General features: G+C 66.3%; 56 protein-coding genes (1 of these 56 cut by a window edge). 25 read left to right on the forward strand and 31 right to left on the reverse strand.

Annotated elements, in window-relative coordinates:
• Positions 1 to 179 precede the first annotated feature (179 nt).
• The 3 genes from CIW53_RS02865 to CIW53_RS02875 form a co-directional block, all read right to left on the reverse strand.
• The gene (locus tag CIW53_RS02865) at positions 180 to 1,424 is read right to left on the reverse strand and encodes an MgtC/SapB family protein (RefSeq protein ID WP_197736606.1); all 1,245 of its coding nucleotides are present in this window, start codon (positions 1,422 to 1,424) and stop codon (positions 180 to 182) included.
• A gap of 316 nt (positions 1,425 to 1,740) precedes the next feature.
• Positions 1,741 to 2,397: a hypothetical protein gene (locus CIW53_RS02870; RefSeq protein WP_149363178.1), complete on the reverse strand. Its 657-nt coding sequence runs from the start codon at positions 2,395 to 2,397 to the stop codon at positions 1,741 to 1,743.
• Positions 2,398 to 2,454: 57 nt separating this feature from the next.
• Positions 2,455 to 4,671, reverse strand: a complete 2,217-nt coding sequence (locus CIW53_RS02875; protein ID WP_149363179.1) for a family 20 glycosylhydrolase — start codon at positions 4,669 to 4,671, stop codon at positions 2,455 to 2,457.
• Between the two features lie 300 nt (positions 4,672 to 4,971).
• On the opposite strand from CIW53_RS02875, the gene CIW53_RS02880 reads away from it, so the two are divergent.
• Both CIW53_RS02880 and CIW53_RS02885 read left to right on the forward strand, forming a co-directional pair.
• A complete protein-coding gene (locus CIW53_RS02880; protein WP_149363180.1) occupies positions 4,972 to 5,553 on the forward strand; it encodes a TetR/AcrR family transcriptional regulator in 582 nt (193 codons plus the stop codon).
• Complete coding sequence (locus CIW53_RS02885; protein ID WP_149363181.1) at positions 5,537 to 6,952, forward strand: nitrilase-related carbon-nitrogen hydrolase; 1,416 nt, start codon at positions 5,537 to 5,539, stop codon at positions 6,950 to 6,952. The genes CIW53_RS02880 and CIW53_RS02885 overlap by 17 nt, the downstream gene beginning before the upstream one ends.
• Positions 6,953 to 7,085: 133 nt before the next feature.
• Here CIW53_RS02885 and CIW53_RS02890 read toward each other — a convergent pair whose 3' ends face one another.
• Positions 7,086 to 7,979, reverse strand: a complete 894-nt coding sequence (locus CIW53_RS02890; RefSeq protein ID WP_149363182.1) for a LysR family transcriptional regulator — start codon at positions 7,977 to 7,979, stop codon at positions 7,086 to 7,088.
• 128 nt (positions 7,980 to 8,107) lie between these two features.
• Between CIW53_RS02890 and CIW53_RS02895 the strand changes: the two genes are divergently transcribed.
• From CIW53_RS02895 to CIW53_RS02905, 3 genes are read left to right on the forward strand one after another with little or no spacing between them, the layout of a single operon-like run.
• Positions 8,108 to 9,037: an alpha/beta hydrolase gene (locus CIW53_RS02895; protein ID WP_149363183.1), complete on the forward strand. Its 930-nt coding sequence runs from the start codon at positions 8,108 to 8,110 to the stop codon at positions 9,035 to 9,037.
• The gene (locus CIW53_RS02900) at positions 9,034 to 9,546 is read left to right on the forward strand and encodes a cupin domain-containing protein (RefSeq protein ID WP_149363184.1); all 513 of its coding nucleotides are present in this window, start codon (positions 9,034 to 9,036) and stop codon (positions 9,544 to 9,546) included. Before CIW53_RS02895 ends, CIW53_RS02900 begins: the two co-directional genes overlap by 4 nt.
• Positions 9,543 to 10,154 (forward strand): hydrolase, encoded by a 612-nt coding sequence (locus CIW53_RS02905; protein WP_149363185.1) that lies wholly within the window; start codon positions 9,543 to 9,545, stop codon positions 10,152 to 10,154. Before CIW53_RS02900 ends, CIW53_RS02905 begins: the two co-directional genes overlap by 4 nt.
• 294 nt (positions 10,155 to 10,448) lie before the next feature.
• Here CIW53_RS02905 and lepB read toward each other — a convergent pair whose 3' ends face one another.
• The 3 genes from lepB to CIW53_RS02920 form a co-directional block, all read right to left on the reverse strand.
• Positions 10,449 to 11,123 carry a signal peptidase I gene (lepB, locus tag CIW53_RS02910; RefSeq protein WP_149363186.1) on the reverse strand — a complete coding sequence of 225 codons (675 nt, stop codon included), beginning with the start codon at positions 11,121 to 11,123 and terminating at the stop codon, positions 10,449 to 10,451.
• A 91-nt stretch (positions 11,124 to 11,214) separates the two neighbouring features.
• Positions 11,215 to 12,081 carry a helix-turn-helix transcriptional regulator gene (locus CIW53_RS02915; protein WP_197736607.1) on the reverse strand — a complete coding sequence of 289 codons (867 nt, stop codon included), beginning with the start codon at positions 12,079 to 12,081 and terminating at the stop codon, positions 11,215 to 11,217.
• Positions 12,082 to 12,227: 146 nt separating this feature from the next.
• Positions 12,228 to 12,596 (reverse strand): nuclear transport factor 2 family protein, encoded by a 369-nt coding sequence (locus CIW53_RS02920; protein ID WP_149363187.1) that lies wholly within the window; start codon positions 12,594 to 12,596, stop codon positions 12,228 to 12,230.
• A 175-nt stretch (positions 12,597 to 12,771) separates the two neighbouring features.
• On the opposite strand from CIW53_RS02920, the gene tsaB reads away from it, so the two are divergent.
• Positions 12,772 to 13,464: a tRNA (adenosine(37)-N6)-threonylcarbamoyltransferase complex dimerization subunit type 1 TsaB gene (gene tsaB, locus CIW53_RS02925; RefSeq protein ID WP_149363188.1), complete on the forward strand. Its 693-nt coding sequence runs from the start codon at positions 12,772 to 12,774 to the stop codon at positions 13,462 to 13,464.
• Positions 13,465 to 13,500: 36 nt separating this feature from the next.
• Positions 13,501 to 14,358 carry a class I SAM-dependent methyltransferase gene (locus tag CIW53_RS02930; RefSeq protein ID WP_149363189.1) on the forward strand — a complete coding sequence of 286 codons (858 nt, stop codon included), beginning with the start codon at positions 13,501 to 13,503 and terminating at the stop codon, positions 14,356 to 14,358.
• 313 nt (positions 14,359 to 14,671) lie between these two features.
• Here the strand turns inward: CIW53_RS02930 and CIW53_RS17855 are convergent, their stop codons facing one another.
• On the reverse strand, positions 14,672 to 14,977 hold the full coding sequence (locus tag CIW53_RS17855) for a hypothetical protein (protein WP_242451765.1): 306 nt from the start codon (positions 14,975 to 14,977) through the stop codon (positions 14,672 to 14,674).
• Between CIW53_RS17855 and CIW53_RS17860 the strand changes: the two genes are divergently transcribed.
• The gene (locus CIW53_RS17860) at positions 14,891 to 15,199 is read left to right on the forward strand and encodes an FHA domain-containing protein (RefSeq protein WP_242451761.1); all 309 of its coding nucleotides are present in this window, start codon (positions 14,891 to 14,893) and stop codon (positions 15,197 to 15,199) included. The genes CIW53_RS17855 and CIW53_RS17860 overlap by 87 nt on opposite strands.
• 10 nt (positions 15,200 to 15,209) lie before the next feature.
• Positions 15,210 to 16,925 carry a serine/threonine-protein kinase gene (locus CIW53_RS02940; RefSeq protein ID WP_149363191.1) on the forward strand — a complete coding sequence of 572 codons (1,716 nt, stop codon included), beginning with the start codon at positions 15,210 to 15,212 and terminating at the stop codon, positions 16,923 to 16,925.
• Positions 16,926 to 16,948: 23 nt separating this feature from the next.
• On the opposite strand, the gene CIW53_RS02945 is transcribed toward CIW53_RS02940, so the two are convergent.
• The 4 genes from CIW53_RS02945 to CIW53_RS02960 all read right to left on the reverse strand — a co-directional run bounded on the left by CIW53_RS02945 (position 16,949) and on the right by CIW53_RS02960 (position 20,994).
• Positions 16,949 to 17,914, reverse strand: coding sequence for a LysM domain-containing protein (locus tag CIW53_RS02945; protein ID WP_149363192.1), 966 nt, complete (start codon positions 17,912 to 17,914; stop codon positions 16,949 to 16,951).
• Between the two features lie 25 nt (positions 17,915 to 17,939).
• Positions 17,940 to 18,782: a PP2C family serine/threonine-protein phosphatase gene (locus CIW53_RS02950; protein WP_149363193.1), complete on the reverse strand. Its 843-nt coding sequence runs from the start codon at positions 18,780 to 18,782 to the stop codon at positions 17,940 to 17,942.
• 95 nt (positions 18,783 to 18,877) lie between these two features.
• Positions 18,878 to 19,819, reverse strand: coding sequence for an ornithine cyclodeaminase family protein (locus CIW53_RS02955; RefSeq protein ID WP_149363194.1), 942 nt, complete (start codon positions 19,817 to 19,819; stop codon positions 18,878 to 18,880).
• A gap of 137 nt (positions 19,820 to 19,956) precedes the next feature.
• Positions 19,957 to 20,994, reverse strand: coding sequence for a putative sulfate exporter family transporter (locus CIW53_RS02960; RefSeq protein ID WP_149363195.1), 1,038 nt, complete (start codon positions 20,992 to 20,994; stop codon positions 19,957 to 19,959).
• 101 nt (positions 20,995 to 21,095) lie between these two features.
• Here CIW53_RS02960 and CIW53_RS02965 point away from each other — a divergent pair, with 101 nt between their 5' ends.
• Complete coding sequence (locus CIW53_RS02965) at positions 21,096 to 21,989, forward strand: LysR family transcriptional regulator (protein WP_149363196.1); 894 nt, start codon at positions 21,096 to 21,098, stop codon at positions 21,987 to 21,989.
• Between the two features lie 329 nt (positions 21,990 to 22,318).
• Here the strand turns inward: CIW53_RS02965 and ptsP are convergent, their stop codons facing one another.
• The 12 genes from ptsP to CIW53_RS03025 form a co-directional block, all read right to left on the reverse strand.
• Complete coding sequence (gene ptsP / locus CIW53_RS02970; protein WP_149363197.1) at positions 22,319 to 24,061, reverse strand: phosphoenolpyruvate--protein phosphotransferase; 1,743 nt, start codon at positions 24,059 to 24,061, stop codon at positions 22,319 to 22,321.
• 1 nt (position 24,062) lies between these two features.
• Positions 24,063 to 24,332 (reverse strand): HPr family phosphocarrier protein, encoded by a 270-nt coding sequence (locus tag CIW53_RS02975; RefSeq protein WP_149363198.1) that lies wholly within the window; start codon positions 24,330 to 24,332, stop codon positions 24,063 to 24,065.
• Positions 24,333 to 24,340: 8 nt separating this feature from the next.
• The gene (locus CIW53_RS02980) at positions 24,341 to 24,733 is read right to left on the reverse strand and encodes a PTS fructose IIA subunit family protein (RefSeq protein ID WP_149363199.1); all 393 of its coding nucleotides are present in this window, start codon (positions 24,731 to 24,733) and stop codon (positions 24,341 to 24,343) included.
• Positions 24,734 to 24,773: 40 nt separating this feature from the next.
• Entirely contained in the window at positions 24,774 to 25,679 is a 906-nt protein-coding gene (gene rapZ / locus CIW53_RS02985; protein ID WP_149363200.1) for an RNase adapter RapZ, read from the reverse strand.
• A gap of 4 nt (positions 25,680 to 25,683) precedes the next feature.
• The gene (gene hprK, locus CIW53_RS02990) at positions 25,684 to 26,649 is read right to left on the reverse strand and encodes an HPr(Ser) kinase/phosphatase (RefSeq protein ID WP_149363201.1); all 966 of its coding nucleotides are present in this window, start codon (positions 26,647 to 26,649) and stop codon (positions 25,684 to 25,686) included.
• 148 nt (positions 26,650 to 26,797) lie between these two features.
• Complete coding sequence (raiA, locus tag CIW53_RS02995; RefSeq protein ID WP_149363202.1) at positions 26,798 to 27,121, reverse strand: ribosome-associated translation inhibitor RaiA; 324 nt, start codon at positions 27,119 to 27,121, stop codon at positions 26,798 to 26,800.
• 135 nt (positions 27,122 to 27,256) lie between these two features.
• The gene (locus tag CIW53_RS03000) at positions 27,257 to 28,717 is read right to left on the reverse strand and encodes an RNA polymerase factor sigma-54 (RefSeq protein WP_149363203.1); all 1,461 of its coding nucleotides are present in this window, start codon (positions 28,715 to 28,717) and stop codon (positions 27,257 to 27,259) included.
• A gap of 98 nt (positions 28,718 to 28,815) precedes the next feature.
• Positions 28,816 to 29,535: an LPS export ABC transporter ATP-binding protein gene (gene lptB / locus CIW53_RS03005; protein ID WP_149363204.1), complete on the reverse strand. Its 720-nt coding sequence runs from the start codon at positions 29,533 to 29,535 to the stop codon at positions 28,816 to 28,818.
• Between the two features lie 3 nt (positions 29,536 to 29,538).
• On the reverse strand, positions 29,539 to 30,150 hold the full coding sequence (gene lptA, locus CIW53_RS03010; protein WP_343192022.1) for a lipopolysaccharide transport periplasmic protein LptA: 612 nt from the start codon (positions 30,148 to 30,150) through the stop codon (positions 29,539 to 29,541).
• A gap of 28 nt (positions 30,151 to 30,178) precedes the next feature.
• Positions 30,179 to 30,781, reverse strand: a complete 603-nt coding sequence (gene lptC, locus CIW53_RS03015; protein WP_149363206.1) for an LPS export ABC transporter periplasmic protein LptC — start codon at positions 30,779 to 30,781, stop codon at positions 30,179 to 30,181.
• Complete coding sequence (locus tag CIW53_RS03020) at positions 30,778 to 31,326, reverse strand: HAD hydrolase family protein (RefSeq protein ID WP_149363207.1); 549 nt, start codon at positions 31,324 to 31,326, stop codon at positions 30,778 to 30,780. The genes lptC and CIW53_RS03020 overlap by 4 nt, the downstream gene beginning before the upstream one ends.
• A gap of 66 nt (positions 31,327 to 31,392) precedes the next feature.
• Positions 31,393 to 32,403 carry a KpsF/GutQ family sugar-phosphate isomerase gene (locus tag CIW53_RS03025; RefSeq protein ID WP_149363208.1) on the reverse strand — a complete coding sequence of 337 codons (1,011 nt, stop codon included), beginning with the start codon at positions 32,401 to 32,403 and terminating at the stop codon, positions 31,393 to 31,395.
• A 176-nt stretch (positions 32,404 to 32,579) separates the two neighbouring features.
• Here CIW53_RS03025 and CIW53_RS03030 point away from each other — a divergent pair, with 176 nt between their 5' ends.
• A complete protein-coding gene (locus CIW53_RS03030; protein ID WP_149363209.1) occupies positions 32,580 to 32,819 on the forward strand; it encodes a BolA/IbaG family iron-sulfur metabolism protein in 240 nt (79 codons plus the stop codon).
• Positions 32,820 to 32,920: 101 nt separating this feature from the next.
• Positions 32,921 to 34,180 carry a UDP-N-acetylglucosamine 1-carboxyvinyltransferase gene (murA, locus tag CIW53_RS03035; RefSeq protein ID WP_149363210.1) on the forward strand — a complete coding sequence of 420 codons (1,260 nt, stop codon included), beginning with the start codon at positions 32,921 to 32,923 and terminating at the stop codon, positions 34,178 to 34,180.
• Positions 34,181 to 34,253: 73 nt separating this feature from the next.
• Here murA and CIW53_RS03040 read toward each other — a convergent pair whose 3' ends face one another.
• The 3 genes from CIW53_RS03040 to purM all read right to left on the reverse strand — a co-directional run bounded on the left by CIW53_RS03040 (position 34,254) and on the right by purM (position 36,861).
• The gene (locus CIW53_RS03040; protein WP_149363211.1) at positions 34,254 to 34,961 is read right to left on the reverse strand and encodes a DUF3108 domain-containing protein; all 708 of its coding nucleotides are present in this window, start codon (positions 34,959 to 34,961) and stop codon (positions 34,254 to 34,256) included.
• Between the two features lie 35 nt (positions 34,962 to 34,996).
• Complete coding sequence (gene purN, locus CIW53_RS03045) at positions 34,997 to 35,662, reverse strand: phosphoribosylglycinamide formyltransferase (RefSeq protein WP_149363212.1); 666 nt, start codon at positions 35,660 to 35,662, stop codon at positions 34,997 to 34,999.
• A gap of 128 nt (positions 35,663 to 35,790) precedes the next feature.
• Positions 35,791 to 36,861 (reverse strand): phosphoribosylformylglycinamidine cyclo-ligase, encoded by a 1,071-nt coding sequence (gene purM, locus CIW53_RS03050; protein ID WP_149363213.1) that lies wholly within the window; start codon positions 36,859 to 36,861, stop codon positions 35,791 to 35,793.
• A 160-nt stretch (positions 36,862 to 37,021) separates the two neighbouring features.
• Between purM and CIW53_RS03055 the strand changes: the two genes are divergently transcribed.
• From CIW53_RS03055 to hda, 3 genes are read left to right on the forward strand one after another with little or no spacing between them, the layout of a single operon-like run.
• Positions 37,022 to 38,002 (forward strand): DUF2066 domain-containing protein, encoded by a 981-nt coding sequence (locus tag CIW53_RS03055; protein WP_149363431.1) that lies wholly within the window; start codon positions 37,022 to 37,024, stop codon positions 38,000 to 38,002.
• A gap of 15 nt (positions 38,003 to 38,017) precedes the next feature.
• Complete coding sequence (locus tag CIW53_RS03060) at positions 38,018 to 39,190, forward strand: AI-2E family transporter (protein ID WP_149363214.1); 1,173 nt, start codon at positions 38,018 to 38,020, stop codon at positions 39,188 to 39,190.
• Entirely contained in the window at positions 39,187 to 39,894 is a 708-nt protein-coding gene (gene hda, locus CIW53_RS03065) for a DnaA regulatory inactivator Hda (protein ID WP_149363215.1), read from the forward strand. Before CIW53_RS03060 ends, hda begins: the two co-directional genes overlap by 4 nt.
• A 52-nt stretch (positions 39,895 to 39,946) precedes the next feature.
• On the opposite strand, the gene CIW53_RS03070 is transcribed toward hda, so the two are convergent.
• Positions 39,947 to 40,750 (reverse strand): inositol monophosphatase family protein, encoded by an 804-nt coding sequence (locus CIW53_RS03070; RefSeq protein ID WP_149363216.1) that lies wholly within the window; start codon positions 40,748 to 40,750, stop codon positions 39,947 to 39,949.
• Between the two features lie 147 nt (positions 40,751 to 40,897).
• Here CIW53_RS03070 and CIW53_RS03075 point away from each other — a divergent pair, with 147 nt between their 5' ends.
• The gene (locus CIW53_RS03075) at positions 40,898 to 41,653 is read left to right on the forward strand and encodes an RNA methyltransferase (RefSeq protein WP_149363217.1); all 756 of its coding nucleotides are present in this window, start codon (positions 40,898 to 40,900) and stop codon (positions 41,651 to 41,653) included.
• 129 nt (positions 41,654 to 41,782) lie between these two features.
• Here the strand turns inward: CIW53_RS03075 and CIW53_RS03080 are convergent, their stop codons facing one another.
• The gene (locus tag CIW53_RS03080; protein WP_149363218.1) at positions 41,783 to 43,105 is read right to left on the reverse strand and encodes a hemolysin family protein; all 1,323 of its coding nucleotides are present in this window, start codon (positions 43,103 to 43,105) and stop codon (positions 41,783 to 41,785) included.
• Positions 43,106 to 43,286: 181 nt separating this feature from the next.
• On the opposite strand from CIW53_RS03080, the gene CIW53_RS03085 reads away from it, so the two are divergent.
• On the forward strand, positions 43,287 to 43,916 hold the full coding sequence (locus CIW53_RS03085) for a pit accessory protein (RefSeq protein ID WP_149363219.1): 630 nt from the start codon (positions 43,287 to 43,289) through the stop codon (positions 43,914 to 43,916).
• Positions 43,917 to 44,015: 99 nt separating this feature from the next.
• The gene (locus CIW53_RS03090; RefSeq protein WP_149363220.1) at positions 44,016 to 45,128 is read left to right on the forward strand and encodes an inorganic phosphate transporter; all 1,113 of its coding nucleotides are present in this window, start codon (positions 44,016 to 44,018) and stop codon (positions 45,126 to 45,128) included.
• A 21-nt stretch (positions 45,129 to 45,149) separates the two neighbouring features.
• Here CIW53_RS03090 and CIW53_RS03095 read toward each other — a convergent pair whose 3' ends face one another.
• Complete coding sequence (locus tag CIW53_RS03095) at positions 45,150 to 45,554, reverse strand: hypothetical protein (protein ID WP_149363221.1); 405 nt, start codon at positions 45,552 to 45,554, stop codon at positions 45,150 to 45,152.
• A gap of 72 nt (positions 45,555 to 45,626) precedes the next feature.
• Between CIW53_RS03095 and CIW53_RS03100 the strand changes: the two genes are divergently transcribed.
• The 5 genes from CIW53_RS03100 (at position 45,627) to CIW53_RS03120 (ending at position 51,856) form a co-directional block, all read left to right on the forward strand.
• Positions 45,627 to 45,971, forward strand: a complete 345-nt coding sequence (locus CIW53_RS03100; RefSeq protein WP_149363222.1) for an MGMT family protein — start codon at positions 45,627 to 45,629, stop codon at positions 45,969 to 45,971.
• A gap of 105 nt (positions 45,972 to 46,076) precedes the next feature.
• Positions 46,077 to 47,888: a DNA helicase RecQ gene (recQ, locus tag CIW53_RS03105; RefSeq protein WP_149363223.1), complete on the forward strand. Its 1,812-nt coding sequence runs from the start codon at positions 46,077 to 46,079 to the stop codon at positions 47,886 to 47,888.
• A 504-nt stretch (positions 47,889 to 48,392) separates the two neighbouring features.
• Entirely contained in the window at positions 48,393 to 49,817 is a 1,425-nt protein-coding gene (locus tag CIW53_RS03110) for a sugar porter family MFS transporter (protein ID WP_149363224.1), read from the forward strand.
• A gap of 174 nt (positions 49,818 to 49,991) precedes the next feature.
• Entirely contained in the window at positions 49,992 to 51,011 is a 1,020-nt protein-coding gene (locus tag CIW53_RS03115) for a LacI family DNA-binding transcriptional regulator (protein WP_149363225.1), read from the forward strand.
• 50 nt (positions 51,012 to 51,061) lie between these two features.
• Positions 51,062 to 51,856, forward strand: a complete 795-nt coding sequence (locus tag CIW53_RS03120; RefSeq protein WP_149363226.1) for an SDR family oxidoreductase — start codon at positions 51,062 to 51,064, stop codon at positions 51,854 to 51,856.
• 64 nt (positions 51,857 to 51,920) lie between these two features.
• On the opposite strand, the gene CIW53_RS03125 is transcribed toward CIW53_RS03120, so the two are convergent.
• Complete coding sequence (locus CIW53_RS03125) at positions 51,921 to 53,159, reverse strand: patatin-like phospholipase family protein (protein ID WP_149363227.1); 1,239 nt, start codon at positions 53,157 to 53,159, stop codon at positions 51,921 to 51,923.
• Positions 53,160 to 53,410: 251 nt separating this feature from the next.
• Here CIW53_RS03125 and CIW53_RS03130 point away from each other — a divergent pair, with 251 nt between their 5' ends.
• Positions 53,411 to 54,142, forward strand: coding sequence for an ATP-binding cassette domain-containing protein (locus CIW53_RS03130; protein WP_149363432.1), 732 nt, complete (start codon positions 53,411 to 53,413; stop codon positions 54,140 to 54,142).
• On the forward strand, positions 54,139 to 55,070 hold the 5' portion of the coding sequence (locus CIW53_RS03135) for a glycine betaine ABC transporter substrate-binding protein (protein WP_149363228.1). It continues 550 nt past the right edge of the window; only the first 932 of its 1,482 coding nucleotides appear in the window; its start codon is at positions 54,139 to 54,141; its stop codon lies off the right edge, out of view. The genes CIW53_RS03130 and CIW53_RS03135 overlap by 4 nt, the downstream gene beginning before the upstream one ends.

Below are 55,070 nucleotides of genomic sequence, written 5' to 3' on the forward strand. Positions count from 1 at the left end.
ACTCTGACGACACCCACCGACAGGGCTTGCGAGCGAAAGACGAAGAGGGTCAGATTCAATCACCAGCGTCCGATTTTTCACGATAGTCCGCGCTGAATCCTTCGCTCGATCCAGCGTAAGGGAATCACCTTGGATAGCGTGTACGGGACTGGCAGCAGCCCGCTGCGGGAATCAGACCATCACCCGAGCCAGGCTCCCAGCCAGACGGCTGCAATCATCAAGGCCAAGCCCGGCACGATGCGTGTGGCGTAGTGGACGCCGCCGGCCTTGAAGGCAACCACCGCTTTCATCAAGGTGTTGGTAGTGAGGCCAATCAAAATCGGTCCAACGGCTTGCGCGCTCGAAATCTTGTTGGCGGCCATCAGGGAGGCGGCTGATGCGGCTGTTGCATGCGCATCGGCCAAGCCTGTCAGTGCGGCGCCAAGCAACATTCCGCGCGCTCCCAACCATGCGTTCAATCCCGCTGACGCCAGCAGTATCAGCGTGACAAGCGCGGCAAACACCGCCGCTGCTTTCAGATTGAAGGCACGGCCCACGTCTTCAACCGCCGTGTTGCTGAGAGGGTCTCTGCGAAAAAAGAACACGAGCCCATACAGGCAGGCGGCAGCACCGCCAAATGACAGGGGCAATACCAGCGCGGTCAACAACGATGCCTGTATCAGCCCGATGACCACCGTCATTTGAATGATGGTGGCGATGGATGAAAGCACTGCACCTGCCACGGCTCCGCTCATGAGAGATGGCTGGCGTGATGCGCGTTCACCCATGGAATAAATGGTGGCGGTGCTTGAAACAAAGCCAGCTGCAAACCCGGCCAGCGGCAGGCCGTAACGCGGCCCCAGGGCGCGCATGGCCACGTAGCCAAGCGCACTGATCGCCATCAACGCCACGATCAAGCGGGCAATGGCACGGGGATTGAGTGCATCGAATGGCCCCATGAATCGGTCGGGAGCCAGCGGCAACACAATCAAGGCCATGGCAGAGAATAAAATGATGTCGTTCAACTCCTGTGCCCTGAGCACGCTGCGAACGAAGTGGTGCAAGCGATCGCGCGATGCCAACAGCAAGGCCAGGACTGCCCCCACGCCCGCAGCCAGCATCGAATCGTGGATCGCCAACCCGCCCAACAGGCAGGTCAGCAGCAGCGCGGACTCTGTGGTCAAGCCAGGGTCCTGATGCCGAGTGCGCTGGTACGCAATCAGCGCGCCCGCGCCTACGATCAGCGCCGTCACCGCCAACACCAAGCCGCCGCCCAGGATGACACTGGCCGAGCCGAGCAAAGCGCACACGACAAAGGTACGAATGCCCGCAGCACCCCTTGTCGGGCCGGTGTCCTTGCGTCGTTCGCGGTCGGCTCCGACGAGCAGGCCAATGCCGAGTGCGACACACAGGCCGAGCAGCGTGGATTGATCGGCTAGGCTCAAAATTTCATCACTCTTGAAAAGTTGACCATTTGCCGAGATCTCCGCTTCGCCGGCACAAGTTCAGCTGACATCGGCGCCACCATGGCTCATTAAACTCTTCCTCACCACCGGCAGCCACTGCTATTCAATGCAGAGGGATCAACGCCGAATTGCCGGCATTTCGTGGCCTGGTTCTCCCCCGCTGACGCGGATGCTTTGGATCAAAGGGGGCGGAGGTAATTAAATTGGAATCGTTACCTCCGCTGCCTATTTCGGCCCCCTTCGTTGTCGACCCAAATGCCGAGATGGCTAGGGTTAAAACCGGTGCTACAAGTAGTCACGAGACAGCAGGGTCACTACCGTTTGATGGGGGCGTGGAAGGCAGGACATGCCGGAAACGATTCGCGACTTTCAGCACTTTCCGTTGCAAGTTGGGAACGCCTGTCAGGATGGCAGCCTGCATGGCGGTAACCACCGTAAGCCCGTTGATGTTCTTCATGACGTTGACCAGCAGCTCCGGAGGATAGCCTTCGGCATGCCGTCGAATGGGATGAATGCCTGCATGTACATACGAGTTGAGCGCTCCCCAGCTATGAGTCTTGAACTCGTGGAGGGGCTTGTAGGCGTTTGGCGGAGCCTTGATGGCGAGGTCCTCCATCATTTTTGCCGCCATCGGGATGTTCTTGGATGCCAGTTCGGTCTCTAGTGTCAATTCGGTGCAGAGCTTGGCTACCAGCTCATCTGACGCTCCATACAGAGCCCAGAGTGACCTGAGGACAGCTTCAAACTGAGACCGATGGACCACCAAGGCTGAGGGAAGAAATCCAGCTTCAAGCAGCATACGAGCCGAATGGGAATGCTCGAATGCCAGCGAAGCCAGCACATCGCTCAACTTGATGCGATCGCTGTCGTCATATGTCTGATAGGCAACGCACTCCGTGAGCGCGGCAGCCAGGTCGTGCGACTGATGTACGAACTCTTCCCACGTTTCCAAGCTATTCCCTCAATCAAACTGGCAGAAGGACGTAGTCCAATACTCCAATCGCAGACTTCACTGCACCAGAATTTCGTCGGTAAACAAATGCGCCGGCTTCCCCGCGCCCTCATGGCCCGGCGGCAGCATGCCGAAGTTCTGCGCGGTGACGCGCAGGTAGCGGGCGGTCACCGGGGTGGGGGCGTCGAAGCGTACGGTGCGGATCATCGCGCGCAGGTCCATCGGGTCTACCGCGATCGGCGTGGACTGCAGGGTGCGCCAGGTCTTGCCGTCGTCCGAAACGGCATAGGTGACGCGGCGCGGGAGCAGCGCCCATGAGCCGCTCTGCTGCAGGAAGCGCATCTGGATGCTGTGGAACGGCGTGGCGGGCTTCAGGTCGATGGTGGCGTCGAGGTCGTTGCCGCGCCAGCCGACCCACAGGCCGTCGTTGAAGTTGTCGCCGCCGATCACGCCGTCGACCAGTTGCGTGGCGGTGCCGGCGTAGTGCGGGTCGGGCGCGGTGAGGTAAGTGAGCGGCTTGCCCAGAGCCTTGTTGTCGACCGCCTGGAACGCCTGGCTGGGCAGGTACGGCACGCCGTGGCGGAAAGGCGCCACCTTGAGCGTCGCCGGCACGTAGTGGTCCAGCACGTCGCCGAAGGTGGGCGACTGTGCGGTCGGTTCGCTGCCGTCGACGGTGTAGTGCAGTGCGATGTCGTCGAAGCCGCGCGCGGCGCGCACGCGCCAGCGGTGGTGCGGAGCATTGAAATCGAGCTTGTAGTCGACCAGGTCGCGGTCTTCCGGGCCGTAGGCGATGTGCTGCGCGTCCAGCCATGGGTATTGCGTGCGCAGCCGCCGCTGGAAGTCGGCGTAGTCGTGGACGTCGGGGTTCCACAGGCGTTCGGCCAAGGCGATCACGCGCGGGTAGAGCATCGCTTCCAGATTGCGCGGCGTGACGTATTCGCTCCACAGCGGCGCCTCGGCGCCGAGCACCTGGTCCTGGTGTCCCGCGAAGGCCGGCGATGCAAACGGATTGGTGCGGTAGATGTCCTGCGTGGTGAGTTCTTCGATCGGCGTGTCCAGGTAGAACGGCCCGGCGACGATCAGCCGGTTGCCGTTGGCCAGTGCCTTGGCCGCCTCGGCGTCGCCGCGCCACATTTCCACCACCGCGTTGCGGTCGGCGCCGCCTTCGAGGATCTCGTCCCAGCCGACCAGGGTCTTGCCGCGCGCTTCGAGGTCGCGCTGGATGCGCTGGACGAACCAGCTCTGCAGCCCATCGACGCCGGCCAGCCGCTGGTCATGCATGCGCTGCTGCGAGGAAGCGCTCTGCGCCCATTGCTGCTTGGGCACCTCGTCGGCGCCGATGTGGATGTAGGGCGCGGGGAACAACTCGGCCACCTCGTCGAGCACGTCGTGCAGGAACGCAAACGTCGCTTCGTCGCCCGCGCAGTAGATGTCGGTGAACACGCCCCAGGTGGCCGGCACCGCGATGGGCTGCTTCGGGCAGGACAGCGACGGGTAGGCCGCGACCGCCGCCGAGGCATGCCCTGGCATCTCGATCTCCGGCACCACCATCACGTTGCGCTGGCGTGCGTACTCGACGATGTCGCGGATGTCCTGCTGGGTGTAGAAGCCGCCGCTGCGGCTGCCGTCGGCCTCGGTACGCCACGCGCCGACGCTGGTGAGCTTCGGGTATTTGCGGATGGCTATGCGCCAGCCCTGATCGTCGGTGAGGTGCCAGTGCAGCACGTTGAGCTTGTAGCGCGAGAACAGGTCGATCTGCTGCTTGACCAGCGCCACCGGAATGAAATGCCGTGCCGCGTCCAGCATGACGCCGCGCCAGGGGTAACGGGGCGCATCGTCGATGCGCACCGCGGGAATCGAGAGCGTGCGGCCATGACCGATGGGCAGCAGCTGCCGCAGCGTCTGCACACCCCAGAACAGCCCGCGATCGTCGGCCGCCGCGATCTCGACCCGCTGCGGCGCGACGGTCAGCCGGTAGGCCTCCTCGCCTTGCACGGAAGGATCGATGCGCAGCTCGATGTGCGGCTGCCTGGTGGCCGCGCCGATCCGCAGCGCGATCCCGCTGTCCTCGCGGATGCCATCGCGCAGGAAGGCCGCGATTTCCTGCGCGCGTCGATCGGTCGGCGCCACGATGCGCACGCTTCGGTTCAGCGCAAAGCTGCCGTGACCGACCTCGATTCGGTCCGGCTGCGGGATGAGCGCTGCTTGCGCATGCGCTCCCTGGGCGAGCAGCGAGAACGCGAGGAGCATCGGGGCAACGAGACGTCTGTGCATGGCCGGTATTCCTGGACGATGTGGCTTGCTCGTACGGTGGGAGCGATGCTGGTGCGATGCCTCAGGCAATTCAAGCAAAGAAGGCCACAAAGTAGACAGCAATACCACTGTCGCCACCACTTCATGCGCCACGCGCGCTGGATTTGGGAGGCACTGCGTCAGGTTTACTTCGGGCAGGAACAAGTGAGCCTGACCCCGATCTCTGGCCTCTCATGGCCCTGCCGCCTGGTTCGGCGACGGAATCCGCTTTGTGTCGCCCAGCCATTGCCGGGAAAGGTCGACGATGTATACACTGTATACATGACAAAATTGACCACCAACGAAAAAATCCTCCGCGCCGCGCACAAGCTGTTCGACCGCGAAGGCGCGGACGCCGTCACGATGCGCCGCGTGGCGGAGATCGTCGGCATCACCCCGATGGCGATCTATCGGCATTTCGCGAACCGCGAAACCCTGCTCAAGCGGCTGTCCGACGACAGCTTCGACGCTGCCGCACAGGATTGGCAGGCGCGCACGCAGGACCCGGACGTGGTCAAGCGGCTGGCGGCACTGCTGGAGCCATATCTCGATTACGCACTCGCCCATCCGCACCTGTTCGAGCACGCGTTCTCGATGCAGCGCGAAGATGCGCGCCGCTTCCCGGAGGATTTCCGCGCGCGCCGCTCGCCCACGCTCAACGTGGTTGCCGACGCGTTGATCGAGGGAATGCGCCTGGGCGTGCTGCGCAAGGATGATCCGTGGGACGTCGCCATGACGCTATGGGCACACGCGCACGGCCTGATCGCGCTGTATCGCGCCGGTCGCTTCAGCTACGACGAAGCCCGGTTCCGCCAGTTCTATTTCGCATCGATCGGGAGGTTGCTCGATGGCATCAAGGCTTGATCTTCGTACGCTGTCGGCATGGCTGGCAGCAACTGCGCTGTCCGCGCTGGGCTGGTGGTTCGGCAGCGGCGTACACCCGCTGTGGTGGCTCACCTGGCTGGCACCATTGCCGGTGCTGTGGCTCGCGCCGCGCGTGCACGCCCGCTGGGCGGCGTTGGCGGCCTTCGTGGCCTATGCGGCAGGCGGGTTCAACCAGTGGAGCTATCTGCACGACTACATCGGCATTCCGATGACGACGATCGTGCCCGCCATCGGCGGCCCGGCGCTGGCCCTGGTCCTGGTCGTGCTGCTGCATCGGCGGCTGCTGTCGCAAGGCCAGACGCTGGCGGCGGCGCTGGCACCGGCGACGCTATGGGTGGCACTCGAATACGTCAGCAGTCGGCTCTCGCCGCACGGCACGTTCGGCAACATCGCCTACACCCAGATGGATGCGCTACCTGTGATCCAGGTCGCCGCCGTCACCGGGCTGTGGGGAATCAGCTACCTGCTGCTCCTGCTGCCGTCCGCGTTGGCCGTGCAAGTGTCGCCGCGAGCGACACGGCGCGGACGTTTGTCGGCCGGTGCGGCAGCGTTGCTGCTGGGCGCGGTAGCACTCGGCTACGGCAGCTGGCGATTGCAGGTGCCGGCCACCTCGACGCTGCGCGTCGGTCTGCTGTCGCTGGAAAAGCCGATCCGTCCCGCGCTGGACTCCGATGCCGGCCAGGACCTGCTGGCGCGCTACGTGACGGCGATCGGGCACCTGGCCGACGCCGGGGCGAAGATCGTCGTGATCCCGGAAACCAGCTTCGCCACCGGCGACGCCAGCGTGCCGGCGTTTGCGCAACTGGCACGGCAACGCAGCCTGATCCTGGACGCAGGCATCGATTTCAAAGGCGACCCGCAGGCGGAACGCAACATGGTCATGGTGTTCCAGCCAAACAACATGGCACCCGCCACTTACGCCAAGCATCACCTGGTTCCCGGTTTCGAACGCCAGTACACGCCCGGCCAGGACTACCGCATGCTGGATGGCTCGCCGCGCATCGGCCTGGCGATCTGCAAGGACATGGATTTCCACGACATCGGCCACGCCTACGCGGCGCGCGGCGCGCAGCTGCTGCTGGTGCCGGCCTGGGATTTCAGCATCGACGGCTGGCTGCACGGCCGCATGGCGATCCTGCGTGGCGTGGAAGGCGGTTTCGCGATTGCGCGCGCCGCGCGCTCGGGTCGCCTCACACTGAGCGACGACCGCGGCCAGGTGGTAGCCGAGGCTTCCAGCGAACATCACGACGCCGAACTGGTGGGCAACCTGTCGCTGCACCACACGCAAACCCTTTACGCACGCTGGGGCGACTGGTTCGTCTGGCTCGACCTCGCCGTCTTGCTGGCGCTGCTGAGACTGGCCTGGCGTCCCGCATGACTGAAACGGCTGCGCGATTCGCGGACGCAAGTTGTTCGATGTTCATCGATCTTGTCGATAGTCATCCACAAAAAAAGCTGAGCACGTCCTGATCGTTTGAGTTGGAAATGGCCATCCAGACGGCCATGCGTTGTCAGTTGTCCCAATAAGGAGGCCCGCCGAAACTGCGCCTCAGGCTGTCGACAAGTGCGGCCAGCTTCGCCTGTACGGCGCCTTCGCGCGGGTAGGCCAGGAAAAGTTCGGCACCCTCCGCCTCGACACCCACATCGATCGGCTCCAGCGCGCCACTGTCGAGTTCATTGCGCACAAAGAACGTGGGCAGCAGGGTCAGGCCCAATCCCGCCACCGCGGCATCGCGCATCACCATGCCGTTGTTGACGCGCAGGCTCGCCTGCGGGTGGACCACGAGCCAGCCGCCGTCCACCGCAAAGCGCCAATCCGTTTCGCGGTTGATGTAGAGAATGCCGTTGTGACGGCGCAGCTCGTCAAGCGATGTGGGCTTGCCTTCCCTGGCCAGATATTCCGGTGAAGCCACCAGCACGCGACGGCTCGTGGCCAGCCGCTTGGCGACCAGGCGGGAGTCAATCACCGGCCCGTGTCGGAGCACGGCGTCGAAACCATCGGCGGCGGCTTCGACGAAACGGTCATCCAGCTCAAGCGAAAGCTGGATACCCGGGTGCTGTGCGAGAAACGCATACAGCGCCGGCCCCAGGTGAAGCACCCCGAAACTCACCGGGGCCGATATCCGCAACGGCCCAGCCAGAGAAGATCGGCGATCGGTCAGTTCGACCAAGGCCTCTTTCGCTTCACCCAGGATGCGCCGCGCGCGGGGCAGAAAGCTCTCGCCGTCCGCGGTCAGCGACATCCGCCGGGTGCTGCGCTGGAGGAGGCGCGTGCCCAGGGCATGCTCCAGATCGACCAGCCGTTCGCTGATCACCGACTTGCTGCAGCCGAGTCGTCGGGCCGCGGCGCTCACCGAGCCTTCCTCGACGGCAGCGACAAACGCGGCAAGGCCCTGCAGCTTCATATCGTTCGGCATGACCGTAAGCCAGTTCCGGCGACAGGCGACTACTGGCGACTTTGCACTGGTGCAAAACTCGTGTCCACACGTTTTCTCGCCAAACATCTGTCGACCATCGGTCCTGGAGATCCGCCATGCGAAACCCACTTGTACTGGCCGGCCTGGCCCTCCTGCTGATGATCGCCGCGATGCCGGCAGCCATCGGCCAGGTCAAACCTTTTCCGCCTTCTTTCCAGACGCGGGATATCGCCACCAACGGCGTGACCCTTCACGTCCGCGTTGGCGGCACGGGACCGGCGGTGATTCTGCTGCATGGCTATGGTGAAACCGGCGACATGTGGGAGCCGCTTGCCGCGGAGCTGGTGCGCAACCACCGGGTGATCGTGCCTGACCTTCGCGGCCTGGGGCTGTCCAGCAAGCCGGCCACCGGCTACGACAAGAAGACCCAGGGCGAAGACGTGGCAGGCCTGCTGGACGCCTTGAAGGTGGAGCGCACGGACGTGGTCGCGCATGACATCGGCAACATGGTCGGCTACGCCTTCGTGGCCGAGCATCGCGATCGGGTTCGGCGCTTCGTCCTCATGGATGCGCCCATTCCGGGGATCGGCCCCTGGGACGAGATCCTGAAGAGTCCCATGCTCTGGCACTTCCACTTCGGTGGCCCGGACATGGAGCGTCTGGTGGCCGGCCGCGAGCGCATTTATCTTGACCGGTTCTGGAACGAATTCTCGGCCGATCCGCGCCGCTTCACCGAAGCGGATCGCCAACACTACGCCAAACTCTATGCCTTGCCCGGTGCCATGCATGCCGGATTCGCCCAGTTCGCCGCGTTCGATCAGGATGCCAGGGACAACCAGGCCTTTCTTGCGCAAGGCAAGCTGACGATGCCGGTGCTGGCGATCGGTGGGGAGAAATCGTTCGGGCCGACGATGGCCGTGGTGATGCGCGCAACCGCCACCAACGTGACCGGTCAGGTGATTCCCGATGCGGGCCACTGGCTGATGGAAGAGCAGCCCAAGGCCACGATCGCGGCGGTGCGCGACTTTGTGGATGCCGCCCCATGAGCCCGCTCCTCAAGGCCTGCGTTGCCTGCCAGATCGCCTTGATGGCCCACGCCGCCTGCGGCCAGGATGTTCGCCCGCCCTTGCGGGCGCGGCGGATGACCGCCAGCGAGATAGCGCAGCACCCGGCACTCGGCGCCATCGCCGGCACCTCGGGCTTGGCGGGTATCCGCACTCTCGTGCTTGTGGGTGACCCGACACGGCCCGGCATGTACACCATAGAGTTGCTGGTGCCTGCACACACGCGCATCGCTGCCCATGAACATCGCGACGAGCGCACGGCGGTGGTCGTTTCGGGGACCTGGCATTTCGGATATGGCCGCACGGCGGACGACGCTAGCTCGAAGTCGCTGGGTCCCGGCAGCTTCTATACGGAGCCGGCAAACATGCCGCACTTCGCCCGCACGGAGGGCGAGGCCGTCGCCGTCGTCATCACAGGCAACGGGCCTACCGACACGCGCTATGAAATCCAGTCCAAGGCCAATCAAGCAACCCACGGAAGCCAGCCATGACCTCACCGACGACACCACGTGATCCGGTCACCGATCACATGCTGACCGCACAGAATGCGGCCCTGCTGATCATCGACTTCCAGCCCGTCCAGGTCGCTTCCATCGCCTCGATGAACAAACGCCTCCTGGTCGCCAACGTGGTGGCGGTGGCGCGCACCGCAAAGCTCTACGGCGTCCCGACCGTGCTCTCGACGGTCAACGTGACGACAGGACTCAACCAGCCGATGATCCGCCCCCTTACCGACCTGTTGACCGGCGTGAACATCGTCGACCGCACCTCGATCAACGCCTGGGAAGACGACGACTTCGTCGCCGCCGTCAAGGCGACCGGCCGGAGAAAGCTGATCATGATCGCGTTGTGGACCGAGGTCTGCCTGGTCTTTCCCGCACTTGATGCGTTGAAGGAGGGCTTCGACGTCTACGTGGTGGTCGACGCCGTGGGCGGCACATCGCGGGAAGCCCATCGCGCCGGGCTGCAGCGCATCGTCCAGGCAGGCGGCATCCCCATCAGCTGGATCCAGCTGGCGTGCGAGCTTCAGCGTGACTGGAACCGCGAGAGCACCGCGCCAGGCTTCGCGGACATCGTGTTTGCCGAGGTCGGCCACTGACCGCCGCCTTGCGGACCCGGGTGTCCCTGGGCGCAGCTTTCGAGGCGATATACAGACCTCCTCCGACGAAGCCCATCGAGGTGTTGCCGGTGCTGCATGCCACTGCGCCGGCTCGACATCCCGTCCGCCGCGCAAGCTTTCATGGCCGACCGCGCCCACTCGCGCAAAGCCGTGTTGAGGCTCTGCCGGCATGGGCATGGGCGGCGGTTTGGCCAACGATGAGGGGCAGGATTCCCATCACCATCGGGGCAACTCACACATGCCGCCCGCCGGCGACGACCTGGCGGCAACTGCTCAGTCGAGCGCCGCGCCGAAGCGATCGCTGCGTGGCAGGTAATGGTGTTGCGGATCGAGCGAGGCGACCACGTGATGGGCGCGGCCGACGATTTCGTGGCGCGGGAAGAAGCCGAGGTAACGCGAGTCCTCGCTGTTGTCGCGGTCGTCGCCGAGCAGCAGGTACTGGCCGGGCGGAACTCTCACCGGGCCGAAGTTGCTGGCAGGACTCGGGCGGTAGTCGGACAGGCGGATCGCGTGGCGCATCGCGCCGTAGCGTTCGATGTCGTAGTGCGCCGGATCGCGCAGGTCGTCGTGGATGCCGTTGTAGTTGCCGGCGGTGTAGCTGGCGGCATGGCCGTTGATGAAGAGCACGTTGCCGCGCATCGCCACCTGATCGCCGGGCAGGCCGATCACGCGCTTGACCAGCCGTTCGTGCGCGGCGTGCGAATCGAGCACCACGATGTCGCCGCGCTGCGGGTCGGCCAGGTGCAGCAACGAGATGTGGGTCAGCGGCACGCGTACGTCGTAGGCCAGCTTGTCGACCAGGATGCGGTCGCCGATCTTGATGGTGGGTTGCATCGAACCGGTCGGCACCACGTTCCAGTCGGCCACGGCGCTGCGGAACACGATCATGCACAGCATGAAAGTGATGAATCCCTTGTTGCGTGCCAGAAACTTCGCGATCGCGCGCATGAGTCCCCTTTGTCCTTCGCCGGATTGGCGTTTCAGTCGTGCCGTGTCGTTGCGGCCGGTGATGGAGTGACCGTGCGCGCGGCGCGAAGTTTCACGCAGACGACGGGGCCATCTCGCGCAACCGCTCTGCCGTTTCCGCGTCGGCCGGCACGAAGGCTTCCAGCGCCAGTTCGGCGAGCGTGATGTCGACCGGGCTGCCAAACACGGTGGTGGTGCTGAGCATGGAGAGCACGACCCCATCGACGTCCAGCAGCATCGGTACGGCGATGGCGGAGGGCGTGCTGACTTCGGTGGTGGCATCGAGTGCGGGAGCAGGCAGTGCCTGCAATTCGCGCAACAGGGCGATCAGTTGCGGGTCGTGGCTGGCGTCGATCTGCTGACGCAGACGGTGCAGCAGATGCGCGCGCCATTGCCCGAGGTTGCGGATACGTGGGGCGAGGCCGGCAGGGTGCAGGCTCAGGCGCAGTACGTTGATCGGCGGTTGCAGCAGTTCGGGCAGCACGCCGCCCAGCAGGCGCAGCGTGGCCTGGTTGCTGGCGACGAGTTGCCAGTAGCGATCGACGGCGAGTGCTGGATACGGCTCCAGACCTTTCAGCAGCAGATCGATGGTGTGGCGGGCGCTGGCGAGTGCGGGATCGTCCAGCGGCCGTTCCTTGAAGGCCGGCGCGAAGCCAGCGGCACCCAGCAGGGCGTTGCGTTCGCGCAACGGCAGATCGAGGTACTCAGCCAGGTGCAGGATCATGTCGCGACTCGGTTGCGAACGGCCCGACTCGACGAAGCTCAAGTGCCGGGTGGAGATTTCGGCGCCGGTGGCGAGGTCGAGTTGGCTCAGGCGGCGATGGCGGCGCCATTCGCGCAACAGGTCGCCGACGGGACGCGAGATGTCGGTAGGCTGGGCATTCATGGCGTGATGATGCCAGTGCGCGCCGATGCCGTGGTGTGCGGGCGACGTCGACATCATGCGGCGGCCCGGGGGATGGGCTGGCCGCTAACCCGGTTGCGGCAGGACAGGCGGGTGCGGTCGCTGGTCTCGAAGTGGCTCATGCGAACGTCCTCTCGGGTTGTGGCGGGAAGGGCGGCGGCTGCGGGCCGCCGCCATGGGGCTCAGGCGGCGACCGGCACCTTGTCGAGGAAGCCGTGCACCTGGCGGATGCGACCCTCGTCCAGCACTGCAACGTCGAAGCCGATCACCAGCGGCTCGTCCGCACCGGGTTCGGCCAGGTGCCAGTGGAAACGGACGATGTCATGGTGTGCGTCGACGTCGCCGGCGAGGCGGAAGACGTGGCCGGGGAACATGTTCTGCACCGCGCTGATGGTGGCGTCGATGGCCTCCCAGCCGCGCGCCTCGATCATCGGGTCGGTATAGGCGGCGTGTTCGGCGTAGACCTCTTCGATCAGTGCGCGGCGGCGCAGCGGGTCGGTCTCGTTCCAGCCCTGCAGGTAGGTCTCGACGAGTTGGCGGGTGGTGCTCATGGCATGTACTCCTTTGCTGTGGGTGTGGTCACAGCTTGCGGGCACTGCGAGCGTCAGGCGATTACCTTGGAGGTAATGGAATGCAATGGCATGGACAACGCCTCGCAGGCGGCGGCCTTTGGCGTGCCTGCGTACCCACGTCGACCGAGCCGTCAGCCGCTATCATGGGCAAATCATGAACCTGCTAGCGATCGAAACCGCCACCGAAGCCTGCTCCGTCGCCTTGATCCACGGCAACGAGCTGATCGCCCGCAGCGAGATCGCGCCGCGCCGGCACACCGAGCTGGTGCTGCCGATGGCCGACGAACTGCTGGCCGAAGCCGGCATCGGCCGTCACGCGCTGGACGCGATCGCGGTGGGCCGCGGGCCCGGCGCCTTCACCGGCGTGCGCCTCGCCGTTTCGCTGGCGCAGGGCATGGCGCTCGCGCTGGACCTGCCGGTGATCACCATCTCTTCGCTCGCCGCGCTGGCGCTGGAAGCGCCGGAAGAAGAGGGCACCGCCATCCTCGCCGTGATCGACGCGCGCATGGGCGAGCTCTACGCCGCCAGCTATCGCCGGGATGACAACGGCGGCCTGGTCGCGCTGGATGACGAACGCATCTGCACCGCCGAGACGCTGCTTTTGCCCGAGGCCGGCGCCTGGCAGGTGGTCGGCAGCGGCTGGGCCACCTACGCCACCGCGCTGAGCCAGCGCCTCACCGGCATCCTGCACTCGGCCGATGGCATGCGCTATCCGCAGGCGGCGCATGTCGCCGAGCTGGCGCTGCGCGAGTTCCAGGCCGGCCATGTACATGCACCGGAACTGGCCTTGCCGGTGTATCTGCGCGACAAGGTGGCGTTGACGCTGGTGGAGCAGGGCAAGGCTTGAGTTGGCGGCTTCAGCAGGCGCAGGAATGACCGACGGATGAGCCGCGCGCTTCACGCCTTCATCAATGAGCTGGAGCACGATCGCGCACTGCGCGAGCCGGGTCGATTGCGCGAGCGCGGCGACGTGCTCGATCGCCTGGAAACCTGGCGTTCGTGCGGTTCGCCGTGCGAACCGGCGGTGGAAGCGGAACTGCGCGATCGCGTCGAGGCTTTGTGTGCCGAGCTTGAGGCTGTCGACGGTCGGCTTTGCCAAGGCATTCGCCAGGACATCCAGCGTGGCGTGGGTGCGCACGGATTGCTCGAATGGGCGGGCGCAGCCGATACGGAGGTGCAGATCCGCGGGGACAGCTACGACTATCTCGATGCCCTGGTCAGCGGCATCCTGCAGATCGACGAGCCCGAAGCCCGGCTTGCCGGGCTGGCGGCGGAGATGGTGTTCTACCAGCCCACGCCGGCACGGCATGTCTTCGACATGCTTGCGCGCGCTGCACTGGATCGGCGGGACGTGCTGATCGATCTGGGTTCGGGGCTGGGTCATGTTCCCCTGCTGGCTTCCATCTGTACCGGCGCACGCTGCATCGGCATCGAGTGGGAGGCGGCCCGCGTCGAATGCGCGCGGCGCTGCGCGCAGGCGCTGAACCTCGATCAAGTGACGTTCGTGCAGGGCGATGTGCGGGCGGCTGATCTGTCGGCCGGCACGGTGTTCTACCTGTACACGCCGTTCGAGGGCTCGATGCTGCGCGACGTGCTGGGCCTGTTGAAGGTGCAGGCAGCCGCGCGCGAAATTCGCATCTGCACGCTCGGACCCTGCACCGCGACCGTGGCGCAGGAGGACTGGCTGCAGGTCGTCGGTCCGTGGGAAATCCATCGACCCGCCGTGTTTCGCCGCATTTGAACGACGGCGGTTGGCGTAGCTGCACGGCAAGATGGCGCTGGTGAGGCATCGGGATCGACCAAGCCGGGGGCGGTGCAGGATGGCGGGCGCCACTCCGACCGCGTCGGGATCGCCCAATGGCGCGACCGCGATTTCGGCGTGACGACGGGTTTCACGCGTTGAGCGGCATGCTCTTCGGTGCGGTCGCAGGCAACCGGGGTGCCGTTCGCCCGGTTGTTCACGCCGATGCGGCATCGATCGGGGCGAGACGCTTTGCCCGCGTCAGGGTGGGGTTGTTGGTTATAGTGGCGGAAGGATTCGAAGCTTGAGCCTCTCAATGAATAGCGATGTTCAAACGCCAGCTCGCCCCGGCGGCCGACGCACAGCGGGGCCACAAGGGACGCAGCTGTTTTCCGCTGAAGAACTGCATCAGTACGCCGCCGAAACCGGGCTTGCGCCAGATGGTCGCGCCAGCGTGCACGAGCCGGTCATCGAGGGTGTCGGTGCAGGGCTTGAAGGTCGGCGCTTCTCCCTGCGCTCGGGGAGGCAGACCATCGGTCGCGGTGGCGACAGCGACATCGTCATCGATGATCCGAGCGTCTCGTCGTCCCACGCATGGATCATCAATCAGCATGGTCACCACGTCATCATGAACACGTTGTCCACCAACGGCACGTTCGTGAACGACAAGCGCATCCACGAGGCCGTGCTGAAACACGGCGACCGCATCCGGCTGGGGCAGGCCGAGTTCGTGTTTCTGACCCGCGAGCGCGGTGCTGCCGGCAGGATGCGTCTGCGCTGGATCGGGTTCGGGTTGCTGACGCTGGGCGGGTTGGGGGCGCTGGCGTGGTGGTTCGCTTGATGGCCAAACCGTGAGCGAGCAAGCCATACCGCGCAAGGTGGGCCGCTATCGCATCGATGGCGTTCTCGGCGAGGGCACCATGGCCGTCGTCTACGCCGGTTTCGACCCGGGCATCGAGCGCGAGGTGGCGATCAAATGCCTGCACCAGGAGGTCGCCGCCGACCCCGGCTACCGCCGCCGGTTTCTGGCTGAGGCGAGGGCAGCGGGCCATCTCACCCATCCTCATATCGTCACGATCTTCGATGCCGGGGAGGCCGACGATGGCCGCGCCTACATCGCCATGGAGCGTCTGGCGGGCGAGACGCTGGCCAGCCGGGTCGCCCGCAAGGGGTTTCCGCCGCTGCCGGTGATCATCGAGCTGGCCGGCGAACTCGCCGCCGCACTCGACTACGCGCATGCCCATGGGGTCGTCCATCACGACATCAAGCCGGAGAACATCATGCTGGCCGACGGCTGGCAACACGCCAAGATCAACGACTTCGGCATCGCCGAATGTCGTGCGTCGCGGGACGACCCCAACGCCCCGCGCACGGAGATTGGAGGTACTCCGGCCTACATGGCGCCAGAGCATTTGCGCGGCGAGCCGACTGACGCGCGCAGCGATCTGTTTTCGCTGGGCGTGGTGCTGTACTGGCTGGTCGTCGGCAAGCTGCCATGGGCGGAAACCCATGGTGCACGACGGATGCTTCTCGAACGCCAGCGATTGCCCCGGCCGCCGATCCAGCCACGCGATCCGTCCACGCCGTCGATCCTGGTCGACATCGTGCACACCTTGCTGGCGCCGGACGCTGCCACGCGCTATCAGCGCGGTGGCGAGGTCGTCGGCGATCTGCGAATGGCCCGTCGCGAGTACGAGCGCCTGCACGAAAAGCCGCTGGCCAACCGCATCATCTCGCTGCGACTGCGCTGGACCGGCGTGCTCGGTGCCGTCCTGAGCCTGACCCTGCTGCTCGGGCTGGCGGCCATCCACGCCAAGCAGAACGCGGCAATCACCGGCCTGGCGCTGGATTTCGGCAGCTCGCTGGGGCGCATGGTCGCCAGCGAATCGGCCGAGGATCTGCTGCTCGGCGATCGCGCCGCGACGCGTGCGCTGGTCGAGGACATGGCACGCAATCAGCAGATCCATTATCTCGCCATCGCCGATCGCTACGGCGAAGTCATCGCCAGTACCCAACCGGAACAAGTCGGCCACCGACTGCCTGCCTTGGTCGGGCCGCCGGCGCCGATGCAGGCCGGCGACGTCAAGAGCTATCGCGGCCACCTCGCCGACAGCGCAAACCAGGACGACATGCTGGTGTTCGACGTGCCGGTTCGTTATCAGGTGGCAACGGTGGGCGAGCTGCGCCTCGGGGTCAGCGATGCGCCGCTGCGCGCGGCCCGGAAAACCACGTTGTGGGTCATCGTTGCCGTGCTGCTGGCGACGCTCGCCGCGGTGGTCGGCGCGGCTTGGTGGATGTCGCGACGGCTGCTGGCCTTGCTCGACGTGCTCGGCAGCGCCCTGCTCAGGGTGGCGCGGGGCGACTTCCGTTACCGCATCCGGCTGGTTCGCCGGGATGAACTGGGCCGGCTTTTCGCCGTTTTCAATCTGATGAACAGCGCCCTGCAGAGCCGCCCCCGCCGTGCCAGACAAACCGCATCGGATGGCGCGGCCGATGATGTTGCACGACCCAGGCAAATCCTGTCCGTGCCGGTTCGTGACGACGATGCGCCGCCCGCGTCAGGCTGATCCGACGCGCAGACACCTTGACGTCAGAACTGCTTGAGTCGGCGCTTGAGTTCGAGTGCGCGGGTCCGGTAGATGACGGCCGGCTCGTAGTTCGGGTCGATGGCCAGCACCCGATTCCACAGCGCGATGGCCGGGTCCAGCTGCTGGTCGCGGTACAGCACGATCGCACGCTGATGGAATGAGGTCACCAGCTCGTTGCGCAGGGACACTGCATCGCTACCGCTCGGCTTCAACTGCGGTTCGATGACCAGCGCCTGGTCGAGGCGCGCCAGCGCCTGTTGCTTGTGCCCGTGGTCGAGCAGCGCCACGCTTTCCCGTTGCAGCCGTTGCGCTTTTGCCGCCGCTGCTTCCGCGCCTGACGCGGTGCTTTGCGGGATCGAGGGCGTCCCGTCGACCGTCGTCCCGGCGGCAGCCCCACGATCGCTGCCGTCGACACCGGGCCCGGTGGCGACCGTCGGCGCCGAAACGCCAGTGGCCGCCATGGGCAAGCGCACCGTCTCGCCCACCTGCAGCAGGGAGGGATCGGCCGAGTGGTTGTAGCGGGCCAGGATCAAAAACAGGCCGGCGTCACCCAGGTAACGCGCGGCCAGCGTGCTGTACGAGTCGCCCGCCTCCACCACATGGGCCTGCGACTCGCGGCCGAGGCGTTGTTCGGGATCGACGGTCAGCTGGCGCAGCATGGCCTCGGCGGATCGGTCGCGCGGATGCTGCGCCAGGTACCGACGCAGCGCCGTTTCGCCCGCCGCATAGTGCCCGTGCTGAAGCTCGTCGTTGACGATCGCCGCGAGCGACAGGTCAGCGGCAGGCGGTGCCGTCGTTCTTCGCGACGCAGCCGCTGGCGTGACTACCGCGCTGGGGCGGATCAGCCGCTCGCCGACTCGCTTGTTCACTTGCGCACAACCGCACACGATCAGCATGGCCAGCAGCGGCGCGATCCGGATCGATCGTTGCCATCGCCGGTGGTTGATCCAGACTTGCCTTGATGCCATGCACTGTGCTCCGTCGGTCCTGCTGTCAGGCTGCCGCATCACGCCGCCCGCCAGCGAGGCCGCCGGATCTGGCCGGCCACAGCCGACGGCTGCATCGGGACAACCATTCATTCCAACCTACCCGAGCAAAGATCAACGCCACGTTGTCACCCGACTCGCCGCCGCGTTCCACCGCTTGTGCCAGCGCCTCGTGCAAGGAGTCATGCTGATCGCGGCGGCGCGTGAGCCGACCCAGTTCATGCGTCGACAGGGATTCCCAGACACCATCGCTGCACAGGGCGAAAGTCTGGCCCGGACGCAGCATGGCGCCGCCGTGGTCCACCTGCGGGGGCTGCGATCCGCCCAGCCCCCGCAGCAACTTGTGCTGCGCCGGGTCGCTGGCCAGCTGGTCGGCGGCCAGTTCGCCGCGGCGAACCCTGAGCTGGCCCACGCTGTGATCCTCGGTGCAGTCCAGGCAGCGCCGCCCCTGGAAACGATACAAACGGCTGTCGCCCACGTGGGCCCAGTACGCGCGAGCACCCTTCATCAGCAAGGCCACCACGGTCGAATGCGGCTCGCCGCTGGCCAGGCCGCGGCCGCGCTCGCGCAGTTCGGCGTGGGCGTCCTGGCACAACGTCTCGAGAAACAGCGCTCCCGGCTGTTCGCGCCACAGGCCTTGTTCCCACAGCCTGCGGACGACAGCGACGACGCCCGCGGAAGCCAGCTCGCCGGCCCCGTCGCCACCCATGCCGTCGGCCAGCACCAGCAGTCGCGCGTCCTGCTCGGGGTCGTGCAGGCAGATCAGATCGTCCTGCTGCGTCGGGCGGCCGCCGCGCGCACGCCCGGCGGCGACCAGCGGCAACGTGCAGGTGTCGATATGCTTGTCCATCGTCAGCCAGCCCCCGATATGGCGCCCGCGTTGCGGAGACGGGCCTGCATGGTTTGTCGCGGAGTATAGCCTTGGCAGCCATTTCCCCACGGCATTTACAGCCTGCTGTAGAGCACCCATGCGCATGCCAGATCCTGCACCACGTGGCCAAGCGATTTGTAAACCGTGATGTCGGCATCGGATCGCCGGCCCGCGATGCTGCCTGCCAGGACTTGGCCGATCTCCGCAACGACATGGTCGTCGTCGATCGCACCGGCTTCTTTCGCTCTCAGAAATTCGGCGCCCTGGCGCAGCACGTTTTCACGGCTGTCGGCGATAAAGCGCGATCGGGCGACGAGATCCGTGTCGACCTCGGCGGGTCCGGCCACACTGGAACCGACAAGGTTGACGTGCGTGCCCGGGCGCACCCAGGCTCCTTTCAGGACCGGCTCGCGGGCGCTGGTGACGGTACAGATGATGTCGGCATCGCTCACCAGGTCTTCCACCTCGGCTGCGCTGCCGAAAGGCACGCCAAGCTCGGCGCTCATGCGCTGGCAGAATGCCTCCGCGCGTTTCATGTCGCGTCCCCACACCCGCACGGATTGAATGTTGCGTACTCTCAGCAGCGCCCTTGCGTGGGTTGCCGCCTGCTCGCCATAACCCAGAATCGCCAGATGGCGAGCGTCCGGACGTGCGAGGGCGTCCGTGGCGACAGCGCTCGCCGCGGCAGTGCGGATGGCCGTGACCTCGCCTGCATGGACCACGCAGACAGGCTCTCCGGTTTCAGGTTCGAACAGGACTATCAGTCCCTGATGGGACTGCCGGCCGTGGGCGAAGTTCTCCGGATAGATGCTGATCAGCTTTGCCCCGAAGGGTGCGCTTTCGCCCAGGGCACCAGGCATGATTCCAAACAAGTGCCCTTGAGCCAGCGGAATGATCGACCGCGGGAGCTGGCGCGTCTCGCCATCGGAAAGAGCGACCATCGCCTGCCTGATGATCGGGATGCATGCGTCGTAGGTCAGGCGCCCTGCCACCTCTTCGCGTTCGATCACTCTCATCGCGCAACCGCCCTCTTTCCCGGTCCGTCACTGGCTGCAGTATCGCGCGCCCAGGCATTTCCACCTGCCTTCGACGCACATGATCTTGCGCGTTCGCTGGCTGCCGGACAACTCGCGCGGCGAGGGTGGGCGGAGCGTCACAGTTGCCCGATCACCCACTGCACCAGCAGGCTGCTCACCGCCACGGCGATCCACACGCCCAGCCCGAGCAGGATCGGCCGTGCGCCGCTGGAGATCATCTTGCGCAGATCGGCGGACAGGCCGATGGCGGTGAGCGCGACGATGATCATGAACTCCGCCAGCAGGTGAATGGACGGCTGGATGGCCACCGGGATCAGCCCCGCGGTGCCGACGGCCGAGGCGACCAGGAACCACAGGATGAACCACGGAAAGATGCTGGCGAGGCTGAAATGGCCGGCGCTGCCGGCTTCGGCATGCCTGCGCTTTTCGCGCGCGGCGACGACGAAAGCGAGCACCAGGCAGACCGGGATGATCAGCGTGGCGCGGGTCAGCTTGACGATGGTGGCGTAGTCGCCGGCAGCGTGGCTGTAGCTGTAGCCGGCGGCGACAACGGACGAGGTGTCGTTGATCGCGGTGCCGGCCCAAAGGCCGAAGCCGAGGTCGCTCATGTGCATCAGGTGGCCGAGCAGCGGGAACAACAGTACCGCGATCAGGTTGAACAGGAAGATGGTGGAGATCGCGAACGCGGTATCGTGGTCGTCCGGACGGATGATCGGGGTCACCGCGGCGATCGCCGAACCGCCGCAGATCGCGGTGCCCACACCGATCAGGATCTTCAGCTTGTCGTGCACGCCGAGCCAGCGGCCCAGCAGCCACGCGGCGAGGAAAGCCACGGTCATCGTCACCAGGGTCACCGACAGCGATTCCAGGCCGGTCTTCGCCACCTGATCGAGGCTGAGCCCGAAGCCCAGCGCGATGATCGACCACTGCAGCACCTTCTTGCCGGTGAAGGCGATGCCAGGGGTGTAGCGCACGCCCGGCGACAGCAGGTTGCGCACCAGGATGCCCAGCACGATGCCGATCACCGGTCCGCCGATCAGCGGCGCCCAGCGTCCGAGCAAGAGGGCGAGCAGGCCGATGGCAATCGCCAGCAGCAGGCCGGGGGCACGTTGTCGAAGAAGCGATGGAGTGTCGATGGAGGGGGCTGCATTCATGACGTGGGCTCCGGTAATCACGCCATTGTGCGCTCGCCCATCAATCAGGAAAATTTGAAATATGTGATTGGATGTATAAGTCGAACTGATAAGATCGGCCAATGATCAATATCAGCCCGCGCCAGCTGGAGGTCTTCGTGCAGATCGCGCTGCACGGCAGCGTGCGTGCCGCCGCCGAGCGCCTGCACCTGACCCAGCCGGCGGCCAGCATGGCGCTGGCGGAGATGGAACGGCAGCTGGATGCTCCGGTATTCGCGCGCGAACGCGGCCGGTTGCGACTGAATGCGCGCGGCCGCGAGCTGCTGCCGCTGGCGCAGGAACTGCTGGAGCGACATGCCGAATTCGGCCGCCGCGGCCGCGAGGACGGCGCGGCGCTGAGCGGCGAGTTGCGCATCGGTGCCAGCAACACGGTCGGCAATTACCGCGTCGGCGAGCTTCTCGGCACCTTTGTGCGCGTGCATCCACAGGTGGCGATCCGCCTGCGCGTGGCAAACACCGAGGCGATCGCCGCCGGCATGCTCGATCACAGCCTCGACATCGGCTGCGTCGAGGGGCCGGTGGCGCATCCGCTGCTGGAAGTGCACCCGTGGCGCGACGATCTGCTGGTGGTCTGCGCGCCGCCGGAACATCCGCTGGCGCGCAAGCGCAGCCTCAGGCCAGCCGATTTCGCGGGCGCGCGCTGGGTGTTGCGTGAGCCCGGCTCGGCCACGCGCGCCACCAGCGAGCGCGTGCTGGCGCAGTTGCCACCGGGCGAAACCGTGTTGGAACTGGATCAGATCGAGGCGATCAAGCAGGCCGTGGTGGCCGGCCTCGGCATCGCCTGCCTGCCCGCGGTGGCCGTGACCGACGCGCTGGCGACGGGGCGGTTGAAGGCACTGAAAACCCCGTTCCTCGACCTGCGCCGCAAGCTTTCGCTGCTGCTGCACCGGCAGAAATATCGCGGCGCGTTGCTGGATGCGTTTCTCGAAAGCACCGGTGTCGATGGGGTGGGGTGAGACATTCGATTCGGAGGCGTTACATGCTTCTGCGTCGCTTCAGTCCGTTCTCCCTGAACGTAGCGAAGCGAAGTCGAAGGGCCGCCAATCCCCGGAAGTCATCGCATAACCGCCCCCCCCCCCAAGCCGTCATTCCGCGAATGCTGGAATCGACCTGGTCGTTTTTCGAAAAATCAAAAAAGGATGATCAAAGCGTTCCCGCTTTTGGGGAAATGACGTCACGAGAGCTTCGGGCTTTCGGGCAAGACGCCCTTCGACTTCGCTTCGCTACGCTCAGGGAGAACGGAGAGTGGGCGATCGTTGGATGCGTAGGGCCTGCGGCGAGCGAGCTACCTCGCCGAATTGCCCAGGACTTCGTTCAACATCGCCTCGGCCTGCTCGTGCGTATGCGCGCGCAGGATGCGCGAAGCGTGGCGGCGCAAGTGGGCGTAATCGAGTGTGGCGAGGCGGTCGCGAACCTGCAGGATCTGGGTGGGATGCATGCTGAATTCGTTGAGGCCCAGCATCAGCAGCAGGGCGGTGAAGTTCACGTCGCCGGCAATTTCGCCGCACAGGCTTACCGGCTTCTTCGCGCGGCGTCCGGCGCTGATCACGTGCGACAGCAGCCGCAGCAGGGCCGGTTGCAGCGGGTTGTAGATGTTTTCCAGTGCGTCGTTGCCACGGTCGGCGGCGAGCACGTACTGGGCCAGGTCGTTGGTGCCGATCGCCAGGAAGTCGGCGTGTTCGAGCAGCGCGCGCACGTTGATCGCAGCGGCCGGCACTTCGATCATCGCGCCCAGCGGCAGCTTCTCGGGCAGATCGATGTTCTCGCGTTTCAGATCCTGGCGGGCCAGCTTGAACAGCGTGCGCACTGCAATCAATTCGTCCGGCTGGGTCACCATCGGCACCAGCACACGCACCGGGCCGTAGCAGGCGGCGCGCAGGATCGCGCGAATCTGGGTGGTGAACACCGCCGGATAGCGCAGCGACAGCCGTACGCCGCGCACACCGAGCGCCGGGTTGTCCTCCCCGCGCATGGTCAACCCCGCCGCATCGGCCTTGTCGGCACCCAGGTCCAGCGTGCGGATGGTCACCGGCAATCCGCCCATGCCCATCACCAGGTCGCGATAGGCGATGAACTGCTCGTCTTCCGATGGCAGTGCCTTGTGCTTGAGAAAGAGAAACTCGGTGCGATAGAGGCCCACGCCATCGGCACCGCGGGCGCGCGCCATCACCACGTCGGCCGGAGTCTCGGCATTGGCGAGGAGGGCAATGTCGATGCCATCGCGAGTGCGCGTGGGCGCGTTGGCCAGTTTGGCCAGGCGCCGCCCCTCGATCGCCGCCTCGCGTTGCCAGCCGCGGTAACGCGCCAGATCCTGCGCGGTCGGATGCACCACCGCCTCGCCCTTCTCGGCGTCGAGCAGGATCAGGTCGTCGTCGTGGATGTTCGACAACGCATCGCGGGTGCCGACCAGCATCGGCAGGCCGAGGCTGCGCGCCAGGATCGCGCTGTGCGAATACGCGCTGCCGGAGCTGGCAACCACGCCGAGCAGGCCGTTGCCGGCCAGCTGCGCCATGTCGCCCGGCGCGATGTTGTCGGCGATCAGGATCTCGCCGACGCGCGCGGCCAGCTTGCGCTCCTCCGGGCTGGTCTGCCGCTGCAGCGCGGAGATCACCCGGTTGATCACCTGCTCGACGTCTTCCTTGCGGCTGCGCAGGTACGGGTCGTCCATGGCCTCGAACACCGCGGACAGGCGGTCGCGCTGCTTCTTCAGCGCGGCGCCGGGACGGTAGTGGCCGATGCGCACCAGGTCGTCCAGGCCGCGCAACAGTTCGGCGTCGTCCAGCAACAGGCTGTGCGCATCGATGAATTCGTTGACCTCGCGTGCCAGCGCGCCATGCAGCTTGCCGCGCAACTCGCGCAGTTCCTGCCGCGCGGTGTCCAGCGCACGATGCAACAACAGCAACTGGTCCTCGACTTCGTCGTCGGCCAGCGGCCGGGTGTCGACGGCATAGCGGCTGGGCTGCACCAGCCGCGCGCGACCCAGTGCCATGCCGCGGGCGGCGATGGTGCCGGCGAGGAGGTGTCTCATCTCATGCTCCCTCGTCGAACTTGCGTTCGAACAGCGCGGCCACCGCGGCCAGCGCATCGTCCTCGTCGGGGCCGTCGGCCCGGATGATCAGCGGGCTGCCGAGGCCGGCGGCCAGCATCATCACGCCCATGATGCTTTGCGCATTGACTTCGCGGCCCTTGCTGACCAGCCATACGGTGGATTTGAAGCCCTGTACCAGTTGCACCAGCTTGGCCGAGGCGCGGGCGTGAAGGCCGAGGCGGTTGGTGATGACGATTTCCTGCTCACGCATAATTGATATCAGGCATGGTCGATGAAGATTCCCCCGCGGCCACCGCTGGCAGCGATCTGGGCCAGTTCGTCCAGTGGCTTTTCCGCATAGTTGAGTACGCGCAGCAGCATCGGCAGGTTGAGGCCGGAGACGCAATGAAGGTGCACGCCCAGCGCGCCGAGCGACAGCCCGATATTGCATGGCGTGGCGCCGTAGAGGTCGGCAAGGATCAGTACGCCGTCGCCGCTGTCGAGTTCGCGCGCGTGGCATTCGGTCAGCGTGCGCATCACGTCCGGGTCCGATTGCGGCGGCACTTCCACGGCGGCCACACGCAGCGGCAGTCGCGGCATCACGTGGCGCGCGGCGGCGATCAGCGCCTTGCCGACCGCCTCGTGCGTCATCAGCAGCACGCCGACGCTCATCGGTACAGGCCTGCGATGAAGGTGGTGGATGGCGTGGTCATCATTCGAGCTCGCGGTGGAAGGTAAGCACGCCTTCGCGACGATCGCGATAGTACGCGGCGAGCTTCTCGACCAGGTAGACCGAGCGATGGCGGCCACCGGTGCAGCCGACCGAGATCGTCAGATAGCTGCGGTCGTCCTGTTCGAAACGCGGCAGCCAGGCGTCCAGCCAGCGCGCGGTGTCGCTGAAGTATTCGCCGACCAGCGGCTCGCTGTCCAGGAATTCGCGTACCGGCGCATCCTTGCCGGACAGCGGGCGAAGGTGCGGGTGCCAGTGCGGGTTCGGCAGGCAGCGTGCGTCGAACACGAAGTCCGCGTCCAGCGGCAGTCCGCGGCGGAACGCGAACGACTGGAACATCAGCGTCAGCCCCTCGATCGCCTGGGCGTAGCCCTTGGCGACGAGCCGGCGCAGCTGGTGCACGTTGAGTTCGCTGGAGTCGATCACCCGTTCGGCGATCGCCATCAGCGGGCGCAGCAGCTTGCGCTCCTCGGCAATGGCGTCGGCCAGCGACAGCCCGCGCATGGCCAGCGGATGGCGCCGACGGGATTCCGAATAGCGCTTGATCAGGATCTCGTCGCGGCAATCCAGGAAGATCAGGTGCACCTGCACGCCGGCGGCGGCCAGCTCCGACAGCACGGTGGGCATGTGGGCGAAATCCGCGCCGCGGTTGCGCACGTCCACGCCTACCGCGATGCGTCGGTGCTTGTTGCCGTTGCCCTCGACCACCGCGTTCACCAGCTGCGGCAACAGCGCCGAGGGCAGGTTGTCGACGCAGTAGAACTCCAGGTCTTCCAGCGCGCGCAAGGCGACGGTCTTGCCGCCGCCGGACAGGCCGGTGAGCACGATCAGGTGGATTTCGCGCGGATCGACTTGCGGGTCGAGGATGATGGGGTTCTGCTCGTTCATGTGCTCACCATGGAGGCAATCGGCGCAATTGGTGGGCCTGGCGGTCGATGAAGGTCTGCGCCGGGTCGATGCCCTTGCTCTTCAGCGCGTGGCTGCGCACGGCCGCCTCGACCAGCACCGAGAGGTTGCGTCCCGAAGCGACGGGGATGGTGATCAGCGGCACCTTCACGTCGAAGATTTCGCGATGGCCGATGTCGCCGGTGAGCCGGGTCAGCGCGTCGGTGGTGTTGTCCGGATAGCCGTCGCCGTCGCGCAGCGGCTTGAGGTGGATCACCAGGCGCAGGTACTTGGAGGTCTTGACCGACATGTGGCCGAACATCTCGCGCACGTTGAGCACGCCCAGGCCGCGTACTTCGAGCAGGTCCTGCAGCAGTTCGGGGCAGGAGCCGTCGATCACGTCCGGTGCGATCAGGGTGAATTCGGTGGCGTCGTCGGCAACCAGCCGGTGACCGCGGGTGATCAGCTCCAGCGCCAGCTCGCTCTTGCCGGAGCCCGCCTCGCCGGTGATCAGCACGCCGATCGAAAATACTTCGAGAAACACGCCGTGCAGGGTGGTTTTCGCCGCCAGCATGCGCGCCAGATGGTATTGCAGGTAGGTCAGCAGTTCGTGGCCGCGCTTGGCGCTGATCCACAACGGCGTATTGGTCTCCTCGGCGACTTCGCGCAGGTCGGCGGGTACCGCTTGGTCCTTGGTCACGATCAGCGCCACCGGCTGGTAGGCGGCGATCTTGTGCATCACCTCCCAGCGTTGGCGCGAATCGAGTCCGTCGAGGAAGTTGAGCTCCTCCGAGCCGATGATCTGGATCTTGTTCGGGTAGATGACATTGAGATAGCCGATCAGCGACGGCCGGCGCGCCTGCGCCACGCCCGGTTCGAGCACGCGCGACTCGCCGCGCATGCCGGACAACCAGCGCAGGGCCATGCGTTCGTGGACGCCGTCGTAGAGTTGTCGTGCGCTGATCCGATCCAAACCCAGGTCCTTTGCGCCGCAGGGTGAGCCCGTTGGGGCCTGGCGACGTCATTGCCATTGTGCCAGCTTGCATCGCCATGCGCGTTCACAAAGCAAAACGGCCCGCCCTGGATCGGGCGGGCCGCGGGGCCGGACTCATCGCCGGAACTCAGCCGTATTGACGCTCCTGGCGCGCTTCGCGCTGGTGCTTGTCGCTGACTTTCTCGCGATGCTTGCGCAACTGGTTGACCAGCTTGTCGAACAGCACGTCGATCGACGCATACATGTCCGCTTCGGCGGCCTCGGCATGCAGCGTGGCGCCGATCACGCCCAGGGTTCCTTCGGCGCTTTGGCGAAGCTTGTCGACCGAAAGCACGATCGCAAGACTGATCAATTTGTCATCGAGACGGGTGAGGCGGTCGAGCTTGGCGGTGGCGTGGTCGCGCAGGGCCGGGGTGACTTCAATCTGCTGGCCGCTGAGTTGGAATTGCATGGGGCGCCTCCTCTGGTGGTGCAGTGCCGCTTGGTAGCGGCGGGGTCGGCATGCCGTGGCCTTTGCGCCAGCGGCATGTCGTCAATCATTCTCTTGTCTCAGGTATGGGATCGTTTTGGCGGCAAGCAAGTTCCTTCAGCTTGCACGCTGGCGTTCACTGGAGCTGGGAATGCGCAGCCCCTCGCGGTATTTGGCGACCGTGCGGCGCGCGACCTGGATGCCCTTGCGCTGCAGTTCCGTGGCAATCGCATGATCGGACAACGGCTTGCGCGAATCTTCCGCGTCGATGAGCTTGCGCAGCATGGCCTGGATGGCGGTGGCCGAGGCGCTGCCGCCATCCTCGGTGGAGACGCCGCTGGAAAAGAAGTACTTCAGTTCGAACGTGCCGCGTGGCGTATGCATGTACTTGCGCGTGGTGACGCGCGATATCGTCGATTCGTGCATGCCGACCTCCTCGGCCACCTCGCGCAGCACCAGCGGATGCATGGCCTCGGGGCCGTACTCGAGGAAGGCGCTTTGCCGGCGCACGATCGCATCGGCGACCTTGAGCAGGGTCTCGGCGCGCGACTCCAGGCTCTTGATCAGCCAGCGCGCCTCCTGCAGTTGGCCGCGCATCCAGCTGGCGTCCTCCCCGCGGGCCCGCGCGATCAGCCCGCAGTAATGCTGGTTGAGGCCAAGCCGCGGTTGCGCATCGGCGTTGAGGCTGACCCGCCAGCGGCTGCCGTCGCGCAGCGCATAGACGTCCGGCGCGACGTATTCCACCGGCGTCGCATCCAGCGCCGCGCCCGGGCGCGGATCGAGGCTGCGGATCAGCACGGCGGCGGCGGCGACGTCGTCTTCGCTGGCGCGCAGTTTGCGCGCCAACCGGACGATATCGTTGCGCGCCAGCAACTCCAGTTCGCTGTCGACGATGCATAGCGCCAGCTCACGTTGCGGCGTGTCGGCGTCGAATTGCTCCAGTTGCACGCGCAGGCAGTCGCGCAAGTCCAGGCTGCCGACGCCGACCGGGTCGAAACCCTGCAGCTGTCGACGCACGGCCTCGATTTCCACGACGCTGGCCTTGAGGTCGGTCGGCAACGCGGCAAGCACCGCATCGAGCCCTTCGCTGAGGTAGCCGGCGCCGTCCAGCGCATCGATCAGCACGGTGGCGATCAGGTGCTGGCGCGGGTTGAACGAGGCCAGGTTGAGCTGCCACAACAGATGTTGCTGCAGGGTTTCCGGTGCGGCGTTCTGGGGCTCGAAATCGTCGTCGCCGCGCGAGCCTGAACTGCTGCTGCCGACGCTGCTGCTGGAGAAGTCGATCGGCGATTCGGCGACGCCGCCGCCATCGGCCCAGTCGCTGGCACTGTCGCCGTCGACTTCGCCGCCGCTGGCGACACTTTCCGCACTCGGGTATTCGCTTTCTCCGTCCTGGACGTCGAGCGCCTCGGCGTCTTCGGCTTCCTCGGCGAATTCCAGCAGCGGATTGCTCTCGGCGATCTGGCGCAGCTCGACTTCCAGCTCCAGCTGCGACAATTGCAGCAGGCGGATGGCCTGCTGCAACTGCGGTGTCAGCGTCAATTGCTGGTGGAGGCGAAACTGTAATGCGGGTTTCATGCCAGCCATATCGAAGGAGCTTGCGGCCATCCTAACGCTTGCCCGCGGCAGCGGCCATAGCCTCAGGTCACGGTTTGTCCTGAGGTGGCTCTACACGCTCAGAGGCGGAATTCGCGGCCCAGATAGACCTCGCGCACCTTCTCGTCGGCGAGGATGTGCGCCGGGGTGCCGCGCGACAGCACCGCACCCTCGTTCAGGATGTAGGCGCGGTCGCAGATGCCAAGGGTCTCACGCACGTTGTGATCGGTGATCAGCACGCCGATGCCGCGCTCTTTCAGGTGTCGCACGATGCGCTGGATCTCGCCCACCGAGATCGGATCGACCCCGGCGAACGGCTCGTCCAGCAGCATGTAGCGCGGCCTGGCCGCCAGCGCGCGGGCAATCTCCACCCGTCGCCGCTCGCCACCGGACAGGCTGATGCCTTTCTGACCGGCGATGTGCGCGATCTTCAGCTCGTCCAGCAGGCTTTCCAGCTCCGTGTCGCGCTGTTGCGGGGTGAGTCCTTCGCGCAGCTCCAGTACGGCCATGATGTTGTCCGCCACGCTGAGTCGGCGGAACACCGACGCTTCCTGCGGCAGGTAGCCGATACCCAGTTTCGCGCGCGAATGCATCGGCAGGTTGGTGATGTCCTGCTGGTCCAGCTTGATGCTGCCCGCATCGGCCTCGACCAGACCGACCACCATGTAGAAGCAGGTGGTCTTGCCGGCACCGTTGGGGCCGAGCAGGCCGACCACCTCGCCCTCGCGGATCGAGAAGCCGAAATCGCGGACGACCTGGCGTGATTTGAAACTCTTCTGCAGACCTTCGGCGGAGAGCATCGGTTACGGCTGTCCCTGCGGCGGTGTCGGACTGCTGCCGGCAGCCGCCGGCGCGGCCGTCGGTGGCATCGGGCTGCTGGCTGTCGTGGCGGGTGTCGCCGACGGCTGGTTCGGCGCGGAAGTTGCCGCCGCAGGGCCGCGCTTTTCGGCGGGCGCCGCCACGGGCTTCGGCTTGGGCTGGAACGTCATGTGCACCATGCCGTCACCGCTGCTCTCGCCGGTCATCTGGCTGGTCTGGGTGTTGTAGGTGAGCTTGTCGCCGCGCGCTTCGCCGCGCCCCTTCTGGTTGACCCACGCGTTGCCGGTCAGCACGGCAATCTGCTTGACGTTGTCGTAGTCGATGCTGGCAGCGTTGCCCTGCATCAGGTTGCCACTGTCGTCGACCTGCTCGATATGAGCGGGGCTGCCGGTAACGACGACTCGAGTGACGCTGTTGTCGGCATCCAGATAGGCCGTGGCAAGGGCGCCGGTCACCTTCAGCGTGCCCTGGGTGAGTACGACGCTGCCCTTGTAGTGGACAAAGCCATTGGCCTGCTGGGTGGCGTCGAACGATTTCGCCGAGATGTTGGCCGGTTGCTGGCGATCGTCCTTGCGCGCAAGCGCGGGCTGCAACATCACCAGTCCAAGGCCCAGGATCGCGAGCCTAACGGCGCGACTTGGCAGGCATGAACGTGCTGTGGACATCATCGAGCAACTCCAGGTGCTTGTTGGTGAGGTTGGCGCGCATGCCGACCCCGCTGATTGTAGAGGCTCCCTGGACGATCCGGGTCGGCGCCGCGGTCTCCAGGCGGTTTTCCTTCGGCCAGGCAGTGACATCGGAGGTATGCATGTCGGTCGCCGGGGTCGTGCCGAAGGCGGCCCGCTGCATCTCCACCGGCCCCTGCAGCTTGAGCAGGGTGCCTGCCTTGTTGACCCAGCCGTAGAGGGATTTGCCGTGCCAGTCCGGCACGCCGGCCTGCCTGGCCGGCAACTGGAACGTCGGCGAGTTGAGATACAGCGAATCGTCGCCCTCGCGGCGCTCCAGATGCGGCGCCTGCAGGTGGAAACTGGGCTGTCCGGCGGCGTTGTATTCGGTGACCCGGGCGTCGGTCAGGGTGTAGCCGGAGCGTGGCGGGCCGACGAAGTCGTTGGTTTTCGGCGCGGGGCCGAACCACCACAGCAGCAACTGGGCCATGCCGGCGGCGAGGGCGATCAGCAAGGTCGCGGCCGGCACGCGCCGGTCGCGCAGCCACAGGCGCCAGCTCACTGCCAGCGCTCCCGTTCGGCATCGCTGCGGCCCTGTGCATGCAGGATCAGGTCGCAAGCCTCGCGCACGGCGCCTTCGCCGCCGCGCTGGCGGGTTTGCCAGTGCGCCGCTTCGACTACCCATGGATGCGCGTTGGCTACTGCCACCGCCAGCCCGGCGATGCGCATCGGTGCCAGGTCGGGCAGGTCGTCGCCGACAACGGCGGCCTGTTCGGGCGAAAGGTGCAGTGCGTCGAGCAGTTCCAGCAGGCAGCTGCGCTTGTCGCCCTGGCCCTGGTAGACGTGCGCGATGCCGAGTTCCTCGGCACGCAGCGCGACCGGATGGCTGATCCGCGCGGTGATCAATGCGACCTCGATGCCGTTCGCCTGCAGCCGCTTCAGGCCGAGCCCGTCGTGCACGTGGAATACCTTGGTCTCGCGGCCGTCCTCGCCGTACCACAGGCGGCCGTCGGTCAACGTGCCGTCGACGTCGAACGCGGCCAGGCGGATTTTCGCGGCGCGGGCGAGGATATCGGCAGGGGGATTGGCGAGGTAGTTGGCGGGCACGGGATCAGTTTCTGGATGGGGCAGGGGCAAGAGCGGCTTGCCTGATCTGTCGAGACAAATCAGGCGTCAAACCACACGCGCACGGAGCAGGTCATGAATGTTCAGCGCGCCGACCACGCGCTGCTCGTCATCGACCACCAGCAGCGCATGGATCTGGTGTTTTTCCATCAGCTGCGCGGCTTCGGCCGCGAGCTTGTCGGCCGTGATCGTCTTCGGTCCGCGAGTCATCAGCTCGGCGACGGTGGCGCCGCGCAGGTCGACGCCTTCGTCGTCCAGCGCGCGACGCAGGTCACCGTCGGTGAATACGCCAAGCAGGCGCTGCCCGGCATCCACCACGGCGGTCATGCCGAGGTGCTTGCGGGTCATCTCGACCAGGGCGACGGTCAGGCTGGCGTCCGGCGCAACCCGCGGCACGTCGTCGCCGCTGTGCATCACGTCGCCGATGCGCAACAGCAGGCGCCGGCCGAGGCTGCCGGCCGGATGCGAGCGGGCGAAATCGTCCGAGGTGAAGCCGCGCGCTTCCAGCAGCGCGATCGCCAGCGCATCGCCCAGCACCAGCGCGACCGTGGTGCTGGTGGTCGGGGCCAGTCCCAGCGGGCAGGCCTCGCTGGAGATGCTGCCGTCCAGGTGCACGTCGGCCTGGGTGGCCAGCGAGGAGGTGGGCCGGCCGGTGATCGCGATCAGCGGGATACCCTGGCGCTTGATCACTGGCAGGATGAACAGCAGTTCGTCGGTCTCGCCGGAATAGGACAGTGCCAGCACCACGTCCTGCGGCAGGATCATGCCGAGGTCGCCATGGCTGGCCTCGCCCGGATGCACGAAGAACGCCGGCGTGCCGGTGGAGGCGAGGGTAGCTGCGATCTTGCGCGCGACGTGGCCGGACTTGCCCATGCCGCTGACCACCACGCGGCCCTTGCAGGCCAGGATCAGGCGGCACGCCGCGACGAAGTCCGCGCCGATGCGCGACTCCAGCGCCTGGACCGCGGCCGCTTCGGTGGCGATGACCGTGCGCGCGCTGCGCGTGATGGCTGCGGGGTTCAGGTCGATCGGGGCGGGCGGGGCGATGCGTGCGTTCATGGGGACTCGGGGGAAGGGAGAATGCCTCGGTGGTGCATTTCTGCCGGCGCCGTCATTTCTGCGCCCGCGGATTTCCATTACCATGGCATATTCGCATTTTAACGTCATAAGTCTGCACAAGGGATTCCGTGGTGATTGGAGTCCGCTTTTTGCCGACCTACTTCCGCAGGACCCCGATGGACTCCGCCCGCATCCAGGCAATGATCGAAAACGGCCTGCCCGGGGCCACCGCCGAGGTCAGCGGCGCCGACGGGGTGCATTTCGAAGCCACCGTGGTCGCCAGCCAGTTTGCCGGCAAGTTGCCGCTGGCGCGGCATCGGCTGGTCTATGCCACGCTGGGCGACTTGATGGGCGGCGCGATCCACGCGCTGGCGCTGAAGACCATGACACCGGAAGAGGCAGGGAACAGGGAGTAGGAAACAGGGAATGGCAAGAGCCGTTCCCTTCCAGGCTCGCGACAATCCCGGCTTTTCCCGTTCCCCAAATCCCGATTCTCCATTCCCGATTTCCTGTACCTATGGCCAAAATCCTGATCAGCGGTGGCACGCCGCTCCATGGCGAGGTTGCCATTTCCGGCGCCAAGAACGCCGTGCTGCCGATTCTCGCAGCCTGCCTGCTGGCCGACGAGCCGGTCAGCATCGGCAACGTGCCGCACCTGCACGACGTCACCACCTTCATCGAGCTGCTCGGCCAGATGGGCGTGCAACTGGTGCTGGACGACCGCATGAAGATGCACGTCGACCCGCGCACCACCAGCACCTGCGTGGCGCCGTACGACCTGGTGCGCACGATGCGCGCGTCGATCCTGGTGCTCGGCCCGCTGGTGGCGCGTTTCGGCCAGGCTGAAGTGTCGCTGCCGGGCGGCTGCGCGATCGGCTCGCGTCCGGTCGACCAGCACATCCGCGGCCTGCAGGCGCTGGGTGCCGAGATCACGGTCGAGAACGGCTACATCAAGGCGAAGGCGTCGCGGCTGAAGGGCGCGCGCATCGTGATGGACATGGTCACCGTCACCGGCACCGAGAACATCATGATGGCGGCGACCCTGGCGCAGGGCACCACGGTGATCGAGAACGCGGCGCAGGAACCCGAGGTGGTCGACCTGGCCCACTGCCTGATCGCGATGGGCGCACAGATCGAAGGCGCCGGCACCTCGACCATGGTGATCCATGGCGTCGAGCGGTTGCACGGGGCCGAGCATGATGTACTGCCCGATCGCATCGAGACCGGCACCTATCTGGTCGGCGCGGCAATGACCGGCGGCAAGGTGCGCGCGCGGCACGCACGGGCCAATACGCTCGACGCGGTGCTGGCCAAGCTGGAAGATGCCGGCGCGCACATCTCCATCGGCGACGACTGGATCGAGCTGGACATGGGCGGGCGCCGGCCGAAGGCGGTCAACATCAGCACCGCGCCTTACCCGGCGTTCCCGACCGACATGCAGGCGCAGTTCACCGCGCTGAACTGCGTCGCCGAGGGCACCGGCGTGGTCACCGAGACGGTGTTCGAGAACCGCTTCATGCATGCGCACGAGCTGCAGCGCCTCGGTGCGGACATCCGCCTCGAGGGCAACACCGCGGTGGTGCAGGGCGTCGCCCAGATGAGCGGCGCGCCGATCATGGCCACCGACCTGCGCGCCTCGGCCTGCTTGGTGCTGGCCGGCCTGGTGGCCAAGGGCGACACCGTCGTCGATCGCGTCTACCACATCGATCGCGGCTACGAGAACATCGAGGAAAAGCTCGGCGTGCTCGGCGCGAAGATCCGCCGTTTGCCGAACTGAGCGGCTTCGTATCCGTACAGCAGAAAGCCCGGCATTGCCGGGCTTTCTGCTGTGCGGGCCGTGTATGGAAAGCTCAGTCAGCCTTGTAACTTGCCAACTCCAGCGTCATGTCACCGCCGTCGTGCTGTGACAGCTTGACCGGCAACGGATAGCGTCCGGGCGCATACCACGCGCTGAAGCCGCGGTCGGCGTCGGTGCGGTCGACGCGCACGGTCTCGAAACTGCCGGCCGGAACCTTCACGGTTTCCTTGCCGCTCACCTTGAAATTCTGCGTCTCAACTTCCTGTCGTACGGCGACCGGCAACGCGATCTGCTGCTGGCCGTCGCGCAGTGCCAGCCCGATGGCCAGCGCCGTGGTGTTGCGTTCGACCATGCCGGGTCTGGCCGGGTAAGTGTGCGGACCCTTGCCGTCATCGACGCTGACCTGATGGTTGGCCCAGTCGACCACCAGGTGGCGCTGTTTGGTCTTGATCGCCGCGTCCAGCCGGTAGTCGTAGCTGATCGCCTCGGGGACGTCGCCTTTCCAGCGGAAATGCGAGGTTTCGCTGACGTTGGCGCCCAGCAGGGCGGCCAGCCCGCCGGTGCCCTTGACGTCCTTGCTGTAGATCCATTCACCGCGCTCACCGGGGCGCAGGCGGATGGATGCCTCGCCCATCGGCGAGCCGTCCTTGAGGACCTGGTAGGTGGCGGTAAAGGCGGTCGGCGGTTTGGCGAACGCATTTTGCACGGCCAGCAGCAGGCCGAGGCCGAGAAGTGGAGCGAGCAGGGGGCGGATAGTCATGTTTCGAGTCTGCGGTGGTCGGGCTGAACCGGGCCTCACCCCGGGGCGAACGATCCGTCGCTGCCGAATGCCAGCGGGACCGGCAGCGGCTGGCCGTCGAGCAGCGGGCCATGGCCATCCCAGCGCAATCGTCCGCTGGCCAGCAAACCCAGTACTGCCGGCAGCAGCCGGTGTTCCAGCGGCAGCAGCCGCGCGGCCAGTCGTTGTTCGTCGTCGCCGGGTTCGACGGCGATGCGCGCCTGTGCGATCACCGGGCCGCCATCCAGCTCGGCGGTGACGAAGTGCACACTGGCGCCGTGCTCGGCATCGCCAGCCTCGAGTGCCCGGCGGTGCGTATGCAAGCCGCGGTATTTCGGCAGCAGCGACGGATGGATGTTGATCATCCGGCCGACCCACGGCATCAGCGCCTCGCCATCGAGGACGCGCATGAAACCGGCCAGCACCAGCAGATCGGCGCCGCTGGCGGCGATGCGATCGAACAGGTCGAGGTCGAAGGCGCGCCGGTCCGGGTAGCTGCGCGGGTCCAGCGCCAGCGTGGGGATATCTGCCGCTTCGGCCAGCCGCAGCGCACCGGCGTTGGCCTTGTCGCTGGCGACCAGCACGAATTCGACCGGCAGTTCGCCGCGTTCGCGCGCAGCGAGCAGCGCGGCGAGATTGCTGCCGCGGCCCGAGGCGAGGACGGCGATGCGGGGTAAGGACATGGGAGTTTCCGGATCAATGGCCGTTCGCCCTGAGCGCAGGCCTGAAGGCCAGAAGTCGAAGGGCCGCCCTGCGACTTCGTTGCGCTACGCTCAGGGCGAACGGCTGGAATATCTGGCGTCGAGCGGCTTCAACCGATGTGTACGCGCTCGTCGCTGCGCGCCGGCACCACTTCGCCAATCACCGAACTGTCCAGGCCATGCTTGGCCAGCAGCGTGGAGGCGGCGGCCACCGCATCAGCCGGCAGGATCACGGTGAACCCGACGCCGCAATTGAACGTGCGCCACATTTCTTCGCGTGCCACGTTGCCTTCGCGCATCAGCCAGTCGAATACCGGCGGCAGCACGATGGCCGAAGCCTCCAGCGCGATGCCGAGGCCCTCGGGCACGACGCGAATGATGTTTTCCTTCAGGCCGCCGCCGGTGATGTGCGCCATGCCGTGGATCGGAATTGCAGAGTCCGCACGTGGATGTGCGGGGTTTTGCGAGGGATTCGCGCGAAGCAACTCCAGCATGGACTTCACGTAGATCGTGGTCGGCGCCATCAGCGCGTCGGCCAGCTTGACGCCGCCGAGGTCGAGGTCCAGTGGATTGCCGGCGCGTTCGAGGATCTTGCGCACCAGCGAATACCCGTTCGAGTGCGGCCCGGACGAAGCCACGCCGAGAATCACGTCGCCGGCGACGATCGCGTCGCCGGTCAGCATCTGCGATTTCTCCACCGCGGCGACGGTGAAGCCGGCCAGGTCGTATTCGCCCGGCGGATACATGTCGGGCATTTCCGCCGTCTCGCCGCCGATCAGCGCACAGCCGGCCAGTTCGCAGCCCTTGGCGATGCCGCCGACCACGGCAACGGCGGTATCGACGTCCAGCTTGCCGGTGGCGAAATAATCGAGGAAGAACAGCGGCTCGGCGCCCTGCACCAGCACGTCGTTGACGCACATGCCGACCAGGTCGATGCCGATCGTGTCGTGGCGGTTCAGGACCTGGGCCAGCTTCAGCTTGGTGCCGACGCCGTCGGTGCCGGACACCAGCACCGGCTCCTTGTAACGGCCGGACAAGTCGAACAGGCCGCCGAAGCCGCCAAGCCCCCCCATCACCTCGGGGCGGTTGGTGCGCTTGACCAGTGGCTTGATGCGTTCGACCAGCGCATTGCCCGCGTCGATGTCGACGCCGGCGGCGCGGTAGGTGAGGGCGTCGGACATGGCAGAAACCGGCATGGATGAAACGCGCAAGTTTAGCAGTATGCGGGGCCATTGCCGGGTGTGGCTGGCGGCGCCGGCCGAATCGCGGACGGCTTCGATGGACGCTGGCAGCGCGATTGGGCAGACTTCCCGGAGCTTTCCTTTGAAGATGTCCACGTCCATGCGTCCTTTCCGCCTGTTGATCGTCATCCTGTTGCTGGGTTTTGCGGCGTTGCCCTCGCTGCACGCGCAGGTTTCAGGCTCGCCTTACTCGGTCGTCGTGCCGGTCACCGACACCAGCGATGCGCAGCGTGACCAGGCATTTGCCACGGCGCTCGGACAGGTGCTGACGCGAGTCGCCGGCGGTCAGGATCTGCGCAGCAAGCCCGGTTATGCCGATGCGCTGGCCGGCGCCGCCTCGATGGTGCAGAAATTCCAGTACCAGCGCGCGGCGACCGGCCTGGTGCTGGAGGTGAATTTCGAGCCGGGCACGGTGCGTCGGCTGGTGACGAAACTGGGTGTGGCCAGCGCCGGCATCAAGCCGCCGGTGCTGTTGCTGGTGCAAGGGTCCGATGGCCACTTGCTCGACAACGCCGCGCTGGCCCCGCTCGCCGCGGCGGCGAATGCCCGTGGCACCAACGTGGCGTATCCCGATGGCGCTGCGGTGGATGCCGGGAAGGCCGCGGCGGCCGATCCGGCCACCCTGGCCGCGATCAACCAGCGGTACCACACCGGCCTGATGCTGGTCGGCAAGCTGCACGATGGCGGCGCGGACTGGACGCTGATCTCCGGTGGCCAGCCGCAGCATTGGAACGACCAGGGCGCGACCGAGGATGCGTTGCTCGGCGATGCCGGCAACAGCATGGTCGACCGCCTCGGCAAGCAACTCAACGTGATTGGCGCCAGCCCCAGCGAAGGCAAGCTGTGGATCAGCGGGCTGGCATCGGCGATGGACTACGTGAATCTGCTGGCGACCTTGCGTGCCGATCCTGCGGTGACGCAGGTGACGACGCTGGGTGCCGAGAACGGCAGCGTCCTCTTGTACGTCAAGGCGTCCCTGCCGATGAAGGCGCTGGCCGCGAACCTCGCCGCAGGCGGCCGGCTGTTGCTGCAGGGCGAGCCGCACCCGGGCGCGGATGCAAACCTGCGCTGGCTGAAGTAATTCGGGGCGCGCCGGGTGAATCAAGACAAGGACAACTCACGGCGCTGGCAGATGTTCGCCATCACGGCCGTCATCGTCTACCTGATCTGGCTGCTCGCGCCGGTGCTGATGCCGTTCGCGGTCGCCGCCATGCTGGCTTACCTGGGCGACCCGCTGGCCGACCGGCTGGAGCGGCTGGGGATGAACCGGATGTGGGCGGCCACGATCGTCTTCGTGGTGATCATGGTGGCCGTGGTCGGCGTGCTGCTTTTGCTGATTCCGCTGATCGCACGCCAGGTCGAGAACCTGGTCAGCAACCTGCCGCGCTACGGCGACTGGGCGCAGAACACCGCGTGGCCGTGGCTGCAGGCGCGCTTGCACCTGGATCCGCACATGTTCGACAGCGATCGGCTGCTGGCCTTGATCAAGTCGCACGTGGGCTCGATCAGCGGCATTGCCACGACGGTACTGGGCAAGGTGTCGCGTTCCGGGCTGGGCATCGCGATGTGGCTGACCAACCTGGTGCTGATACCGGTCGTGGCGTTCTACCTGCTGCGCGACTGGGATCGGATGGTGGCGAAGATCGACGGCATGCTGCCGCGCTCGATCCAGCCGACCATTGCGCATCTGGCGCACGAGTCCGACAAGATCCTCGGCGCGTTCGTGCGTGGCCAGTTGCTGGTGATGCTGGCGCTCGGCGTGTTCTACGGCACCGGACTCGGGCTGGTCGGGTTGTCGGTGGGGCTGCTGATCGGCATGGTCGCCGGCCTGCTCAGCTTCGTGCCGTACCTCGGCTTCATCATCGGTTTCGTTGCCGCGGTCATTGCCGTGCTGGTGCAATTTGGCGACTGGACCCACCTTCTGCTGGTCTGTGGCGTGTTCGTTCTGGGCCAGCTGCTGGAAGGCTACGTGCTGGTACCCAAGCTGGTCGGCGACAAGATCGGCCTGCACCCGGTGGCGGTGATCTTCGCGGTGCTGGCCGGTGGTTACCTGTTCGGCTTCCTCGGCGTGCTGCTGGCGCTGCCGGCCGCGTCGGTGATCATGGTGCTGCTGCGCTACCTGATCGAGCGCTATCGCATGAGCGAGCTATACAACGAGCACGGACCGGACGACCCGGTGATCGCTGAAGTGGAGGTCGCGGTGCATCGCGATGGCGAGGTGGATGCCAGCACGTCCGCGCCTGCACCGGACGATCGGGCCGCGCCATGATTCCGCAGTTGCCGCTGGCGTTGCGCTGGCCGCGTCGCCAGCGCTTCGAACATTTCCATGCCGGCGCCAACGCCGCCGCGCTGGCTGCGGTGCAGGCGCTGGCGCTCGAGCCCGGCGCGCCGTGGGTGTATCTGCATGGCGCGGGCGGCAGTGGCCGCAGTCACCTGCTTATGGCCGCCTGCCAGGCGGCGAGTGCCGCGGGGCGGCGCGTACAATACCTGCCGCTGGCGAGCGTGGGCGATCACGCAGCCGCCTTGCGCGGCGTCGCCGGCAGCGAACTGCTGGCGCTGGACGACCTCGGCGCCATCGCCGGCAATCGCGAGGCAGAGCACGCGCTGTTCGATCTCTACAACCGCGCCCGCGCCGAAGGCAGCGCACTGTTGTTCGCCGCCGATGCCACGCCCGCTTCACTGGGCATCGAGCTGCCCGATCTGCGCTCGCGGCTCGGCGCCTGCACGCAGTTTGCATTGAAGCCGCTGGACGACGACGAGCGCCGTGCCGTGCTGAAAGCGCAGGCCGCGTCGCGCGGCATCGATCTGGACGACAGCGTGCTGGACTGGCTGTTCGCCCGCTATGCACGCGACCTCGGCGCGTTGCTCGATCTGCTCGACAAGCTGGATGTGGCCTCGCTGGCGGCGCAGCGGCGGATAACGGTGCCGTTCCTGCGGAGCTTCCTGCGTGATGCCGGCGAGACGACGTCCTGAAACAGCGAAGGCGCCCGAGGGCGCCTTCGTTCAGTAGTTTGTCGAAAACTACTCAGGCCTTGAGCAGCTCCGGTGTCGCCTGCTGCCCGATCGCATCGACCATGGCCTTGGCCACGTTGAGGTTGCCGGCGATGATGTTGCCGCTGGCGGGAATGCCGTCGCGGCCGGCGAAGTCGCAGTAGCGGCCGCCGGCCTCGTGTACCAGCAGCACGCCGGCCGCCATGTCCCACGGCTTCAGGCCGATCTCGAAGTAGCCGTCGTAGCGACCGGCGGCGACATAGGCCAGGTCGAGCGCGGCGGAGCCGGAGCGGCGGATGTCCTCGGCCTGGCCAAGAATCGCGCGGGTCATGTCCAGTTGCGGCACCAGGTGCTCGCGCTGGCGGAACGGGAAACCGGTGGCGATCATCGCGCCGCCCAGGTTCTCGCGCTTGGACACGCGCATGCGGCGGTCGTTGAGGTAGGCGCCGTCGCCCTTGCTGGCGGTGTACAGCTCGTCGCGCAGCGGGTCGAAGACCACCGCGTGGATCGGCACGCCCTTTTCCAGCAGCGCGATCGACACGCAGAAATGCGGGATGCCGCGCAGGTAGTTGTGGGTACCGTCCAGCGGGTCGATCACCCAGGTCAGCGGGCCCTTGCCGGTCGCGCCACTTTCCTCGGCGAGGATCGCATGGTCGGGATAGGCGCGGCGCAGTTCCTTGATGATTTCCGCCTCGGCCAGCTTGTCGACTTCGGAGACGAAATCCATCTGCTGTTTCTCGACGACGTTGAGGCCGTCGATGCGGTTCATGTAGCGCAGGATCACGTTGCCTGCAGAACGCGCGGCGCGCGCCGCGATCGTGACGTGTGGTCTGGCCATGGATTTCGACTTTGGAAGAGAGCGGGGTTGCGGCCGGCGATTCTAGCAGAGGCGGGGCATCGAAGCCCGTCCGGCGGCCCCCGGGCCGTCCGGCTGCAGGCGTGCTTCCGTTATCCTTGTCGGCTGTCACTCCATTAGGGCCGCGTCATGTCCACAATCGACGACCTTACTGCCCGCATCCGCTACGTGCTGGTGCGCACCTCGCATCCGGGCAATATCGGCAGCGCGGCGCGGGCGATCCGCACGATGGGTTTCCAGCGGCTCGAACTGGTAATGCCGGCGCGGTTTCCGGATCGCGAGGCGAATGCGCTGGCTGCCGGCGCCGACGAAGTGCTGGAGAGCGCGGGCATCCACGAGGACATGATCGGCAGCCTGGCCGGTTGCAGCCTTGCGCTGGGCCTGTCGGCGCGCCGCCGCGGCGTGAACCTGCCGGAAATTTCCCCGCGTGAGGCGGCGCAGCAGGTGCTGGCCGCCGCCGCCCGTGGCGAGCAGGTGGCGCTGGTGTTCGGCAACGAGCGTACCGGGCTGGAGAACGAGGAGCTCGCCCGCTGCCACGCGATGGTGCGCATTCCCAGCGTGGACGACTTCAGCTCGCTCAACCTGTCGCAGGCGGTGCAGGTGATGGCTTACGAATTGCGCGTGGCGATGCTTGGCGACACGCCGGTACCACCACCGCTGCACGAGGAACCGCCGGCCGATGCGGCACGGATGGAGCAGTTCTACGTCCACCTGGCGCAGACGCTGGACGACATCGACTTCCACAAGGGGCGCGAGCCGACCACGATCATGCTGCGCCTGCGCAAGCTGTTCCAGCGCGCGCAGCCGGACGAACGCGAGTTGCGCGTGTTGCACGGGATTCTTGCCGATGCGCAGCGGATGGCGGAGTTGGCGAAGGGCCAATAGTCTGATATCGACGTTGCAGGAACATCCGCGCGTGCACGATGTCCTGTGGGAGCGACTTCAGTCGCGATGCTTTTTTGCTGTCTGACAGAAGCATCGCGACTGAAGTCGCTCCCACATGACGGTCTGGTCCTACTGCTCGTCGTCAGATGGTTCCAGCGACGGTGCCGGGGTGACCAGCAGCTTGTCGATGCGTGCGCCGTCGAGGTCGACCACTTCGAAGCGGATCCCGTGCCAGGCGAACACTTCGCCGGTTTGCGGCACGTGGCCGAGCGCGGTCATCACCATGCCGGCGACGGTGCGGAAGTCGTGTTCGTCTTCGCCCGGCAGCTCACCGATCTGCAGCAGTTCGCGCAGATCGTCGGTGGGCAGGGCGCCGTCGATCAGCCAGCTGCCGTCGGCGCGCTGCATGATCGGGCTGGTTTCGTTGCCGCCGCCGTGGCCGATCTGGCTGGCACCGACCACTGCCGCGAGCAGGTCGTTGACGGTCACCACGCCTTCGATGTCGCCGTACTCGTCGACCACCAGCGCCAGTGGCGTCTCGGCATCGCGGAACTCCTCCAGCAGGTCCAGCGCGCGGGCGGTGGCCGGCACGAACAGCGGCTTGGACAGGTGCTCGAACAATTCCATCTTGCCGTCGGCAAAGCTGCTCAGCAGGCGCTTGACCTCGACCACGCCGACCACGTCGCTCTCGTCGCCGCGATAGACCGGATAGCGCGAGTAAGGCGTCTGCCGCAGCACCTCGATGTTCTCTTCCAGCGTGCCGGCGATGTCCAGCCAGGCGATGCGCATGCGCGGCGTCATCACGCTGTCGACCGTGCGGTCGCCCAGGCGCAGCACGCGGTTGACCATGTTGTGCTCGTCCTGGTCGAGCACGCCTTGTTCGGCGCTCTCGGCTACCAGCAGGCGGATCTCGTCCTCGGTCACCACGCCGCGGCCGTGCTGGTTGACCCGCAGCAGCCGCAGCAGCAGGTTGCTGGAGACGTTCAGCAGCCACACGAACGGTGCAGTGATACGCGACAGCACCAGCATCGGGATCGCCACGTACGACGACACCTTCTCCGGCGCGGACAGCGCCAGCCGCTTGGGTACCAGTTCACCGATCACGATCTGGATGAACGAGATCAGCACGAAGCCGAGTACGATGCCGATGATCCGCGCGTACGGCAGCAGCCACGCCAGCCGTTCGCCCCGCAGTACGTCGGCGATGTGGCCACCCAGCGCGTCGCCGGCGAGCGCGCCGGTGATCAGCATCACCAGGGTGATGCCGACTTGCACGGTGGACAGGAAGTGCTCCGGCGCCTCGGCGTGGCGCAGGGCCATCGCGGCCTTGCGGCTGTTCTTGGCCATCTGCTTGAGGCGGCTCTTGCGCGACACCACCAGCGCCATCTCCGACAGCGCGAAAAAGCCGTTGCACAGGGCCAGGACGAGGACGAGCGCGATTTCGGTCAGCATCGCGGTGTAGATGGAGGAGGGTGCATGGGCACAGTGTAAGGGATGCCTGCGTTGAACAGGTTGGCGGCATTCCGGGCAGCGCGCCTCGCCTTTCGCCTCCGGCTGGCCGGGTGCGTTGATGCGGGGCAACATGACAGTCCTGTAACATTCCCGTCATCCCGTTCTCTCAGGCATGGCCCGCATGTTTTCACTGCAAACGATTTTCGGCAAAGGCGACAAGTTCTACGGCCTGCTCGAGCAGAGTGCGGCCACCGCCGGCGAAAGCGCCAAAGCGCTGCATGAACTGCTGACCAAACCCGATTCCGGCTCGGTGATGGCCGCATTCACCGCCACCCGCGCGCGCGAAAAGGAACTGGCCGCACAGATCAGCGAAGGGCTGGTGAATACCTTCGTCACTGCGCTCGACCGCGAGGATATCGAGGCGCTGAATTCGGCGTTGTACAAGATTCCCAAGACCGTCGAGAAATTCGCCGAGCGCTACGAAATCGTGGCCGATCGCCTCGTCGGCGTGGATTTTGCCCAGCGCGCGCTGGTGTTGCAGCGCTCCAGCGAAGTGGTTGCCCAGATGATTGGCGAATTGCGTCGCGGCTTGCGCATCGACCCGGTGAAGAAGCTGCAGGATCAGCTGCAGGCGCTGGAATCGGAAGGCGACCGCATGCTGCTGGCGCCGTACCGCACCTTGTACGTCGAGGGCGGCGACGTGATGCGCGCGATGCTGGCGAAGGATCTGTTCGAGTTGATCGAGAAGGCCATCGACAAGTGCCGCGACGTCGGCAACATCGTTTATTCGATCGTCCTGAAGAACTCCTGAGGCCGCTGCCGTGATCCTGCGCATTCCGCATTGCCTGCTCGCGATGCCGCCATTACGCGCCTGCCAGCAGGCCCGCCAGCAGCCGACCGGAGGCCGCGCATGAGCATCGTCATCGCGGTGGTGGCAATCGCGCTGGTCTTCACCTACATCAACGGTTTCCACGACACCGCCAACTCGATCGCCACGGTGGTGGCGACCAAGGTGCTCACACCCGGCCAGGCGGTGCTGCTGGCGGCAGCCACCAACCTGATCGGCGCGTTCATGGGCACGGCGGTGGCGGCCACGATCGCCTCTGGTCTGATCAACGCCGGCGTGATCGAGATGAGTTCGCAACTGCTGATCTGCGCGCTGCTGGCGGCGATCGTGTGGAACCTGATCACCTGGTGGCTTGGCCTGCCGTCCAGTTCCAGCCATGCGCTGGTCGGTTCGCTGGTAGGCGCGGCCGTTGCCGCCTCCGGCAACAACTTCGACTCGGTGATCTGGGTCGAAGGCAGCCTGCTGAAAGGCCACGGCGTGATCCCCAAGGTGATCATCCCGATGGTGCTGTCACCGGCGGCCGGCTTCGTCATCAGCTTCATCCTGATGGGCGCGCTTTACGCGCTGCTGGCCTGGTTCGCGAACCGGCGGGGCTGGTCGCGCCGGTTCGGGCGCACGCCGTTCGTCAATTTCTTCTTCGGCAAGGCGCAGATCGTATCGGCCAGCGCGATGGGCGTGGCGCACGGCATGAACGATGCGCAGAAGAGCATGGGCATCATCGCGCTGGCGCTGGCCGGTGCCACTGCCGCGCATCAGTTCGATCACCTGCCGGTGTGGCTGGGCTTCCTGCGTATCGCCGAGAATCCCGCTGGCGGTTTCGCCATTCCGGTGTGGGTGAAGGTGGTCTCCGCGCTGACCATGGCTGCCGGTACCGCCGGCGGCGGCTGGCGCATCATCAAGACGCTCGGCCACAAGATGGTCAAGCTGCATCCGATCAACGGCTTCGCCGCCGAGACCAGTTCCGCGCTGGTGATCCTCACCGCGTCGGCGTTCGGCATCCCCGTATCGACCACCCACAACGTGTCCGCCTCGATCATGGGTGTAGGCGCAGCCAAGCGCTTCAACTCGATCCGCTGGTCGGTGGTCGAGCGCATGGTGTGGGCGTGGATCCTGACCCTGCCGATCACCGCGCTGCTGGCCTACGGGCTGGTGGTGGTGTCCCGGCTGGTGTTCTGAAGTCGCTCCCACAGCAGCTTCCTACAGCGCGTCTTCATCCGTGGCGATGATCTGTTCCAGCTGATCGCCCAGCACGCCCAGTTCGCTCACGACGCGCTGCAGTTCGTCGGCGTCGAGAAATTCGTACGGACGGTTCTCGCACAGGTGCAGATAAGGCGAGCCGTCCAGGTCGGCAACGGCCAGGAAGCCGGTGCGCTGCTGCCAGTTGAAGCGCAGGCAGCGAATGGCATCGGTGCCGGCAAGCGGGCCGATCGGGGTGGAGATGCGCAGGTAGCGCCGGCCCGATTCATCCTCCAGTTCCGCCAGGTAGATGCCCTGATGGCGTCCATTGGGCAGCGCAAGATCGAAACTGATCAGGTACGGGTCGTTGTGGCGCAGCTCGTGCTGGCTGCCGATGTGGGAACGCACGGCTTCGAAGTGACGCATGCTGCGGCTTCCGCTGGCGGAGGGCGCTGTTACTCTGCCACGTATTACCGTCTACGTCGCGTCAGGCACCGCATGAACGACAGTCACCAGCGCATCTACGCCGCCATCGCCGCGATTCCGCGCGGCCGGGTCGCCAGTTACGGCGCGATCGCGGCCCGTGCCGGTTTGCCGGGCCGGGCGCGGCTGGTCGGCCGGCTGCTGGGCGAAGTGCCCGACGGCATGGTGCTGCCGTGGTTTCGCGTATTGCGCTCCAGCGGCCACATCGCGATGCCGCCGGGCAGCCGCGGTTTCCGCGAGCAGTCGCGCCTGCTGCGGGCCGAAGGCGTCGAAGTGAAGAACGGCCGCGTGCCGCTGTCGCGGTTCGGCCTGGATGGCGATCTGGATCACGCGTTGTGGGGCATGCCCCCGCTTCAATGAAGCAAGCTCAGAGGCCGCACTATCGTCCACAGCCGACATGCATTCGGGCGTCCGGCGCACACTGATCTCGCGAAGCAGATCCCTCCATTTGCTAGCATTCCCCGGATGCCCACTTCACTCGACCTGCTCCAAAGCGTTTTCGGTTATCCCAGTTTCCGCGGTCAGCAACAGGCCGTGGTCGAACATCTGAGCGAAGGTGGCGACGCGCTGGTGCTGATGCCGACCGGCGGCGGCAAGTCGTTGTGCTACCAGATTCCCGCGCTGCTGCGGCAGGGCACCGGCATCGTGGTGTCGCCGTTGATCGCGCTGATGCAGGATCAGGTCGATGCATTGCGCGAAGCGGGAGTGGCCGCTGCCTACCTCAATTCCAGCCTTGGCGCCGAGGAACAGCGCGAAGTCGAACGGCAGTTGCTGGCCGGCGAGCTGAACCTGATTTACGTGGCGCCGGAGCGATTGCTCACCTCGCGCTTCCTCGACCAGCTCGAACGTACCGAAGTGGCGCTGTTCGCGATCGACGAGGCGCACTGCGTGTCGCAATGGGGCCACGATTTTCGCCCCGAATACCGCGAGCTGGCGATCCTGCACCAGCGTTTTCCGCAGGTGCCGCGGATCGCGCTCACCGCCACCGCCGATCCGCGCACGCGCGAGGAGATCGTCGAACGGTTGTCATTGCGCGATGCACGCCAGTTCGTGTCCAGTTTCGATCGACCGAACATCGGTTACCGGGTCGGCCTGCGCCACAACGCGAAGCGCCAGCTCGGCGAATTCCTGCAGGGCCACCAGGGCGAATCCGGCATCGTCTATTGCCTGAGCCGGCGCAAGGTGGACGACACCGCCGCATGGCTGGCCGAAGCCGGCATCGAGGCGTTGCCGTACCACGCCGGACTCGATGCGGCGACCCGCGCGAAGAACCAGAAACGTTTCCTGCGCGAGGACGGCGTGGTGATGGTCGCCACCGTCGCCTTCGGCATGGGCATCGACAAGCCCGACGTTCGCTTCGTGGCGCACCTGGACCTGCCGCGCAGCATCGAGGGTTATTACCAGGAAACCGGCCGCGCCGGCCGCGACGGCCTGCCGGCCGAGGCGTGGATGATCTACGGCCTGTCCGACGTGGTCACCATGAGCCAGATGATCGCCCAGTCCGAATCGGCCGACGAACGCAAGCGCGTGGAACGGCAGAAGCTGGAATCGCTGCTGGCCTACGCCGAGGCCACCGACTGCCGCCGCCAGCTGTTGCTGGGCGCGTTCGGCGAAACCTATCCCGGCCCCTGCGGCCATTGCGACAACTGCGTCGCGCCGCCAAAGACCTGGGATGCCACCGTGCCGGCGCAGAAGGCCTTGTCGGCGGTGTACCGCACCGGCCAGCGCTTCGGCTCCGGCCACGTGATCGACGTGCTGCGCGGCGAGGAAACCGAGCGCGTGCTGAGCCTGCATCATCATCAACTCAGCACGTTCGGCATCGGTGCCGAGATGGACGAGAAACAATGGCGCTCGGTGTTCCGCCAACTGCTCGCCGCCGGTTTGCTGGAAGCGGACGCCGAAGGCTACGGCACCTTGCGCCTCACCAGCGCCAGCCGCGCCGTGCTCAGCGGCGGCAAGTCGGTGAAGCTGCGCGAGGATGCCCGCCCCGAACGCGCCAGCCGTCGCCGCCGTGACAGCAAACTCGTCACCGGCGGCAGTCTCGGCATCGAGGCCTACGAACAGACGATGTGGGACGAGCTGCGTGCGTTGCGCACGCAGCTGGCGAAGCAGCAGGGCGTGCCTCCGTACGTGGTGTTCCACGATGCCACCTTGCTGGCGATGCTGCGCGCGATGCCGGCCAACGAGGACGAGCTGGCCACCATCAGCGGCGTCGGCGAAGCCAAGCTCAAGCGCTACGGCAGCGATTTCCTGGCGGTGATCAACGCCGCGGAATAGCCGGCGCGCGGTGGCATCTGTTCACAAACCTCCAGCCGTCTTCCGGGGGAGGTTCGAACAACCGATTGTTTTGCTCGTCATTCCGGCGAAGGCCGGAATCGCATTTCAGCAGCGAAGCAAGTCGTCGCACTTTCATGGGTCAGCATCAGGTGACGCCACGAAAGTGCGACTCCGGCCTTCGCCGGAATGACGACTCGGGGCAGGGTGCATTTCACGTCGACGCGGCGGCATGGGTTTATTCCGACCATCCAGATGGCTGTTACGCAAGCTTCGGCGTCCTGGCGCGGTTTCGCATCGTCGGGCCGCTGCGAGCGCATTTCGAAGGCGAGCTTGGCGAATGATGACAGCGCTGTCATAGTGGCTGCCGACATGAGCACCCGACATGCAGTCCCGGCGCGGGTGCGGGTAATGTACGTTCGCGTCTGCATACGTATTCAGCCGGACACGGCAAGGGCTGCGGTGCAGACTCGGGCGCATTTGATGCCATGACGTTGGGGAGACGCGATGAGCACGATGGACACGACAGGCGATGGGCTGGGCCAGCGCGCTACTGCGCGGGTGGTGTTGATCTCGGCGGCGGCGGCGCTGGGCGGATTCCTGTTCGGCTTCGACACGGCAGTGATCAACGGCGCGGTCGACGCGATCCGCGGCGGCTTCACGCTGGATGCGGCGCAGACCGGCTTCGCGGTGTCCTGCGCACTGCTCGGCTCGGCGCTGGGCGCGTGGTATGCCGGCATGCTGGCGAACCGCTTCGGCCGCGTGCGCACGATGCAGGTCGCGGCGGTGCTGCTGGTCGCCAGTGCGCTGGGCTCGGGGCTGGTGACCGGGGTTTGGGACCTGATCCTGTGGCGACTGGTCGGCGGCATCGGCGTGGGCGTGGCCTCGGTGATCGCGCCCACCTACATCGCCGAAGTGTCGCCCGCGCATATCCGTGGCCGGCTTGGCTCGATGCAGCAACTGGCGATCGTGCTCGGCATCTTCGCCGCGCTGCTCAGCGACGCCTGGCTGGCCGGTACGGCCGGCGGCGCATCGGCACCGTTGTGGTTCGGCCTGGCCGCATGGCGCTGGATGTTCCTGGTCGCGACAGTGCCGGCGCTGATCTACGGCACCCTGGTGCTGGGCGTGCCGGAATCGCCGCGACACCTGGTCGCCAAGGGCCGCATCGACGAGGCGCGCGTGGTGCTGCGTGAGGTGCTGAACATGCACAGCGAAGCGGCGCTGGACAGCAAGTTGCGCGACATCGAGGACAGCCTGCGCTCGGAACACAAGCCGCGCCTGAGCGACCTGCGCGGCAAGGCCGTCGGCCTGCTGCCGGTGGTGTGGATCGGCATCCTGCTGTCGGTGTTCCAGCAGTTCGTGGGCATCAACGTGATCTTCTACTACTCGTCCACCTTGTGGCATTCGGTCGGCTTCAGCGAAGCCGATTCGTTCACCATCACCGTGGTCACTTCGGTCGTCAACGTGCTGGTGACGCTGGTGGCGATCGCGCTGGTCGACCGCATCGGGCGCAAGCCCTTGCTGGTGGTCGGCTCGGCCGGCATGGCGATCACGCTGGCGATGATGGCGTGGTGTTTCTCGCAGGCCACCGGCAGCGGAGACACGCTGAGCCTTCCCGGCGTCACCGGCATGGTCGCGCTGGTCGCGGCGAATGCCTACGTGGTGTTCTTCGGCGTGAGCTGGGGGCCGGTGGTGTGGGTGTTGCTGGGCGAGATGTTCCCGAACCGGATCCGCGCCACCGCGCTGGCGGTGGCCGCCGCCGCGCAATGGCTGGCGAATTTCGCGATCACCAGCACCTTCCCGGCGCTGGCCGAACTGGGCCTGACCTTCGCCTACGGCCTGTACGCGGCGTTCGCGCTGATTTCGCTGCTGTTCGTGCTGTTCGGCGTGCGCGAGACCAAGGGCATCGAACTGGAGGACATGCACGCATGAGGACGATGGAGCACTCCTTTTCCGCCGGCGCGGCCAGCGTCGCGGTGGCTGTCGATTGCCGCTGCATCGAGCAGCGGCGGGCGGTTTACGCCGCGCGCCGCGCAAAGCGGTTAGGATTCGGGATGACCGGCGGCGCGGCGTCGTCCGGCGAACGGACTGCGGATCAACCGACGAATGGCAAAAGCCACATCGATCGACATTGCCCATCTGGCCGGGGTCTCCCAAGCCACGGTGTCGCGGGCGTTGCGCGGCAGCCCGCTTGTCAATGAGGAAACCCGGCGGCGCATCCAGGCCGCCGCCGAACAGCTCAACTACAAGGTCGACAAGAACGCCTCCAACCTGCGCCGGATGCACACCGGCACGCTGGCGCTGCTGTTCTTCGAGGACCCCACCGCCGACGAGTCGCACATCAATCCGTTCTTCCTGTCGATGCTCGGCTCGATCACCCGCGCCTGCGCGCTGCAGGGCTACGACCTGCTGATCTCGTTCCAGCAGTTCTCGCACGACTGGCACGCCGATTTCGCCGACAGCAAGAAGGCCGACGGCCTGATCCTGCTCGGTTACGGCGATTACCTGGCTTACCGCGACAAGCTCGAAAAACTGGTGGCCCAGGGCACCTGTTTCGTGCGCTGGGGCGCGGTGCTGCCCGACCAGCCCGGCGTCTCGATCGGCTGCGACAACTTCCGCGGCGGCCACGCCGTGGCCGAACACCTGCTGGAGCGCGGCTGCCGGCGGATCGCCTTCCTCGGCGACGCCTCCAGCCACTACCCGGAATTCTTCGGGCGCTATCGCGGCTACGTCGACGCCCTGCAGCAAGCCGGCGTGGAAGTCGACCCCGCGCTGCAGGAAAACGCCGAGAGCACGGAACACTCCGGTTACGAGGCGATGCGCAGCCTGATCGCTCGCGAAGTCGGTTTCGATGCCGTGTTCGCCGCCAGCGACCTGATCGCGATCGGTGCCATGCGTGCGCTCAGCGACCACGGCCTGCGCGTACCGCAGGATGTGGCACTGGCCGGCTTCGACGACATCGCCACCGCCAGCTTCGTCAACCCGCCGCTGACCACCGTGCTGCAGGACACCAAGCAGGCTGGTGAAGTCCTGGTCAACAGCCTGCTCGGGCTGATCCGGGGCGAGTCGATCGACAGCGAAGTGTTGCCGGTAAAGCTGATGGTGCGGCGGTCGAGTCTGCGCTGAAAAGTCGCGGCCGTTGGCCGTACGCCGCCATTCCCGTCCGGAGAGTTTCCATGCATATCGATCTCAGCAAGCGCCATGCGATCGTTACCGGCTCTACCGCAGGCATCGGCCTGGCAATAGCGCGCGGCCTCGCCGCTGCCGGGGCGCACGTCGTGGTCACCGGTCGTACCCAGTCACGTGTCGACGAGGCGATTGCCGGCATCGCAAGCAAAGTCGACGGCGCGCGCTTAAGCGGGGTGGCTGGCGATCTCGGCACGCGCGAAGGTGCGCAGCAGTTGATCGCGGCGGTACCGCGGACCGACATCCTGGTCAACAATCTGGGCATCTTCGAGCCGAAGCCGTTCTTCGACATTCCCGACGAGGATTGGCTGCGGTTCTTCGAGGTCAATGTGATGGGCGGCGTACGGCTGGCTCGCCATTACGCGCAGGGCATGGTGCAGCGTGGCTGGGGTCGCGTGCAGTTCGTGTCCAGCGAGTCAGCGGTGCAGATTCCCCCCGAGATGGTTCATTACGGCGTGACCAAAACCGCCCAGCTGGCGGTATCGCGCGGGCTGGCTGAGACGTTGGCTGGTACCGGCGTCACCGTCAACGCGATCCTGCCGGGGCCGACCCGCTCGGAGGGCGTCGGCGATTTCTTCGGCAAGATCGCGGTGGAGCAGGGTGTGCCACTGGAACAAGTCGAGCGCGATTTCATCGCCACGCATCGGCCGTCCTCACTGATCAGGCGGCTGGCCACGGTCGACGAGGTGGCCAGCCTTGCCGTGTATCTCGCCTCGGAACAGGCATCCGCGACGACCGGTGCGGCGATGCGCGTGGACGGCGGAGTGGTGCGCTCGGTGGTCTGATCGTCCGCCTGCTTCCCGAGCTGATGGAGTCAGTAGTTTCACCGTCGTCGGACCTTGCTTAATCTCAGTGCGTTGATTCCGCAACTGCGGCGGGGCATGCGGGGCGATCCGGTGCGACCGCGCGATGCGCCCCCATGTTGCGCCGTACCGATTGCGCCGGGGTCATCCAGACCAATCCTTTTGCCGCGCAATCGGCGGCGTAGTCGAACAGCGTCTGCATGTGCTGCTGATCGAAGTCGATGAAGCTGGCTTGCGGATAATCCACAGGGATCTCGGTGAGGTTGAATGTCATGCCCAACCGTTTCGCCGCGGCGATGTTGTCCACGATCGCTCCGCGGGTCTTGTAGGTCAGCTCGGCAGCGAAGGCGTTCGACAGGATGTCGATGGTGTTGAAGCGCGTGGTCCGTGGCGTGCGGGCGAGCTGGCCGTTGACGATCATGTACAGGTGCGCGCCGCGCAGCAGCGGCAGTTCGGTCGACTGGACGCCGACGATCAGCGGCATGCTGAACACCGAGGTGGTGACGCTGCCGTCCACGTGCATCTCGTCGTACTCGTGGTCGCCGTCGCGCACAGGGATCAGCACCGGCGCAAACACGCCCGGCACGCTGGCCGACGCGACCAGCACGTCGCGAAACAGCCTGCGTGCCGTGCCGCCGCCGTGCTGTGCAATCTCGCCGAGGTCCCACAGCACGGTCTCATGCTTGTCCAGGTCGGTGGTCGCCACGACCAGCCGGCGGCCCTTGTCGGCCTCGCGTGCCACGGCGTCGATCATCTGCGGCGTCACGAAGTGATCGACCAGCTGGAACAGCGCATTGTGGTGCGGCAGGCCACGCGGCGACAGCAGCCGGGACAGGATGCTGCGGGTAGGCGAACGCAACAGTCGTGCGCTGCGCTCGCCGGTGAAGGCTTGCTGCATGCGCGCATCCCACGCCGGCCCGAGAAACGCGAACGGCGCCAGCAGCGCACCGGCGCTCACGCCGGTCACCATCTCGAATTGCGGGCGCGTATGCGCGCGACTCATCCCGACGAGCGCCCCGGCGCCGTAGGCACCGCCCGAGCCGCCGCCGGACAGTGCCAGGATGTCGACCGAGCCGTCGGTCGCCGCGGCGCGAATGCCGCTGAAGAAGTCCGGCGCCAGCGCGGTGAACGTGCGCAGGTCGGTGGTGACCAGCCGCACGCTGGGCGGAAAGCCGACGGGCGTCGCTGCACTGATCAGGTCGGGCGGTGCCGGGCGACGTGGCGCGGTCTGGCAACCGGCCAGCGCCAGCATTCCGAGTACCAGCAGAATCGGCTTGCTTCGCATCGTGTTGCTCCCGAGGGCGACGAGTAGTGAGGCCTCCCGCTGCAGTATGCGACGCGACGAAAGGCCGCTTCAAACACCTTCGTCCGGCTGCCGCTGGCTTCATCCGTCGGCATGGGCGCCGACTCCGCGCCGGGACGACATGGCCGCGCGATTTTGGGTGCTCGCCGGCATGCGCTAGAGTCCGGGCCATGCCCTTGCCCGATCGAGACTGCTTGCCGGATACCGGCGCGACATCGCGCGCGGCCTTCGCGATGGAACACGTCAGCAAGCGCTATGGCAGCGTGCTGGCGCTGGACGACATCAGCCTGGCGTTCGCCGCGGGCAGCACCACCGCGCTGATCGGCAGCAGCGGTTCGGGCAAGTCCACCGTGCTGCGCCTGCTGCTGGGACTGGAGTGGCCCGACCAGGGCTGCGTCCGGGTCGATGGCCAAGTGCTCGAGCGGAGCGCCGTGCTGGCGCTGCGTCGACGCGTCGGCTACCTGACCCAGGACGGCGGACTGTTCCCGCACCTCACGGCGCTGGGCAACCTGGCACTGTTGCCGCGTCACCTCGGCTGGAACGCGCAGCGGATCCGCCAGCGCGCGCAGGAGCTGGCGGCGCTGACGCATCTGTCGCCGGCGGTGCTGGAGCGTTATCCCGCCGAACTCTCCGGCGGCCAGCGCCAGCGCGTCGCCTTGATGCGCGGGCTGATGCTCGATCCCGATGCCTTGCTGCTGGACGAGCCGCTGGGCGCGCTCGATCCGATCGTGCGGCACGAATTGCAGGACGAGCTCAAGATCATCTTCGATCAACTCGGCAAGACGGTGATCGTGGTCACCCACGACCTCGCCGAGGCCGTCTGGTTCGCCGACCGGCTGGTGCTGGTGCGCGGCGGCGCGGTGGTGCAGGACGGGCGCTTCGAGGATCTGCGCGACCGCCCGGCGTCCGCCTTCGTCACCCATTTCGTGCAGGCGCAGCGCCGGCTGCCGGAGCGCTCGCCATGAAGCGGCTGCTGCTTGTTTGTGGCGTGCTGCTCCTGTTGCCGGCATGGCTGCAGGCGGAGCCGGTACGCATCGGCTCCAAGCAGTTCACCGAGTCGGTGATCCTGGGCGAAGTGGCAAGGATCAGCGCGCGCGACGTTGGGGTCGATGCGGTGCATGAGCGCGAGCTGGGCGGTACCAGCATCCTGTGGAGCGCGCTGCAGCACGGCGATATCGACGTCTATGCCGAATACACCGGCACGATCACCCACGAGCTGCTGAAGGGCGTGGCGCCGGACGCCGACATCGCCACCTTGCGCGCGAAACTCAAGCCGCTCGGCATCGGCATCACCGACTCGCTCGGCTTCAACAACACCTACGCGATCGGCATGCGCGCCGATCGCGCGGCCCAGCTGCATATCCGCCGCATCTCCGACCTGCTGGCGCAGCCCGGGCTGCGCTTCGGCTTCTCCAACGAGTTCATGGATCGCGCGGACGGCTGGCCGGGCCTGCGGCAGCGCTACGGGCTGCCACAGACGCAGGTGCGCGGCCTGGATCACACCTTGTCGTATCGCGCCGTCGCCAGCGGCGCCGTCGATGCGATCGACCTGTACAGCACCGACGCGGAGATTCCGTACTATCACCTGCGCACGCTGGAGGACGACCGGCATTATTTCCCGCGCTACGAAGCGGTGTACCTGTACCGGTTGTCGCTGGAACATAGCGCACCGGCCGTCGTGACGGCCCTGCGCCAGCTGGCCGGCCGCATCGACGAAGACGCGATGCGCCGCATGAATGCGCGGGTGAAACTGCAGGGCATCAAGGATGGCGTGGTGGCGGCCGACTTTCTCGGCGTGCGCGCGGACGCCGATGGCGTCGGTTTCTGGTCGCGCCTGCTCCAGCGCAGCGTGGAACACGTGAAGCTGGTGGTGCTCTCGCTGGGGCTGGCCAT

It is taken from the genome of Rhodanobacter sp. T12-5, from assembly GCF_008329435.1.
Classification (GTDB): Bacteria; Pseudomonadota; Gammaproteobacteria; order Xanthomonadales; family Rhodanobacteraceae; genus Rhodanobacter.

Bases quoted from the DNA above. Each gene is read 5' to 3' on its own strand.
- CIW53_RS02875 (WP_149363179.1), bottom strand. From the start codon at position 4,671: ATGCACAGACGTCTCGTTGCCCCGATGCTCCTCGCGTTCTCGCTGCTC.
- CIW53_RS02880 (WP_149363180.1), top strand. From the start codon at position 4,972: ATGACAAAATTGACCACCAACGAAAAAATCCTCCGCGCCGCGCACAAG.
- CIW53_RS02885 (WP_149363181.1), top strand. From the start codon at position 5,537: ATGGCATCAAGGCTTGATCTTCGTACGCTGTCGGCATGGCTGGCAGCA.
- CIW53_RS02890 (WP_149363182.1), bottom strand. From the start codon at position 7,979: ATGAAGCTGCAGGGCCTTGCCGCGTTTGTCGCTGCCGTCGAGGAAGGC.
- CIW53_RS02895 (WP_149363183.1), top strand. From the start codon at position 8,108: ATGCGAAACCCACTTGTACTGGCCGGCCTGGCCCTCCTGCTGATGATC.
- CIW53_RS02900 (WP_149363184.1), top strand. From the start codon at position 9,034: ATGAGCCCGCTCCTCAAGGCCTGCGTTGCCTGCCAGATCGCCTTGATG.
- CIW53_RS02905 (WP_149363185.1), top strand. From the start codon at position 9,543: ATGACCTCACCGACGACACCACGTGATCCGGTCACCGATCACATGCTG.
- lepB (WP_149363186.1), bottom strand. From the start codon at position 11,123: ATGCGCGCGATCGCGAAGTTTCTGGCACGCAACAAGGGATTCATCACT.
- CIW53_RS02915 (WP_197736607.1), bottom strand. From the start codon at position 12,081: ATGTCGACGTCGCCCGCACACCACGGCATCGGCGCGCACTGGCATCAT.
- CIW53_RS02920 (WP_149363187.1), bottom strand. From the start codon at position 12,596: ATGAGCACCACCCGCCAACTCGTCGAGACCTACCTGCAGGGCTGGAAC.
- tsaB (WP_149363188.1), top strand. From the start codon at position 12,772: ATGAACCTGCTAGCGATCGAAACCGCCACCGAAGCCTGCTCCGTCGCC.
- CIW53_RS02930 (WP_149363189.1), top strand. From the start codon at position 13,501: ATGAGCCGCGCGCTTCACGCCTTCATCAATGAGCTGGAGCACGATCGC.
- CIW53_RS02945 (WP_149363192.1), bottom strand. From the start codon at position 17,914: ATGGCATCAAGGCAAGTCTGGATCAACCACCGGCGATGGCAACGATCG.
- CIW53_RS02950 (WP_149363193.1), bottom strand. From the start codon at position 18,782: ATGGACAAGCATATCGACACCTGCACGTTGCCGCTGGTCGCCGCCGGG.
- CIW53_RS02955 (WP_149363194.1), bottom strand. From the start codon at position 19,819: ATGAGAGTGATCGAACGCGAAGAGGTGGCAGGGCGCCTGACCTACGAC.
- CIW53_RS02960 (WP_149363195.1), bottom strand. From the start codon at position 20,994: ATGAATGCAGCCCCCTCCATCGACACTCCATCGCTTCTTCGACAACGT.
- CIW53_RS02965 (WP_149363196.1), top strand. From the start codon at position 21,096: ATGATCAATATCAGCCCGCGCCAGCTGGAGGTCTTCGTGCAGATCGCG.
- ptsP (WP_149363197.1), bottom strand. From the start codon at position 24,061: ATGAGACACCTCCTCGCCGGCACCATCGCCGCCCGCGGCATGGCACTG.
- CIW53_RS02975 (WP_149363198.1), bottom strand. From the start codon at position 24,332: ATGCGTGAGCAGGAAATCGTCATCACCAACCGCCTCGGCCTTCACGCC.
- CIW53_RS02980 (WP_149363199.1), bottom strand. From the start codon at position 24,733: ATGAGCGTCGGCGTGCTGCTGATGACGCACGAGGCGGTCGGCAAGGCG.
- rapZ (WP_149363200.1), bottom strand. From the start codon at position 25,679: ATGAACGAGCAGAACCCCATCATCCTCGACCCGCAAGTCGATCCGCGC.
- raiA (WP_149363202.1), bottom strand. From the start codon at position 27,121: ATGCAATTCCAACTCAGCGGCCAGCAGATTGAAGTCACCCCGGCCCTG.
- CIW53_RS03000 (WP_149363203.1), bottom strand. From the start codon at position 28,717: ATGAAACCCGCATTACAGTTTCGCCTCCACCAGCAATTGACGCTGACA.
- lptB (WP_149363204.1), bottom strand. From the start codon at position 29,535: ATGCTCTCCGCCGAAGGTCTGCAGAAGAGTTTCAAATCACGCCAGGTC.
- lptA (WP_343192022.1), bottom strand. From the start codon at position 30,150: ATGTTGCAGCCCGCGCTTGCGCGCAAGGACGATCGCCAGCAACCGGCC.
- CIW53_RS03025 (WP_149363208.1), bottom strand. From the start codon at position 32,403: ATGAACGCACGCATCGCCCCGCCCGCCCCGATCGACCTGAACCCCGCA.
- CIW53_RS03030 (WP_149363209.1), top strand. From the start codon at position 32,580: ATGGACTCCGCCCGCATCCAGGCAATGATCGAAAACGGCCTGCCCGGG.
- murA (WP_149363210.1), top strand. From the start codon at position 32,921: ATGGCCAAAATCCTGATCAGCGGTGGCACGCCGCTCCATGGCGAGGTT.
- CIW53_RS03040 (WP_149363211.1), bottom strand. From the start codon at position 34,961: ATGACTATCCGCCCCCTGCTCGCTCCACTTCTCGGCCTCGGCCTGCTG.
- purN (WP_149363212.1), bottom strand. From the start codon at position 35,662: ATGTCCTTACCCCGCATCGCCGTCCTCGCCTCGGGCCGCGGCAGCAAT.
- purM (WP_149363213.1), bottom strand. From the start codon at position 36,861: ATGTCCGACGCCCTCACCTACCGCGCCGCCGGCGTCGACATCGACGCG.
- CIW53_RS03055 (WP_149363431.1), top strand. From the start codon at position 37,022: ATGCGTCCTTTCCGCCTGTTGATCGTCATCCTGTTGCTGGGTTTTGCG.
- hda (WP_149363215.1), top strand. From the start codon at position 39,187: ATGATTCCGCAGTTGCCGCTGGCGTTGCGCTGGCCGCGTCGCCAGCGC.
- CIW53_RS03070 (WP_149363216.1), bottom strand. From the start codon at position 40,750: ATGGCCAGACCACACGTCACGATCGCGGCGCGCGCCGCGCGTTCTGCA.
- CIW53_RS03075 (WP_149363217.1), top strand. From the start codon at position 40,898: ATGTCCACAATCGACGACCTTACTGCCCGCATCCGCTACGTGCTGGTG.
- CIW53_RS03080 (WP_149363218.1), bottom strand. From the start codon at position 43,105: ATGCTGACCGAAATCGCGCTCGTCCTCGTCCTGGCCCTGTGCAACGGC.
- CIW53_RS03085 (WP_149363219.1), top strand. From the start codon at position 43,287: ATGTTTTCACTGCAAACGATTTTCGGCAAAGGCGACAAGTTCTACGGC.
- CIW53_RS03090 (WP_149363220.1), top strand. From the start codon at position 44,016: ATGAGCATCGTCATCGCGGTGGTGGCAATCGCGCTGGTCTTCACCTAC.
- CIW53_RS03095 (WP_149363221.1), bottom strand. From the start codon at position 45,554: ATGCGTCACTTCGAAGCCGTGCGTTCCCACATCGGCAGCCAGCACGAG.
- CIW53_RS03100 (WP_149363222.1), top strand. From the start codon at position 45,627: ATGAACGACAGTCACCAGCGCATCTACGCCGCCATCGCCGCGATTCCG.
- recQ (WP_149363223.1), top strand. From the start codon at position 46,077: ATGCCCACTTCACTCGACCTGCTCCAAAGCGTTTTCGGTTATCCCAGT.
- CIW53_RS03110 (WP_149363224.1), top strand. From the start codon at position 48,393: ATGAGCACGATGGACACGACAGGCGATGGGCTGGGCCAGCGCGCTACT.
- CIW53_RS03115 (WP_149363225.1), top strand. From the start codon at position 49,992: ATGGCAAAAGCCACATCGATCGACATTGCCCATCTGGCCGGGGTCTCC.
- CIW53_RS03120 (WP_149363226.1), top strand. From the start codon at position 51,062: ATGCATATCGATCTCAGCAAGCGCCATGCGATCGTTACCGGCTCTACC.
- CIW53_RS03125 (WP_149363227.1), bottom strand. From the start codon at position 53,159: ATGCGAAGCAAGCCGATTCTGCTGGTACTCGGAATGCTGGCGCTGGCC.
- CIW53_RS03130 (WP_149363432.1), top strand. From the start codon at position 53,411: ATGGAACACGTCAGCAAGCGCTATGGCAGCGTGCTGGCGCTGGACGAC.